Origin of the sequence: Phyllobacterium sophorae (assembly GCF_003010965.1) — a bacterium.
In the GTDB taxonomy this organism is placed as follows: Bacteria; Pseudomonadota; Alphaproteobacteria; order Rhizobiales; family Rhizobiaceae; genus Phyllobacterium; species Phyllobacterium sophorae.
The window spans coordinates 1-55,568 of record NZ_PGGM01000006.1; the positions used below are offsets into that span (position 1 = coordinate 1).

General features: G+C 56.9%; 62 protein-coding genes and 1 pseudogene (1 of these 63 running past the window's edge). 42 read left to right on the plus strand and 21 right to left on the minus strand.

Annotated features, from left to right (window positions below; all coding sequences use genetic code 11):
* The 6 genes from CU103_RS14325 to CU103_RS31415 all read left to right on the plus strand — a co-directional run.
* The coding region (locus CU103_RS14325; RefSeq protein ID WP_210203763.1) for a porin at window positions 1-263 on the plus strand (263 nt) is incomplete at its 5' end.
* Window positions 264-428: 165 nt separating this feature from the next.
* Window positions 429-1,094 carry a BON domain-containing protein gene (locus CU103_RS14330; protein ID WP_106664630.1) on the plus strand — a complete coding sequence of 222 codons (666 nt, stop codon included), beginning with the start codon at window positions 429-431 and terminating at the stop codon, window positions 1,092-1,094.
* 187 nt (window positions 1,095-1,281) lie between these two features.
* Window positions 1,282-1,965: a hypothetical protein gene (locus CU103_RS14335; protein ID WP_106664632.1), complete on the plus strand. Its 684-nt coding sequence runs from the start codon at window positions 1,282-1,284 to the stop codon at window positions 1,963-1,965.
* A 344-nt stretch (window positions 1,966-2,309) separates the two neighbouring features.
* Entirely contained in the window at window positions 2,310-3,455 is a 1,146-nt protein-coding gene (locus CU103_RS14340) for a calcium-binding protein (RefSeq protein ID WP_170117035.1), read from the plus strand.
* A 400-nt stretch (window positions 3,456-3,855) separates the two neighbouring features.
* Window positions 3,856-4,074, plus strand: coding sequence for a hypothetical protein (locus CU103_RS31085; RefSeq protein WP_146147797.1), 219 nt, complete (start codon window positions 3,856-3,858; stop codon window positions 4,072-4,074).
* Between the two features lie 191 nt (window positions 4,075-4,265).
* Complete coding sequence (locus CU103_RS31415; RefSeq protein WP_170117036.1) at window positions 4,266-5,396, plus strand: calcium-binding protein; 1,131 nt, start codon at window positions 4,266-4,268, stop codon at window positions 5,394-5,396.
* A 368-nt stretch (window positions 5,397-5,764) separates the two neighbouring features.
* Here the strand turns inward: CU103_RS31415 and CU103_RS14360 are convergent, their stop codons facing one another.
* Both CU103_RS14360 and CU103_RS14365 read right to left on the minus strand, forming a co-directional pair.
* Window positions 5,765-6,685 (minus strand): alpha/beta fold hydrolase, encoded by a 921-nt coding sequence (locus CU103_RS14360; RefSeq protein WP_106664985.1) that lies wholly within the window; start codon window positions 6,683-6,685, stop codon window positions 5,765-5,767.
* Window positions 6,686-6,993: 308 nt separating this feature from the next.
* Window positions 6,994-9,102: a lytic transglycosylase domain-containing protein gene (locus tag CU103_RS14365; protein ID WP_106664642.1), complete on the minus strand. Its 2,109-nt coding sequence runs from the start codon at window positions 9,100-9,102 to the stop codon at window positions 6,994-6,996.
* Between the two features lie 492 nt (window positions 9,103-9,594).
* Here CU103_RS14365 and CU103_RS14370 point away from each other — a divergent pair, with 492 nt between their 5' ends.
* The 5 genes and pseudogenes from CU103_RS14370 to CU103_RS32770 form a co-directional block, all read left to right on the plus strand.
* Window positions 9,595-11,136 carry a calcium-binding protein gene (locus tag CU103_RS14370; protein WP_106664643.1) on the plus strand — a complete coding sequence of 514 codons (1,542 nt, stop codon included), beginning with the start codon at window positions 9,595-9,597 and terminating at the stop codon, window positions 11,134-11,136.
* A gap of 193 nt (window positions 11,137-11,329) precedes the next feature.
* A complete protein-coding gene (locus CU103_RS31090) occupies window positions 11,330-13,147 on the plus strand; it encodes a calcium-binding protein (RefSeq protein ID WP_146147798.1) in 1,818 nt (605 codons plus the stop codon).
* A 428-nt stretch (window positions 13,148-13,575) separates the two neighbouring features.
* Window positions 13,576-14,583: a calcium-binding protein gene (locus tag CU103_RS32490; RefSeq protein WP_146147799.1), complete on the plus strand. Its 1,008-nt coding sequence runs from the start codon at window positions 13,576-13,578 to the stop codon at window positions 14,581-14,583.
* Between the two features lie 401 nt (window positions 14,584-14,984).
* The gene (locus CU103_RS14395; RefSeq protein ID WP_106664651.1) at window positions 14,985-16,451 is read left to right on the plus strand and encodes a calcium-binding protein; all 1,467 of its coding nucleotides are present in this window, start codon (window positions 14,985-14,987) and stop codon (window positions 16,449-16,451) included.
* A gap of 332 nt (window positions 16,452-16,783) precedes the next feature.
* Window positions 16,784-17,059 (plus strand): annotated as a pseudogene (locus CU103_RS32770) (hypothetical protein); the annotation flags it as partial.
* Here the strand turns inward: CU103_RS32770 and CU103_RS31095 are convergent.
* Window positions 16,973-17,233 carry a hypothetical protein gene (locus CU103_RS31095; RefSeq protein ID WP_146147800.1) on the minus strand — a complete coding sequence of 87 codons (261 nt, stop codon included), beginning with the start codon at window positions 17,231-17,233 and terminating at the stop codon, window positions 16,973-16,975. The pseudogene CU103_RS32770 and the gene CU103_RS31095 sit on opposite strands and share 87 nt — an antisense overlap.
* Between CU103_RS31095 and CU103_RS14400 the strand changes: the two genes are divergently transcribed.
* From CU103_RS14400 to smpB, 4 genes are all read left to right on the plus strand, one after another.
* The gene (locus CU103_RS14400; RefSeq protein ID WP_106664653.1) at window positions 17,202-17,684 is read left to right on the plus strand and encodes a M10 family metallopeptidase C-terminal domain-containing protein; all 483 of its coding nucleotides are present in this window, start codon (window positions 17,202-17,204) and stop codon (window positions 17,682-17,684) included. The genes CU103_RS31095 and CU103_RS14400 overlap by 32 nt on opposite strands.
* Before the next feature lie 355 nt (window positions 17,685-18,039).
* A complete protein-coding gene (locus CU103_RS14405) occupies window positions 18,040-18,345 on the plus strand; it encodes a hypothetical protein (protein WP_106664654.1) in 306 nt (101 codons plus the stop codon).
* Entirely contained in the window at window positions 18,339-19,220 is an 882-nt protein-coding gene (gene dapA / locus CU103_RS14410) for a 4-hydroxy-tetrahydrodipicolinate synthase (protein WP_106664656.1), read from the plus strand. The genes CU103_RS14405 and dapA overlap by 7 nt, the downstream gene beginning before the upstream one ends.
* Before the next feature lie 31 nt (window positions 19,221-19,251).
* On the plus strand, window positions 19,252-19,740 hold the full coding sequence (gene smpB, locus CU103_RS14415; RefSeq protein WP_106664658.1) for an SsrA-binding protein SmpB: 489 nt from the start codon (window positions 19,252-19,254) through the stop codon (window positions 19,738-19,740).
* A gap of 95 nt (window positions 19,741-19,835) precedes the next feature.
* Here smpB and CU103_RS14420 read toward each other — a convergent pair whose 3' ends face one another.
* Window positions 19,836-20,489, minus strand: coding sequence for a uracil-DNA glycosylase (locus CU103_RS14420; protein WP_106664660.1), 654 nt, complete (start codon window positions 20,487-20,489; stop codon window positions 19,836-19,838).
* A gap of 65 nt (window positions 20,490-20,554) precedes the next feature.
* On the minus strand, window positions 20,555-21,130 hold the full coding sequence (locus CU103_RS14425) for a LabA-like NYN domain-containing protein (protein ID WP_106664662.1): 576 nt from the start codon (window positions 21,128-21,130) through the stop codon (window positions 20,555-20,557).
* Between the two features lie 301 nt (window positions 21,131-21,431).
* On the opposite strand from CU103_RS14425, the gene rpoZ reads away from it, so the two are divergent.
* The 11 genes from rpoZ to CU103_RS14480 all read left to right on the plus strand — a co-directional run bounded on the left by rpoZ (window position 21,432) and on the right by CU103_RS14480 (window position 29,824).
* A complete protein-coding gene (gene rpoZ / locus CU103_RS14430; RefSeq protein WP_106664663.1) occupies window positions 21,432-21,830 on the plus strand; it encodes a DNA-directed RNA polymerase subunit omega in 399 nt (132 codons plus the stop codon).
* A gap of 159 nt (window positions 21,831-21,989) precedes the next feature.
* Window positions 21,990-24,209, plus strand: a complete 2,220-nt coding sequence (locus CU103_RS14435; protein WP_106664664.1) for a RelA/SpoT family protein — start codon at window positions 21,990-21,992, stop codon at window positions 24,207-24,209.
* Between the two features lie 9 nt (window positions 24,210-24,218).
* Window positions 24,219-24,797, plus strand: a complete 579-nt coding sequence (gene pyrE / locus CU103_RS14440) for an orotate phosphoribosyltransferase (RefSeq protein ID WP_106664666.1) — start codon at window positions 24,219-24,221, stop codon at window positions 24,795-24,797.
* Window positions 24,798-24,843: 46 nt separating this feature from the next.
* On the plus strand, window positions 24,844-25,404 hold the full coding sequence (locus CU103_RS14445; RefSeq protein WP_106664667.1) for a DUF2062 domain-containing protein: 561 nt from the start codon (window positions 24,844-24,846) through the stop codon (window positions 25,402-25,404).
* Window positions 25,401-25,805: a holo-ACP synthase gene (gene acpS / locus CU103_RS14450; protein WP_106664669.1), complete on the plus strand. Its 405-nt coding sequence runs from the start codon at window positions 25,401-25,403 to the stop codon at window positions 25,803-25,805. The genes CU103_RS14445 and acpS overlap by 4 nt, the downstream gene beginning before the upstream one ends.
* Before the next feature lie 78 nt (window positions 25,806-25,883).
* Window positions 25,884-26,666, plus strand: a complete 783-nt coding sequence (gene lepB / locus CU103_RS14455; RefSeq protein ID WP_106664670.1) for a signal peptidase I — start codon at window positions 25,884-25,886, stop codon at window positions 26,664-26,666.
* Window positions 26,667-26,673: 7 nt separating this feature from the next.
* Window positions 26,674-27,390: a ribonuclease III gene (gene rnc, locus CU103_RS14460; RefSeq protein ID WP_106664672.1), complete on the plus strand. Its 717-nt coding sequence runs from the start codon at window positions 26,674-26,676 to the stop codon at window positions 27,388-27,390.
* On the plus strand, window positions 27,383-28,321 hold the full coding sequence (gene era, locus CU103_RS14465; protein ID WP_106664673.1) for a GTPase Era: 939 nt from the start codon (window positions 27,383-27,385) through the stop codon (window positions 28,319-28,321). Before rnc ends, era begins: the two co-directional genes overlap by 8 nt.
* Window positions 28,322-28,339: 18 nt before the next feature.
* Window positions 28,340-29,116: a DNA repair protein RecO gene (recO, locus tag CU103_RS14470; RefSeq protein WP_106664674.1), complete on the plus strand. Its 777-nt coding sequence runs from the start codon at window positions 28,340-28,342 to the stop codon at window positions 29,114-29,116.
* Complete coding sequence (locus CU103_RS14475) at window positions 29,113-29,631, plus strand: PaaI family thioesterase (RefSeq protein ID WP_106664676.1); 519 nt, start codon at window positions 29,113-29,115, stop codon at window positions 29,629-29,631. Before recO ends, CU103_RS14475 begins: the two co-directional genes overlap by 4 nt.
* Window positions 29,606-29,824, plus strand: a complete 219-nt coding sequence (locus tag CU103_RS14480) for a hypothetical protein (RefSeq protein WP_106664678.1) — start codon at window positions 29,606-29,608, stop codon at window positions 29,822-29,824. Before CU103_RS14475 ends, CU103_RS14480 begins: the two co-directional genes overlap by 26 nt.
* A 4-nt stretch (window positions 29,825-29,828) precedes the next feature.
* On the opposite strand, the gene CU103_RS14485 is transcribed toward CU103_RS14480, so the two are convergent.
* A complete protein-coding gene (locus CU103_RS14485; protein WP_106664680.1) occupies window positions 29,829-31,067 on the minus strand; it encodes an MFS transporter in 1,239 nt (412 codons plus the stop codon).
* A gap of 154 nt (window positions 31,068-31,221) precedes the next feature.
* Between CU103_RS14485 and CU103_RS31100 the strand changes: the two genes are divergently transcribed.
* The 6 genes from CU103_RS31100 (at window position 31,222) to panB (ending at window position 36,892) form a co-directional block, all read left to right on the plus strand.
* Window positions 31,222-31,455: a hypothetical protein gene (locus CU103_RS31100; protein WP_146147801.1), complete on the plus strand. Its 234-nt coding sequence runs from the start codon at window positions 31,222-31,224 to the stop codon at window positions 31,453-31,455.
* Window positions 31,456-31,676: 221 nt separating this feature from the next.
* Window positions 31,677-32,750 (plus strand): quinolinate synthase NadA, encoded by a 1,074-nt coding sequence (gene nadA, locus CU103_RS14490; protein ID WP_106664682.1) that lies wholly within the window; start codon window positions 31,677-31,679, stop codon window positions 32,748-32,750.
* A 17-nt stretch (window positions 32,751-32,767) separates the two neighbouring features.
* Window positions 32,768-34,327 carry an L-aspartate oxidase gene (locus CU103_RS14495; RefSeq protein ID WP_106664684.1) on the plus strand — a complete coding sequence of 520 codons (1,560 nt, stop codon included), beginning with the start codon at window positions 32,768-32,770 and terminating at the stop codon, window positions 34,325-34,327.
* On the plus strand, window positions 34,327-35,211 hold the full coding sequence (gene nadC, locus CU103_RS14500) for a carboxylating nicotinate-nucleotide diphosphorylase (RefSeq protein ID WP_106664686.1): 885 nt from the start codon (window positions 34,327-34,329) through the stop codon (window positions 35,209-35,211). The genes CU103_RS14495 and nadC overlap by 1 nt, the downstream gene beginning before the upstream one ends.
* Window positions 35,208-36,053: a pantoate--beta-alanine ligase gene (panC, locus tag CU103_RS14505; RefSeq protein WP_106664688.1), complete on the plus strand. Its 846-nt coding sequence runs from the start codon at window positions 35,208-35,210 to the stop codon at window positions 36,051-36,053. Before nadC ends, panC begins: the two co-directional genes overlap by 4 nt.
* Window positions 36,054-36,076: 23 nt before the next feature.
* Entirely contained in the window at window positions 36,077-36,892 is an 816-nt protein-coding gene (gene panB, locus CU103_RS14510; RefSeq protein ID WP_106664690.1) for a 3-methyl-2-oxobutanoate hydroxymethyltransferase, read from the plus strand.
* Between the two features lie 8 nt (window positions 36,893-36,900).
* On the opposite strand, the gene CU103_RS14515 is transcribed toward panB, so the two are convergent.
* From CU103_RS14515 to ygfZ, 5 genes are read right to left on the minus strand one after another with little or no spacing between them, the layout of a single operon-like run.
* Complete coding sequence (locus tag CU103_RS14515; RefSeq protein ID WP_106664692.1) at window positions 36,901-37,413, minus strand: cupin domain-containing protein; 513 nt, start codon at window positions 37,411-37,413, stop codon at window positions 36,901-36,903.
* Window positions 37,414-37,423: 10 nt separating this feature from the next.
* Window positions 37,424-38,383 (minus strand): NUDIX hydrolase, encoded by a 960-nt coding sequence (locus tag CU103_RS14520; RefSeq protein ID WP_106664693.1) that lies wholly within the window; start codon window positions 38,381-38,383, stop codon window positions 37,424-37,426.
* Window positions 38,384-38,385: 2 nt separating this feature from the next.
* A complete protein-coding gene (locus CU103_RS14525; RefSeq protein WP_106664694.1) occupies window positions 38,386-38,901 on the minus strand; it encodes a tyrosine phosphatase family protein in 516 nt (171 codons plus the stop codon).
* A 4-nt stretch (window positions 38,902-38,905) separates the two neighbouring features.
* Window positions 38,906-39,544: a YfbR-like 5'-deoxynucleotidase gene (locus CU103_RS14530; RefSeq protein ID WP_106664696.1), complete on the minus strand. Its 639-nt coding sequence runs from the start codon at window positions 39,542-39,544 to the stop codon at window positions 38,906-38,908.
* Window positions 39,545-39,557: 13 nt separating this feature from the next.
* The gene (ygfZ, locus tag CU103_RS14535) at window positions 39,558-40,409 is read right to left on the minus strand and encodes a CAF17-like 4Fe-4S cluster assembly/insertion protein YgfZ (protein WP_106664698.1); all 852 of its coding nucleotides are present in this window, start codon (window positions 40,407-40,409) and stop codon (window positions 39,558-39,560) included.
* 76 nt (window positions 40,410-40,485) lie between these two features.
* On the opposite strand from ygfZ, the gene CU103_RS14540 reads away from it, so the two are divergent.
* The 3 genes from CU103_RS14540 (at window position 40,486) to CU103_RS14550 (ending at window position 42,425) form a co-directional block, all read left to right on the plus strand.
* A complete protein-coding gene (locus CU103_RS14540) occupies window positions 40,486-41,820 on the plus strand; it encodes a dihydroorotase (RefSeq protein ID WP_106664699.1) in 1,335 nt (444 codons plus the stop codon).
* A 67-nt stretch (window positions 41,821-41,887) separates the two neighbouring features.
* Complete coding sequence (locus CU103_RS14545) at window positions 41,888-42,181, plus strand: BrnT family toxin (protein ID WP_106664701.1); 294 nt, start codon at window positions 41,888-41,890, stop codon at window positions 42,179-42,181.
* Window positions 42,144-42,425 (plus strand): BrnA antitoxin family protein, encoded by a 282-nt coding sequence (locus CU103_RS14550; protein ID WP_106664702.1) that lies wholly within the window; start codon window positions 42,144-42,146, stop codon window positions 42,423-42,425. Before CU103_RS14545 ends, CU103_RS14550 begins: the two co-directional genes overlap by 38 nt.
* 9 nt (window positions 42,426-42,434) lie before the next feature.
* On the opposite strand, the gene CU103_RS14555 is transcribed toward CU103_RS14550, so the two are convergent.
* The 7 genes from CU103_RS14555 to CU103_RS14585 form a co-directional block, all read right to left on the minus strand.
* On the minus strand, window positions 42,435-43,220 hold the full coding sequence (locus CU103_RS14555; protein WP_245448801.1) for a PhzF family phenazine biosynthesis protein: 786 nt from the start codon (window positions 43,218-43,220) through the stop codon (window positions 42,435-42,437).
* A 29-nt stretch (window positions 43,221-43,249) separates the two neighbouring features.
* The gene (locus CU103_RS14560; RefSeq protein WP_410010310.1) at window positions 43,250-44,140 is read right to left on the minus strand and encodes a sigma-70 family RNA polymerase sigma factor; all 891 of its coding nucleotides are present in this window, start codon (window positions 44,138-44,140) and stop codon (window positions 43,250-43,252) included.
* Window positions 44,127-44,585 carry a carboxymuconolactone decarboxylase family protein gene (locus CU103_RS14565; RefSeq protein WP_106664705.1) on the minus strand — a complete coding sequence of 153 codons (459 nt, stop codon included), beginning with the start codon at window positions 44,583-44,585 and terminating at the stop codon, window positions 44,127-44,129. Before CU103_RS14565 ends, CU103_RS14560 begins: the two co-directional genes overlap by 14 nt.
* A gap of 102 nt (window positions 44,586-44,687) precedes the next feature.
* Complete coding sequence (locus CU103_RS14570) at window positions 44,688-45,482, minus strand: hypothetical protein (RefSeq protein ID WP_106664706.1); 795 nt, start codon at window positions 45,480-45,482, stop codon at window positions 44,688-44,690.
* A 22-nt stretch (window positions 45,483-45,504) separates the two neighbouring features.
* Complete coding sequence (locus CU103_RS14575) at window positions 45,505-45,762, minus strand: hypothetical protein (RefSeq protein ID WP_099999510.1); 258 nt, start codon at window positions 45,760-45,762, stop codon at window positions 45,505-45,507.
* Window positions 45,763-45,864: 102 nt separating this feature from the next.
* Window positions 45,865-46,269, minus strand: coding sequence for a TIGR02301 family protein (locus CU103_RS14580; protein WP_106664987.1), 405 nt, complete (start codon window positions 46,267-46,269; stop codon window positions 45,865-45,867).
* Window positions 46,270-46,315: 46 nt separating this feature from the next.
* Window positions 46,316-46,747 (minus strand): NUDIX hydrolase, encoded by a 432-nt coding sequence (locus CU103_RS14585; protein ID WP_106664708.1) that lies wholly within the window; start codon window positions 46,745-46,747, stop codon window positions 46,316-46,318.
* Between the two features lie 109 nt (window positions 46,748-46,856).
* On the opposite strand from CU103_RS14585, the gene CU103_RS14590 reads away from it, so the two are divergent.
* Both CU103_RS14590 and CU103_RS14595 read left to right on the plus strand, forming a co-directional pair.
* Entirely contained in the window at window positions 46,857-47,621 is a 765-nt protein-coding gene (locus CU103_RS14590) for an SOS response-associated peptidase (RefSeq protein ID WP_106664709.1), read from the plus strand.
* 37 nt (window positions 47,622-47,658) lie between these two features.
* The gene (locus tag CU103_RS14595; protein WP_106664711.1) at window positions 47,659-48,273 is read left to right on the plus strand and encodes a LysE/ArgO family amino acid transporter; all 615 of its coding nucleotides are present in this window, start codon (window positions 47,659-47,661) and stop codon (window positions 48,271-48,273) included.
* Here the strand turns inward: CU103_RS14595 and CU103_RS31420 are convergent.
* Entirely contained in the window at window positions 48,250-48,417 is a 168-nt protein-coding gene (locus CU103_RS31420) for a hypothetical protein (protein ID WP_162707276.1), read from the minus strand. The two genes, CU103_RS14595 and CU103_RS31420, sit on opposite strands and share 24 nt — an antisense overlap.
* Window positions 48,418-48,803: 386 nt before the next feature.
* On the opposite strand from CU103_RS31420, the gene cysS reads away from it, so the two are divergent.
* From cysS to rarD, 4 genes are all read left to right on the plus strand, one after another.
* The gene (cysS, locus tag CU103_RS14600) at window positions 48,804-50,252 is read left to right on the plus strand and encodes a cysteine--tRNA ligase (RefSeq protein WP_106664713.1); all 1,449 of its coding nucleotides are present in this window, start codon (window positions 48,804-48,806) and stop codon (window positions 50,250-50,252) included.
* Window positions 50,249-50,755, plus strand: a complete 507-nt coding sequence (locus CU103_RS14605) for a GFA family protein (protein ID WP_106664715.1) — start codon at window positions 50,249-50,251, stop codon at window positions 50,753-50,755. Before cysS ends, CU103_RS14605 begins: the two co-directional genes overlap by 4 nt.
* A complete protein-coding gene (gene cimA, locus CU103_RS14610; protein ID WP_106664716.1) occupies window positions 50,752-52,365 on the plus strand; it encodes a citramalate synthase in 1,614 nt (537 codons plus the stop codon). Before CU103_RS14605 ends, cimA begins: the two co-directional genes overlap by 4 nt.
* A 123-nt stretch (window positions 52,366-52,488) precedes the next feature.
* Window positions 52,489-53,451: an EamA family transporter RarD gene (rarD, locus tag CU103_RS14615; RefSeq protein ID WP_425350603.1), complete on the plus strand. Its 963-nt coding sequence runs from the start codon at window positions 52,489-52,491 to the stop codon at window positions 53,449-53,451.
* Here the strand turns inward: rarD and CU103_RS14620 are convergent.
* Together CU103_RS14620 and CU103_RS14625 are read right to left on the minus strand one after the other, a co-directional pair.
* Window positions 53,448-54,458, minus strand: a complete 1,011-nt coding sequence (locus CU103_RS14620) for a CorA family divalent cation transporter (protein ID WP_170117038.1) — start codon at window positions 54,456-54,458, stop codon at window positions 53,448-53,450. The genes rarD and CU103_RS14620 overlap by 4 nt on opposite strands.
* Before the next feature lie 16 nt (window positions 54,459-54,474).
* Complete coding sequence (locus CU103_RS14625; protein ID WP_106664989.1) at window positions 54,475-55,080, minus strand: LOG family protein; 606 nt, start codon at window positions 55,078-55,080, stop codon at window positions 54,475-54,477.
* A gap of 275 nt (window positions 55,081-55,355) precedes the next feature.
* Between CU103_RS14625 and CU103_RS14630 the strand changes: the two genes are divergently transcribed.
* Window positions 55,356-55,568: the start of a LysM peptidoglycan-binding domain-containing protein gene (locus CU103_RS14630; protein WP_106664719.1), read on the plus strand. Its footprint extends 1,059 nt past the window's final position; the window shows 213 of its 1,272 coding nt (coding positions 1-213); it begins with the start codon at window positions 55,356-55,358; its stop codon lies off the right edge, out of view.

The window sequence follows — 55,568 nt, forward strand, 5'->3', positions numbered from 1 at the left end:
AGCCGACACAGTTCTACGGTGCGTGGAACGGCGATTGGGCTGTTTGGGGTGGCGCTTCCTTCAAGGTTACCGAAAAGGCCACGATCAACGGCCAGGTTGCTTACGAAGACGAAGGCACGGTTGCTGCTGCTTTGAACGTAGCTTACGAGCTGGTTCCTGGTTTCGTAATCACTCCTGAAATCGCTTACACCTCCTTCGGCGACGACCGTGGTGTAGCAGACGACGCATTCGGCGGTATCATCCGCTTCCAGCGTAACTTCTAATCCTTTACTGGATTGGTTGATTGAGACCCGGCAGCGCAAGCTGCCGGGTTTTCTTTTGCCTGCGGCCTGGCCGTGCAAAACTTTTGTGTACCGACGACATATCGCCGTGTTGATATGCCAGTTAACATGGCAAAGCCGATAAGCATGGAAGAGAGCCGTTAGCATATGCACATTTACAAGAGTTGGTTCTGGCCGGGCCTGATCACCGTCGCGCTGTTGACGGTGCTGACCGGATGGTTTCTCACTGACCCGATCGACCAGCAGCTCACCGAAGCGGCCAATGCCGCGCTCGAACCCGCAAATTCATGGGCAAGCGCGGAAATCGACGGCCGCGACCTCACGTTGAAGGGGGTCGCTCCCTCCGAGGAAGCCCTGGCGGCGGCGCTGAAAATTGCCGCGGACACGCGGGGCGTCCGCGCCGTCGACGATCAGACCACGCTGCTGCCGCTCGCGGACCCCTTTTCGTTTGCCATCACCAAATCGGACGATGGAATTCTGCTTTCCGGCAACGTTCCCTATGGCGATTCACGCGCGCGGATTCTCGCGGCGGCGGAAAACGCCATGCCCGGCATCGAAATCCTCGACGAAATGGCCGTCGCACGCGGCGCGCCTCAGGGGTTTTTTGATCTCGTCGGCTTCGCGCTGCGCCAGGCGGCGCAATTGACCAATGGCGAAGTCGAAATTTCGGGCGAGACCTATAATATCAGCGGGACAGCGGCAAACTCCGCCGACTATGATGCGTTGGGTGCCGCGTTGCGCATGCCGATTCCCGGCAATGGCAAGGCGGGGGAAATCAAACTGGCAGTGCCGGTAAATACCAGCGGCGGATAGTAAACATGTGGTTCCTGATCAGCCAGCTCTGGCTCTTTCTGTTGATAGCTGCTCTTGTTGGCTTCTATGTCGGCTGGTCGACCTATGATCGGAGCGGCGGCTAGTATGCGCCATTGAAACTGTGGCTGGGTTACGCCGGACCGGCCGCATGGCGCGCTGACTTTTGCTCGAGACGGGATACGGAACGATGGTAGTATTTCTCCTTCAGGCGCTGTTTCTCATTGCCGCGGCCTTTCTCGCCGGCGCGCTTTTAGGCAATCTTTTCAAAAGGTTCTCGCCGAAAAAGGATTCCGTTTCTGAAAACTCGACCCGCGCCGCCGATGCGCGGCTGGCATCGCTGACGGCGCTGCCGGCCAATGACGATGTGCGCAGATCGGCACGCGAGGCGGCTGCGATGATCCCGCCTCCGGAACCTGTTCCGCCGGAAGCCCTTGATGCAACGAAAGACCGGCGCAGGCCGGCGAAAAAAGCCTCCGCTCAAACGGCCGCGACGGCGGCGAAGCGTGTGAAAAATCCCCGCCAGGACGACAATCACCGCCCTGCGCTCATCAAGACCGCCCGCCGTGGCAAGCCCGACGCCCTGACCGCCATCGAAGGCATCGGCACGGGCATCCAGACAAAGCTCTTCGCCCTTGGCGTTTTCCACTATGACCAGATTGCCGGCTGGAGCGTCGACGAGGCCAATTGGGTCAGCGAGGAGATCGGCTTTCCCGGCCGCGCGCTTCGCGAGAACTGGGGCAAACAGGCGGCCGCGCTGGTGAAGCCGTCAGCCCCCGCGGCGAAGCCGAAGGTTGCGGCGAAGAAGGCTGTAACCGGGAAGCCTGTGACGAAGACACCGGCGAAAAGCGCGCGAAGCGGCAAGCGCAGCTGAACGATTATCTCTTCCGCAAGGGCAAGAGAACATGCCGCATCGGCCATAGAGCCTGCCTCTCACTGTCCGGAAGCAGACAAAACACCAAATCTTTCCGAGAAAACTCAACAACAGAACAAGCTTTTGTTTCTGTTGCCGAATTGTTTATTTGAAGAAATGCATTTTAGTGCTTTTGGGGTATATTTGACATTTGGTAATAAATACTGCCGACTACCGGTGGTTTAATAAATAGTTACTATTGTCATCGCCATATAGGGCGTATGGTGTACCCTGCAGTTGCAGGGGTAGCAGGCCCCACGGGGGGATACCGGCCCGTGCATCCCTTTCAGAGGGAAGGCCGGCCTATGGCAATCAATCCCGCATTGTTCACACTTTTGGGAATTTATAACGGCCCGTGGACGCCGATCTCCGGCACCACCGGAGGTCCCGGCAACGATCTGATCACCGTCGGCAGTATTCTTAACCTCGTCGTCTTCGGCAATGGCGGCAACGATTATATCGACAGCCGTGCCGCCGGTGTGGTCAATGTGCTCAATGGCGGTGCTGACAGCGATCAGATCTTTGGCGGGTCCGGCGTCAACACCATCAATGGCGGTCCGGGAAACGACTATATCGAGGGTGGCGGCGGTGCCGATATCCTCAACGGCGGCCCCGGCATTGACACGTTGAGCTATGAATCGGCCGAACCCGTGCGCGGCACCAGCACCGGGGTCACGGTGACGCTCAATGCCAGCGGCGGCGGCACGGTTTCCGGCGGTTCCAATGTCGGCGTGGACGTCATCACCGGCGGATTTGAAAACGTCGTCGGTTCCGACTTCAACGACACCATCACAGGCAATGCCGGCAACAATGTTCTTGTCGGCCTCGGTGGCAATGACACGCTGAAAGGCATGGCCGGCAATGATACGATCATCGGCGGCGATGGCGATGACAATCTCAATGGTGGAGATGGCAATGACACAGTAGACTACTCGGCAGCGGGCGGACCGCTACGTTTAAACCTCAGTGAGTTTAGCGCTCGCATAATCGGTGAGCCATTTAATGATGTACTTGTTTACATTGAGAATGCAATCGGCAGTGCTTTTGTTGACGAGCTTCGAGGTGACCAATTCAACAATGTATTTTGTGGTGGAGGTGGCGGCGACAGGATTAGCGGCTTGGGAGGATCTGATACCTTCGTCTACAAGGACATCGCTGACTCGCCGATCATACCGGCCGGCCCTGATTTCATCGAGGATTTCAATCGTCCATTGGATATTGTTGGCGGACTGCTAGACAAGATTGATTTGTCTGCAATTGATGCCAACACGATCCTGGCGGGCGATCAGGCCTTTACGTTTGGCGCGCTTCAAAACGGTGTGGCAGGTAGAATTACGTATATATCATCCTCCGGTCATGTGGTGGCTGATGTCAATGGCGACGGGTTCCACGACTTTGCGATTCGCGTAAATTCGGCCCAAGGTATCGTGGCGACCGATTTCATTCTTTAGAGCTGCCCAAGTTCGCTTTTGAAGGCGCCGATCAAAGACTGGCTTTCTCAATGACTTGATGTGTAAAAATAAAGACTGCGCGCCATATTCCATTTGACTTCAAAATCATCCTCTAACCCACAACTCCCCGGCGTTCACCCGCCGGGGAGTCTTCGCACTCCCGGTTTGGTGACCGGCCGGACCGGGAGTGCGATCCGGGCATCCTGGCGACGAATTCTCCAGGAAATCCTTCTATGTGGCCGGTGCGACAGCCAACGCCGGCTTATCTCTCCCCTTGCGGGAGAGAAAGGATTTTCCTGGATTTAGCCTCCTCGCTAAATCCTTGGAAAATCCAAGTGAGGGGGTAGTCCGATTGGCAAATCCCCTCTCTTGCGATTTCTAGCACTTAGCAAGGGCTAAGATGCCGAAATCGCTACCAGGGCGCGAAGACACCTGCGAAAAGCGCGAGAAGCGGCAAGCGCAGCTGAACGATTATCTCTTCCGCAAGGGCAAGAGAACATGCCGCATCGGCCATAGAGCCTGCCTCTCACTGTCCGGAAGCAGACAAAATACCAAATCTTTCCGAGAAAACTCAACAATAGAACAAGCTTTTGTTTCTGTTGCCGAATTGTTTATTTGAAGAAATGCATTTTAATGCTTTTGGGGTATATTTGACATTTGGTAATAAATACTGGCGGCTACCGGTGGTTTAATAATTAGTTACTATTACTATTGCCGCATAGGGCGTATGGTGTACCCTGCAGTTGCAGGGGTAGCAGGCCCCACGGGGGGACACCGGCCCGTGCATCCCTTTTAAAGGGAGGGCGGGTTATGCCTACACAGTTACCCCAATCCATTCTGACTCTTCTTAAATTGTATAACGGCCCATGGACGCCGTTTGTCGTCGATCCAAATGCTGCGATCGTCAATGGCACGACGGAAAATGACAACATGACGATCACTAGTATGTCGAACCTCACGGTCAACGGCGCTGGCGGCAATGACAGGATCGATGCAAGCAGCATCACCAATGGCTTGAACGTAAGCACGCTCAATGGCGGCGCTGGCGACGACCAGATTTTCGGCAGCGGTGGCAACAATGTCATCATTGGCGGCGACGGCAATGACCTTATCGAGGGCCGGGGCGGCACACTTGATACACTCAACGGCAATGGCGGCATCGACACGCTGAGCTACGAACATTCGCCTGCGGGTGTGACGATCAATATGTCGGGCGCAGTGGTGACGGCCAGCGGAGGTCATGCCACTGGCGACGTCATCGGCAATGATTTCGAAAATGTTGTTGGCTCGGCGTTCAATGACACGATCACCGGCAATTCCCGTGACAATGTTCTCATCGGCCTCGGCGGCAATGACACAATCAACGGCAATGGCGGCAATGACCTGCTCCAGGGTGGCGCGGGTGCCGATGTGCTCAATGGCGGCGCTGGCATAGACACAGTGGATTATTCGAATTCGCAGAATGGTGTTTCTATTGATTTGCCGCATAATTTAGCGTCTCTCGGCGATGCGGCAGGCGACTCCCTCAGCAATATTGAAGGCGTCAACGGCAGCCCAAACGCGGATACTATTGGTGTCGGTGCCAACCAAGTGGCGTATGGCGGCGGTGGTGTTGACCAGTTGTTTGCTTATGGCAACGGCGCCAAATTTGTCTACAAGGCATTCAGCGATGCACCTGTTGGTGGTGCCGTCGAACTCATCGTTATGGATGGAGTGCCACATACAACTTCAATAACCATCGACCTGAGCGCCATTGATCCGGATGGAAACGCCGGCAATGGCAATGGCACATTCGTGTGGAATCAAAACATACACGATGTATATGAGGCCGGGTCTTTGAGGCATCATATTACTGCAGATGGCCCGAATGGAACCCAGATGCAGTTCGATATTTTCACTGGGGACTTTCCGGAAAACATCAACATCACTTACATCCTCTAACCCACAACTCCCCGGCGTTCACCCGCCGGGGAGTCTTCGCACTCCCGGTTTGGTGACCGGCCGGACCGGGAGTGCGATCCGGGCATCCTGGCGACGAATTCTCCAGGAAATCCTTCTATGTGGCCGGTGCGACAGCCAACGCCGGCTTATCTCTCCCCTTGCGGGTGTTATCTCTCCCCTTGAGGGGCCCGAAGGGCGGGCGAGACCCGTGGCTCGCCCCGGGTAGCGATTTCAGCATCTTAGCTCTTCGCTCAAGTGCCAGAAATCGCCAGAGAGGGGATTTGCCACACTGAACTGCCCCCTCACTTGGAAAATCCTTTCTCCCCCCAAAGGGGGAGATAATCGGCATCGCAGATTAAACCGCTCCCCTAAACCACCCTTAAATCGATCCCGGCCGCAAATGCTGCGATCAGCTCCGGCAGCTGTCCGGTTTCGAGCAGCGGCGCGTGGCCCTGTCCGGCGACATTGATCACTTGCAAGGCAGGGTGGCGGCGGGTCATTTCCGCGACAGTCTCAATCGCCAGCAGCCTGGTGTTCTCGCCGCGGATGAGCAGCAGCGGCAGTTCGGCGAAAAGGTCGAACTGCGCCCAAAGATCAGGCAGCTTTTGGGCAAAATCGATGCCTTCCAGCGGCTTCAACAAATTGAGGTCGTGGTCGGGGCGCACCCCGCCATCGCTTGCCGCGTAGATCGCCCGGGTGGAGCGCTCCCAGTCCGCATTGGTCAGCGCCGGAAAGGCGTCTGCCAGCGCCGCGCGCTGCAGCGCTTCGGCCTCGGCAAAGTTCTTCGGTTCCGGGGCCGCGCCGTCCGCGCGCTTGCCCAGATTCTCGCAGATTTCCATCAGGCCCTCTGGCGCAAGCTCCGGGCCGATATCGTTGAGGATCACCCCGGCCAGCAGCTGCGGGGCGATGGCGGCGAGGATATGGGTGACCATTCCGCCGCGCGAGGCGCCGAGAAACACTGCCCGTTCGATGCCGAGATGGCTGAGCCCGGCGATCACGTCGCCCGCCTCGGTGCCGATATTGTAGTGCGACCAGTCCGGATCGTATGCCGACCGCCCGCGTCCGCGAAAATCGAAGCTGATCACCCGGCGCGGCGTTATCGGGTGGCCGGCGAGGGTGAGCGCCAGTTCGTGAAAGTCTCTGGTATTGCGCGTCAGGCCGGGCAGGCAGACAATTGGCAGAGCCCTTGGGGGCGGGGTGTCCGCCGTTTGCGCCGGCTCGTACACCCGCGCATAAAGCTTCAGGCCGTCCGGCGCATCGTAGAAAATCTCGTTAAAAAAATCGCTCAATAGTATGACTCCAATAAATATGAAAACGACGAAATTAAAGGACACAACGATGCAGTGTTATCTCTCCCCTTGAGGGAGAGAAAGCGATTTCAGCATCTTGGCTCTTCGCTCAAGTGCTAGAAATCGCCAGAGAGGGGATTTGCCTCACTGAGCTATCTCCTCACTTGGATTTTCCAAGGATTTAGCAAAGGGGTCAAGATGCTGAAATCGCTACCGGGGCGAGCCACGGGTCTCGCCCGCCCTTCGGGCCCCAAGGGGAGAGAGAAAGCGGCATCGCTTCACTGCTGGGGTCCGTCAAACCAATCGGTTCAACCCCGCCGCCCGGAGGTCAGATCGCTCTCGATCTGCGCCTTGCCGGTAAGCCGGGCCTTATAGACCTCGTAATTTTCCATCACCCGCTGCACGTAATTGCGCGTCTCGGTGTAGGGAATGCGCTCGATCCAGTCAACGACCTCGTCCACCGGCTTGCCGCGCGGGTCGCCATATTTTGTCATCCATTCATTGGCACGCGTCGGACCGGCATTGTAGCCGGCAAAGGTAAGCACATACGAACCATCGAATTTCGAGATCTGCTCGCCGAGGAATTTCGCGCCGAGCGTCGCATTATAGGCGGCGTCCGTGGTCAGCCGGTCCTTCGAATAGCTCATGCCGGCGCGGGTAGCAACGCCCTTGGCCGTGCCCGGCAAAAGCTGCAGCAGGCCGCGTGCCCCGGCGCTGGAAACGGCAGCGGGGTTGAACTCGCTCTCCTGCCGGGCAATGGCATAGGCCAGCGCGGTGCCGGAGCCGGAAATATTGGCGTTTTGCGGAATGGCGCCGATCGGATGCGACAGGGCGCCGACGTCGATGCCGCGCTGCGCCGCCGCCTTGCCGACGCGCAGGGCGACATAATGGTTGTTCTTGCGCTCCGCCATCACCGCCAGCAGCGCCAGCTCGCCGGGGCTGTCCAGCTCCTGCGCGAGGCTCGTATAGAGCATCGCGGCGCGTGAATCGTACCCCGTCTCTTCCAGCCGCTGGATCGCCCGCACGGCCTCGCGCCCGGCAAAACGGGCCCGCTCGGCGTCGGTCGGCTTGGGGTATGGCAGCTGCAGGCTGGACTGGCCAAGCTTTGCCGCCGCCAGCTGGCCGTAGAATGTGGTGCCGTAGCGTGAGGAGCGGGCGTAATAGTCGCGCGCTCCTCCCGCCGCGCCGGCTTCCGCCGCGCGTCCGAGCCAGTAATAGGCGCGCGAGGCGGACATCGGCTTCGATGAAATCTCGGCGATACGCGCAAAATGCTTCTGCGCCGTGTTCGGATCGTTCAGCGCCCGCAGCGCCACCCAGCCGGCGTGGAATTCCGCATCGGCGGCCACGCTTGGCGTCTCGGCGCTGTGCATCGCCGCCACGCGGTAGGCGCGCTTGGCATCGCCAATGTCGAGCAGTTCGCGTGAAAGTACCCGGCGCTCGGTCCACCATGCATCCGGATCGACCAGCGCCGCCGCATCGCGCGGCGCCGTGGCCATCACATCCGCCGCTTCGCGGAATTTCTCCTGCCGCCGCAGATATTGCGCCTTGGCGAAGATATAGGCGGCGTTGCGCGACCACGAGCCATCCACCTGCGCCAGCTTCTTGCCCGCATCCGGCGATTTTTGCAAAACGGCGGCGAATGCCTGGAACAGCGAATCCGCATTGGCAAGCTTGGCGACACGCCCGGCGGACTTCACCTTGCCCTCGTAGAGCATGGTCAGCATGCGCGTCAGGTGGTCGTCGCGGGCGATAACCTGCGAAAACTCCTTCAGGATCATGGCTTCCTGGCCGTCATCAAGCTTCTTGGTGCGCCAGAACGGCGCGAGGATCTGGCGGGCCCGAGCCGGGTTGCCGCTCGCCACATAGGCGCGCGCGAGAATGACCACGCCTTCCGCCGTCTGCGGCGGGGTATTGCCGAAAGCGTTTATGACGACCGAAGGCGCCGGATTTTCCTTGTAGAGCGCGCGCTCGGAATTATTGCGGAAAGTCGCCATGCCCGGCCAGCCCGGCAGTTCGGCCGCCGCATGGGCAATTTCCGAACTCGGCAGGCCCGGCGCATTGGAAAGGCCGATCGCCCACGTCAGTATATGCCGGTCGAGCGCATTGACGGGCAGGCCATTGCGGATGCCGAGCGCGCGGTTCACGTCGCCGGAGGCGATTGCGTCGAGGCCGGTTTTCAGGCTGCCGGCTATGGCCGATGGCTTCGAGGTCTTGGCGATGCCCGCCGTCGTCACCGGGTCCGGCCGGGCGATGGCCTGCATGGCCGGGCTCACCCTTGCCCCGGTCGCGGCAAAGGGCTTCAGCCCCGGCACCGGGACGGCTGCCGAAGGCGCGGGATTTTGCGCGTGGGCAGCCGTAGCCGTCAGCGCAAGCGTGAGGCCAAGAAGAACATGACGCAAAACAGGAGTTCTCAGCATTCGGATACCAGTTTATTTGAAGCGGATCGTCAGGTGCCCCCCGATCCAGGGATATGATCATCAGATAATAGTGGCGGACGTATGAAAGCACTCTTAACGAAAGGTTAGCCGAAAAGTTCGGATTTGCAATTTCACTCTCCTGCAACCGCTGGAAATCGCAACGGAGGGGGCATTCAAATTGGTAAATCCACTTTCCTGGATTTCCCGGTTGGGCGAAGAAGGCCAAATCCGTGAAAGAGGAAATTGCCCCGCATCTTTTCGCCTTGCTTGCGCTGTTCGCCACAACTGTCTGTTAGCGCACAGAAATTACTTCCCATTCACAAGTATAATTCTTTTTGGTGATGATTATTACGCAGGTTTTTTTCGAATAATTATACGCGGCGCTTTTATCTAGTCCGAAAGAGGTATAGCATATAGACCATAGTTGCAGGGGTAGCAGGCCCTGAGGGAGGACACCGGCTCGTGCAGCCCTTTTTGAGGGAGGGCACGGTTATGGCACTCAATCCCGCATTGTTCACACTTTTGGGAATTTATAACGGCCCGTGGACGCCGATCTCCGGCACCACCGGAGGTCCCGGCAACGATCTGATCACCGTCGGCAGTATTCTTAACCTCGTTGTCTTCGGCAATGGCGGCAACGATTATATCGACAGCCGTGCCGCCGGTGTGGTCAATGTGCTCAATGGCGGTGCTGACAGCGATCAGATCTTTGGCGGGTCCGGCGTCAACACCATCAATGGCGGTCCGGGAAACGACTATATCGAGGGTGGCGGCGGTGCCGATATCCTCAACGGCGGCCCCGGCATTGACACGTTGAGCTATGAATCGGCCGAACCCGTGCGCGGCACCAGCACCGGGGTCACGGTGACGCTCAATGCCAGCGGCGGCGGCACGGTTTCCGGCGGTGCCAATGTCGGCGTGGACGTCATCACCGGCGGCTTCGAAAACATCGTAGGCTCGAATTTCGATGACACGCTGACCGGCAATACCGGCAACAATATTCTCATTGGCCTTGCCGGCAATGACTTCCTGTTTGGTCGCGAGGGCGATGATACTCTGGTCGGCGGCGCCGGGGCGGATACGTTCACCGGCGGCGTTGGCATTGATACGGCGGATTATTCGACCTCGCCGGGAGGGGTCAACGTCGATCTTTCCACGGCGAGCGGCAGTGGCAGTGATGCACAGGGCGATACGTTCAGCACGATCGAAAATGTCACTGGCTCGGCCTTCTCTGACGTGATTACCGGCGATACCGGTAACAATGTTCTGAGAGGCCTAGTCGGGGCTGACACCCTCAATGGCGGCGCCGGCAATGATGTCCTAGACGCGAGAATCGATCGTCCGCTCCCTACGACACCTGCGGATGGGAACAATGTCCTTGATGGTGGAACTGGCGATGATCTTTTTTTCGTAAACCGGGAGCGTCCCGCTACACTCGGAATGAATCCCGGGTCAGATGAGATCCGCGGGGGGGAAGGGATCGATACAATTCAGTTTGATGGGACAAATGTTGAGGCCGATATGCTGGCTGGTAAAATTCACCTACTATACTCCGCATTCCCCACTATTGAGTTTAGCACCATGAAATTTGAGGAGAATCTGATCGGCAGCAATGAACTTACCGTTACCGAGGGGATCGGTCGAGGCGATATTCTCGTCGGCGACCATGGCGACAACCGGTTGACGGGTAGATTTGGACCCGACGTCCTGACTGGAAATGGCGGCGCCGATACTTTTGTCTATCTGAAAGTAGACGATAGTTATTTCGATAATGCGACAAATCAAGACCGCAACGACACAATCGAAGATTTTAGCTCTTCGCAAGGTGACAAAATCGATCTGTCCGCAATAGACGCCATTGCGGGAAATGCCAATGCGAACGACGCTTTTACCTATATCGGTAGTGCGGGCTTCTCAGCTGCAGGGCAGGTTCGCTACGCGGGTGGCCAAATGGAAGCTAATATTAACGCCGACCTCGGAGCAGATATGCAGATAAGCGTCGACCAATTGGTAGCGGCCGATTTCATCCTCTAGTTAAGCCTCGACGCCACCGGTTGACTGCTCCTGCTCAAGCCCCCAAGGGAGCATTCTGACCCCACAGCTCCCCAAGGCGCCCCACACCTTTCGGCCGCAGCGCTTCTATTTTCCATCGCGCCATAACTTGCGCGATTAACCGGGAGCTGCCCGAGACAGAGCCGCCCGTGCATCCCAACCATGGGAGGACGACATGTCCATCATCACACTACCGAATGGCCTGCTCCAGCTTCTGGGGCTCGTACAGGGTCCGGCGATTGAAGGAAGCAGTGGCAACGATGCCTTTAACGGCACTGCCGCCGATGAACATTATCAGGGTCGTGGCGGCAATGACGCGATCAATGGCGGCGGCGGCCGCGATTTCCTCGATGGCGGCGACGGCAATGATGCCATCAACGCCGGCACCGGCAACGACTATGTCGAGGGCGGCAAGGGCAATGACGCCATGGATGGCGACGCGGGCAATGATACGGTCGGCTATTCGCAATCGCTGTCAGGCGTCACCCTTACCCTCGGCAACAACGCCAACGCAAACGGCAGCGGAAGCGGCGCGGCCCAGGGCGACTCGTTCAGAAACTTCGAAAATGTCGTCGGCTCGAACTTTGCCGATACCATCACCGGCAACAATCTCGCCAATATCCTCGCCGGGCTTGGCGGCAACGATCATCTGAAGGGCATGGGCGGCAACGACATTCTCGCTGGCGGCGCGGGCGCCGATATTCTCGACGGCGGCACCGGCATCGACACGGCGGATTATTCCACCAGCGCCGCGCCGGTCCATCTCGTGCTCGGCGGCGGCGTCAGCAGCGGCGGCGATGCGGCGGGCGACAGCTTCGCCTCCATCGAGAAGTTCGTCGGCACGGCGGGCGCGGATGTCATCGATGGCCCCGCCAGCACAACCGGCTTTTCCGTCAATGGCGGCGGCGGCGGCGACAGCATCACCGGCGGCCAGGGCAATGACCAGCTCAGCATCGGCGGCAGCGCGGCGCTGGCGCTCGCGGACTTCCAGGCGCTCGCCGAGGAAGGCGGTGTCCTGAAGGGCCAAGACGGCGACGATGACCTCGACGGCACTGAATTTGACGACGACGAAGACGGCGGCAATGGCGATGACCAGCTAGAAGGCTTCGGCGGCAATGACACGCTCAAAGGCGGCAATGGCCATGATACCGTGGATGGCGGCAACGGCAATGATACGCTGGACGATGGTTCGGGCAACGATCTCGTCTTCGGCGGCAACGACAACGACCTGTTCCTCATGGGCACAGGGCAGAACGATCTGCGGGGCGACGCAGGCAATGACACGTTTGCTTTCTTCGACGATACTCTGGCAAATGGCTCGACTGATCCGGACAATCCCACGAACCTTGGCTCGGTTGACGGCGGCGATGGCTACAATAGGATGGATCTGAGCAATCTGTCGCGCGGTGTGGTATGGACGATGAACGACGATGGCAGGATGACGCTGACGCTGCTCGGTTCTACAACGGGTCTGGCCCTTGCTGCGGTTGGCGATGAATTTTATCAGGATGAGTACTTCAACATAAACCAGAACATAAACACCCCCCAGGACGATCAATTCATCGGCAACTCCGAAGCCAACGACGTCTTCGGCAATGCAGGCAACGACACGCTCAATGGCAACGGGGGAGATGACAAGCTCGACGGCGGTGACGGCGACGACACGCTCATTGGCGGCGCAGGGACCGACATGCTCACCGGCGGCGAAGGCGCCGATCGCTTCAAGTTCAATTTCGATCCGGACTCTGTCGATACGATCTTCGACGACATTAGTGGCATTGTCGATCTGTCGGCGATCGACGGCGATCTGACCCAGGACGGGCATCAGACTTTGATTGTCGAACCTGACGGCGGCCAGGTTGTCGTCGAGAATGGGCTTATCACTATTACGCTCATTACCGGTGAAGCGTCCGCGTTTGCGGACGAAGGGTCGATCATGCAGATCAATCAGAACGGCGCCTCTTATACTTTGGCAAACATAGAAGTCATTTGATGGGCGGCCAAGCGCGAGGGCAGGGCAATAAGGCAAACGCCTTGTTGTCCTCCCGCTCTTTTCTGGCATCAAGGTCGCGCCAAACTTCCTCATGCGACGGTCGTCTCTCAGGCTGCGCCATCGTGAGCTTGTCAAACGGCGAACGACGTACAGCCAATGACGAAGCAGCGCCCGTCTACTTTCGAAGCCACGCCATCGAGCAAATATTTGTTTCTGCATCCGAATTATTTCTCATGAAAAAAACGAAGCAATACTTTTTGCCTACAATGTCATTTGGTAATAAATACTCTCACTTATATGTGGTTTAATACAACGTTACTATCTTCATCGCAATATAAGGCGTATGGTGTACCCCGCAGTTGCAGGGTAGCAGGCCTTGGGGAGGACACCGGCCCGTGCAGCCGCCCTTTTAAAGGGAGGGTATAGGTATGGCTATTCCCACACAAATCTCCGATCTTTTTGCGATATTGGGGATGACCAATGTCGTGGAAAACACAACCACGAATGACAACAATAATACAATCCCTGGTGCGACCACCAACGATTACATCGATGGCAAAGGCGGAATCGATACGCTCTCGGGCGGTGATGGCAATGATTTTATCCAGGGCGGTGCCGGCATCGACATACTCAATGGCGGTGCCGGCACCGACACCGTGAGCTACGCCGACGTCACCGGGGGCGGGGTGACAGTCCTCATGCTCGCTGGCACAGCTCTGACCCCTCTCAGTGGTGGTGTCCTGGAGCTTTTTAGCGCCTTCGAAAATGCCGTCGGCTCCAATCAAAACGATACGATTACCGGTGATAACCGCAACAATGTCCTTGCTGGCCTCAACGGCAATGACACGCTCAACGGCGGCAATGGCAATGACACGCTCGTCGGCGGAGCCGGGGGGGACACGCTTAATGGTGGCGGCGGGATCGATACGGCGGATTATTCGACGTCAGGCGCGGGTGTACGCGTAAATCTCACAACAGGTTTTACGGCCGACGGCGATGCGGCTGGTGATACGCTCATCGCAATCGAAAACCTGACGGGCAGCGCATTCAACGACCAACTTACGGGTGATGCTGGTGCCAACAGAATCCAAGGGGGCGGCGGATTGAACTTTCTTGTGGGTGCCGCTGGCAATGACATTTTTGTTTTCAAGAGTGCTTCTGAAGCTTCAATGGCCTTAATCGGCGATTTCATCGTTGGCGACAAGATTGATCTGTCCGCAATTGATGCCAACACCAATACTATTGGAGTCGATGATGCATTTACATCGATTGGGACCGGTTTTACGGGCGCGGCTGGAAGCCTGCGTTATGATCAAGACGGAATTAGTTTGGGGTATTTACAGGGTGACACCAATGGTGATGGGCTGGAAGATTTCACAATAGAATTTGGATTATTATCCGACGTTCCCACTCAACTCACAGATTTCATCCTTTAGCCGAGACTCCGGGTGTCCACACGGCAGATGGCGGTATGGTTCATGGCAAGTGCCGTGCTCCTCCCGCCATCTGAGTTTGAATTGTAGCGCATTCAGCTGCCGGGATCGAAGGGGTCCGCCGCGACGTACAGCCAATGACGAAGCAGCGCCCGTTTACTTTCGAAGCCACGCCATCGTGCAAATATTTGTTTCTGCATCCGAATTATTTCTCATGAAAAATATGAGGCAATACTTTCTGATTGCAATGTCATTCGGTAATAAATACTCTAACTTATATATGGTTTAATACAACGTTACTATCTTCATCGCAATATAAGGCGTATGGTGTACCCTGCAGTTGCAGGGGTAGCAGGCCCCGTTCGTGGTGGCCGCCCTTCGTAGCGTGACGAGGGGGGTAAATCATGTCGGTCATCATAGATCTGCTCAATCTTTTGAAAATTCACATTGATGGGCCCGAAGGCCATGTGCTCGAAGGCGGGGCGCTTGCCGATATCATTCTTGGCACGGGTGGCGACGATTATGTCGAGGGAAAAGGCGGCATTGACATTCTGTCCGGCGGGGCCGGCAATGATACGCTCAGCTACCTTACGTCTTCATCGGGCGTCAATGTCGATCTGACGCCCGGTCTGTTGGGTCTGGTGGCACAGGCAAGCGGCGGCGATGCCGCGGGCGATATCATCACCGCGAACTTCGAAAATCTGCTGGGTTCCAGCCACAACGATACCCTCAAGGGCACGAGCGGCGCCAACACCATCGCCGGGCTTGCCGGTAACGACAGTCTTTATGGCAAGGATGGCGACGACATTCTGATCGGCGGCGCAGGCGCTGACTTGCTCAATGGTGGCAACGGGTTTGACACCGCCGACTATTCCTCGAGCACAGCGGCGATTAGTCTCGTGGCCAGCTCAGCCGGCGGCTGGACCGGTAGCGGCGGCGATGCACAAGGCGATATGCTTGTCTCGATTGAAAAAATCACTGGTACGTCCGGCAACGACACGTTCGACGGGTCGGCGCTGTCCACCGCGCTTAATATCGATGGCGGCGGCGGAAATGATACGGTCATCGGCGGCGCGGGCAATGATATGTTTGCAGTCGGCGCAGGCGTTAACAATATCTCCGGCGGCGACGGCGGCGATACCTTCGCATTCTCTGATGCGACATTTGCCAGCAGTTCACCGGATCCGGAAAACCCGACATTCATCGGAACGTTAGATGGAGGCGCAGGCAACAATACGCTTGAATTCAGTTCCCTGACCTTTGGTATCACCATAACACTTGCGGAAGCGACAGCTGCCCCCTTTGCGCAGTCGGCAAGGAATGGCGATGATCCGTGGGTGATAACCGTAGGTGCCAGTGACGACAAGGGGACACCAGGCCGCGGCGACGATGTCCTGAACGGCTTTAATATATCCAAGGTGAGCCTCACCAGTCATAATGATGTGTTTTTGGGGTCTGATCTCGATGAAGTCGTACACGCCAATGTCGGCAACGATAGACTCGAAGGGCGCGGCGGCGCCGACGTGCTGGCGGGAGGAGCGGGCGCCGACACATTTGTGTACGCTGCGGTTTCGGATAGTCCATTCAGCATCGACCCAAGCTTGCTCGACCGTATCGAGGATTTCAGTCATGGCCAGAATGACAAGATCGATCTCTCTGCCATCGACGCCATTCCCGGCAGAGGCGACGAGGCATTTGCTTTTGTCAGCGGCGCATTTACCGGTGCTGGTCAACTGCATGTCGTGGCCAATGCCGGGAACGGCTATGACCGGGTAGAGGCAAACCTGGATAGCAATACCAGTACAACCGAATTCGCCATACTGGTGAAGCATGATGGCGGGGCGCTCGGCGCTGGCGACTTTGTTCTGTAATTTGGCAATGCTTGTCTTAAAAAGCGAAAACGTGGATAAATCCTCACTTGCCCACGTTTTTCGGAGCCTTATGCTTGTCACGTTCGCGCGGCATCGACCTCCACGCAAATATTTGCTTCTGCATCCGAATTATTTCTTATGAAAAATACAGTGCGATGCCTTTTGCTTATAATGTCATTCGGTAATAAATACTCTAACTTATATGCGGTTTAATACAACGTTACTATCTTCATCGCCCTATAAGGCGTATGGTGTACCCTGCAGTTGCAGGGGTAGCAGGCCTTAAGGGAGGACACCGGCCCATGCAGCCCTTTTAAAGGAAGGGCATGATGATGGCACTCGATCCCGCATATTTCACACTTTTGGGAGTTTACAACGGACCGTGGCCGAATTTGCCGGGCTACAGTTCGCTCAGTCCGCTCGTCAACGGAACCGCCGGTAATGACAATATCGTTCTGACGGGCGGCTTGTTAAATCTGAATGTGACTGTCAATGGCCTCGGCGGCAATGACAGGATCGATTCAAGCTCTGTCGGTCTGGTCAATTCGCTCTTCGGCGGTGCCGGCGAGGACCAAATCTATGGTGGCGCCGGCGTCAACACCATCGTAGGCGGCGATGGCGATGACTATATCGACGGTGGCGGTGGAATCGACATCCTTGACGCCCGCAACGCCGGGGGCGGCGATAACGGCAACGATACCGTCAGCTACGAATCGTTGAGTGCGGGTCTTGGCGTCATCCTGACGCTGAATGCATCGGGCGGCGGTGCTGCCAGGACTCAACGGCGACACGCTGCTGGGAGGTTTCGAGAATGTCGTCGGATCGGCCTACAACGATACGATCACCGGCAATGCCCTCAGCAACATTCTCATCGGCCTCAACGGCAACGACACGCTCAACGGTGGCGATGGCAATGACACGCTTGTTGGCGGGCATGGATTCGATACCTTGACCGGCGGGGCTGGAAGCGACCGTTACGCCTTCATGGATTCTCTTGATTCGATTGAAGAGCAGCCTGAGGAGATTCTCGACTTCGCCCGTGGTGTCGATAAAATCGACCTGTCGGCTTATGATAAGGATACTGTCACCCCCGGCCGCCAAGCAGTTACCTTAGGCGACATTGATCAGCAGCAGAACACTCAGGATTTCGTAGACATTACCATATTGGGTTCGGGCTTATATTTCGTGGTGGAAGCTACCGGGATCCTTCAACCAAGTGAATTCATTCTATAGCTGGGCTGGCCCAGCGGCGCGCTCGCCGTCGTCAGGAGAGCGTGCGTAACGCATTCGGATAGCTGGAGCATTGTCACGACGGGCGGTCGCCCTGCGTAGATTGCAGCGGGATAAACGTGGACAAGTTGCACCTTGTCCACGCTTTCCCTTGGGCTCATCCACGCAAGCCACCAGGCATTTCAGCCAGTGCGTATTATTTCAGAGCCGCGCGGATATACTTCGCTATACTCATGCTCAAAAACGCGAAATTTCCGGATACTTTTCCGGAATCCGTAACCGCGGGTACGCAAAACGGTGCGGTGGAGCGCGTTTGCCGTCATATGAATGAAAATTTAATTGAACGGCCGTTCAATTAATGATCGCGATGAAGGCCGTTGAAGCGGCGGTTTGGCGGTTTTTGGGCCGTCCAGGGGTTCGTTTTCCCCCTGAAAATATCGCGTCCCGTCCGATTCTTGCACAAACACCGGCCAATCTGGCCGAAGAAATGCCGAATCTGCCCAACGAAAATCAACCGGGGCGGGAAGTTTATATGTACCGGGTTGATGAATTTCATCAGGGAAATGAACTTGCCCCGCACGCCCGCGATGATTATGGTGCGCCACCTCATGACCGGCTATGGTTCTGGGGAGGATCATTTGTTCTTTGGAGTTTCCCATGCTGAAAGGCTCAATCACCGCTCTTGTCACGCCCTTCGATCAGGACGGCGCCTTTGACGAGAAAGCCTTTCGCGCCTTTGTTGGCTGGCAGATCGCCGAGGGGACCAATGGTCTCGTGCCCGTGGGTACCACGGGTGAATCGCCGACGCTCTCCCATGCCGAACACAAGCGCGTGGTCGAGGTTTGCATCGAGGAAGCCGCCGGAAAAGTGCCGGTCATCGCCGGTGCGGGATCGAACAACACCCGCGAAGCCATTGAACTTGCAGAGTTTTCCGAGAAGGCCGGGGCCGACGCCATTCTCGTCGTCACGCCCTATTACAACAAGCCGAGCCAGCGCGGGCTCTATGCGCATTACAAGGCGATTGCCGAAGCCGTGTCGCTGCCGATCATCATCTACAATATTCCGGGCCGGTCGATCATCGACATGACGCCGGAAACGATGGGTCAGCTCGCCAATGATTTCAAGAACATAGCCGGCGTCAAGGATGCGACGGGCAAGATCGAGCGCGTCTCGGAACAGCGCATCACCTGCGGCAAGGACTTCATCCAGCTTTCCGGCGAGGATGCGACGGCGCTCGGCTTCAACGCCCATGGCGGCCATGGCTGCATCTCGGTGACGTCGAATGTCGCGCCGCGCCTCTGCGCGGAATTCCAGGCGGCGACGCTGCGCGGCGACTACACCGCGGCACTGGCGCTGCAGGACCGGTTGATGCCATTGCACAAGGCGATGTTCATCGAACCCAACCCAAGCGGGCCGAAATATGCCCTGTCCAAGCTCGGCAAGATGCAAAATGCCCTGCGTTCTCCGATGGTTAGCATTGAGGCCTCCACGGCTGAGCGCATTGACCAGGCGATGAAACATGCGGGGCTGATCAACTGACAAATCGGTTGGGAAGCATTATATAGGCGCTATGAACAAGCCAAAATCTGCATCAAAACCCATCACGGTTCGCAAGATCATTGCCGAAAACCGTAAAGCGCGCTTCAATTTCGAGATTCTCGACACGCTGGAGGCTGGCATCGTGTTGCAGGGCACAGAGGTCAAGTCGCTGCGCCGCAACCAGTCGAACATCGCCGAGAGCTATGCCAGTTTCGAGCATGGCGAATTCTGGCTGATCAACTCCTATATTCCGGAGTATCTGCAGGCCAACCGCTTCAACCATGAGCCGCGACGCCATCGCAAATTATTGATTTCAAAGCGGGAAATGTCGCGGCTGGCGCAATCTGTCGACCGCGAGGGCATGACCGTGGTGCCGCTGAAGCTCTATTTCAACGACCAGGGCAGGGCCAAGCTCGAGATTGCGGTCGCGCGCGGCAAGAAGCTGCACGACAAGCGCGAGACGGAAAAGCAGCGCGACTGGAACCGCGAGAAATCGCGGCTTATGAAAGAGCGCGGCTAGGCTTCGCATTATCTCTCCCCTTATGGGGGAGAAAGGATTTTCTTGGGTTTAGCTCTTACTCAATCCTTAGAAAATCCAAGTGAGGAGATTTGAAATTATCCAGCAATATCATCAAGATAACGCCTGACATCGGCGAACACACCCTTGAACATTTCCGTCGTCAACCGGCCGGTATTGGTGTTGTAGCGCGAGCAGTGATAGCTGGAAAAGATGCGGACATTGCCGATGTCCGACTGGCCGCCATGGCTGAACGGGTGTCTGGCCACGGGCTGGCCAAATGCCCGGACAGTCGATTGATGCGCGATCGTGCCGAGCGTGACGATGGCGCGGAGATTGGCAAATTGTGCGATGGTTGGCGTCAAGAAGCGCCGGCAATTGCTGATTTCGCCGCCAACCGGTTTGTTTTCCGGCGGGACGCAGCGCACGGCGTTGGTGATGGCGGCATTGATGAGGACGAGGCCGTCGTCGGGCCGGGCGGCGAAGGTGCCGCGCGAAAAGCCGAATTCATTCAGTGTGTTATAGAGGAGGTCGCCGGCATAGTCGCCGGTGAATGGCCGCCCCGTGCGGTTGGCGCCGCGCAGGCCCGGTGCCAGCCCGACGATCAGCAGTCTGACTGAATCGATGCCGCCGGCGGGAAGAAAGGTCGGCACCGGCGCATTATGCCAGCCGGGCTCCCTTAAGCGCCACTCGGCGATAAAACCATGTAAACGTTGGCAAATCGGGCAATCGGGAGACGGTTCGGCACTCATGGCTCACTACGAAGCATAATGCCGCACGGTTTTCCATGCGGCATTTTCTTGAGGTCGCTTTGCGGTCAATAATCGACCTGTTCTTCTTCCACCCGCTGGCGCGGCGCCCGTTCGGATGCCTCGCGGCCGATTTCGGCACGGAGGGACGTCAGGTCGATGAAGTGATCGGCCTGGCGGCGCAATTCGTCGGAGATCATTGGCGGCTGCGTCGACAGCGTCGAAACGACGCTGACCTTGCGGCCCTTGCGCTGCAGTGCTTCGACCAGCGAGCGGAAGTCGCCATCGCCGGAAAAGATGACAAAGTGGTCAACCGTATCAGTTAATTGCATCGCATCAACGGCAAGTTCGATGTCCATATTGCCTTTGATCTTGCGGCGGCCAGCAGAATCGGTGAATTCCTTCGCTGGTTTGGTCACGACCTTGTATCCATTATAGTCCAGCCAGTCGATTAATGGTCGAATTGAAGAATATTCTTGGTCTTCGACTAATGCCGTATAGTAATACGCACGCAGCAAATATCCGCGCTTCTGGAAAGCTGCGAGAAGTTTCCTGTAATCTATATCAAATCCGAGTACCTTGGAGGCCGCGTAGAGATTTGCACCGTCAATGAACAAGACGATCTTTTCACGTGGGTCAAACATAATAAGGTTCCATTTCAAAAATCTGAGCTTCAATTTCAAATCAGCTTGGGAGGTAATTAAAGCCTGATCTGAACTTATACGAAAGTAGGACATTTAGTACGTCGGGTCGAGCCAAAAGCCAATAGGTTTGTTGAAATTTTGTATATGTTTCTGGACATAAGTGCTCAAAATTCAGTGACTTCGTCAGGACGATCGCTTCACGCCGTCACAAAGTGTTGAGCGCTTTTGCTTGTTTTTTGCACGCAACCACGTTATGTGCGCATTAATCCGCTAATTCAAAAAAATATGAAAGGGGCAGTACATGGCCCGCGTCACTGTTGAAGATTGCGTTGACAAGGTTGAGAACCGGTTTGAACTGGTTCTGCTCGCCAGTCATCGTGCGCGCCTGATTTCGCAAGGTGCGGCGATCACTATCGATCGCGACAATGATAAGAATCCGGTTGTTGCCCTGCGGGAGATCGCGGAAGAGACTTTGTCTCCTGGCGACCTCAAGGAGGATCTGATCCATTCGCTGCAGAAGCATGTGGAAGTGGACGAGCCGGAAGCTGTCGCTGTCCCGCAAGTTACTGCCGATAGCGATGCGACAGAAGTTGTTGAGGCCGATGCAGACGACAACGTCTCTTTCGACTCCATGTCGGAAGAGGAATTGCTGGCCGGTATCGAAGGGCTCGTAGCCCCGGAAAAAAGCGACGACTACTAAGAGACCCTGTTTCAAAGGTCTCCACATCAAATGTCTTTTGATGCGTCGCAGCCTCTGCGGCGCATTATTTTTGTGTCTTGGTAACGCAATTACCATATAGGCGGCATAACAATTCTATCTTCGCCCAAATTCTGTGTGTGACTCCGGAGGCCCCAGTCCATGATGCGTCAGTATGAGCTTGTCGAGCGTGTTCAGCGTTACAAGCCTGACGTCAATGAGGCACTCCTCAACAAGGCATATGTCTATGCCATGCAGAAGCATGGTCATCAGAAGCGCGCATCGGGCGATCCCTATTTCTCGCATCCCCTGGAAGTCGCAGCGATCCTGACTGACATGCATCTGGACGAGGCGACCATCGCCATCGCCCTGCTTCACGATACGATCGAGGACACTTCGGCGACGCGCCAGGAGATCGACACGCTCTTCGGACCCGATATCGGCAGGCTGGTCGAGGGCCTGACCAAGCTGAAGAAGCTTGATCTTGTGTCCAAGAAAGCGGTTCAGGCAGAGAACCTGCGCAAGCTGCTGCTGGCGATTTCTGACGACGTGCGCGTTCTGCTGGTCAAGCTCGCCGATCGCCTGCACAATATGCGTACGCTGCATCACGTTCCGGAAGACAAGCGTCTTCGCATCTCCGAGGAGACGATGGACATCTATGCGCCGCTCGCCGGCCGCATGGGCATGCAGGACATGCGCGAGGAACTGGAACAGCTCGCGTTCCGCTATATCAATCCCGAAGCCTTCAATGCCGTCACCAACCGGCTGGCAGAATTAATGGAAAAGAACCGGGCAACGCTCAAGCAGATCGAGACTGATCTGTCGAGCCTGTTCGAAAAACATGGCATCAAGGCAAATGTCAAAAGCCGTCAGAAAAAAGCCTGGTCGGTCTTTCGCAAGATGGAAAGCAAGGGGCTCTCCTTTGAGCAGTTGTCAGATATTTTCGGCTTCCGCGTTGTCGTCGATACCGTTGCCGATTGTTACAATGCGCTCGGTATCATCCACACGACATGGTCCATGGTTCCCGGCCGTTTCAAGGACTACATCTCGACGCCGAAACAAAATGATTACCGGTCAATCCATACGACCATCGTCGGTCCATCACGCCAGCGTGTCGAGTTGCAGATACGGACCCGGGAAATGAACGACATTGCCGAATATGGTGTGGCTGCGCATTCGATCTACAAGGATCGGGGCAGCGCGCAGAACCCCCATGTCATTTCGACGGAAACCAATGCCTATGCCTGGTTGCGGCAAACGATCGAGGCGTTGGCCGAAGGCGACAACCCGGAAGAGTTTCTTGAACACACCAAGCTCGAATTGTTTCAGGATCAGGTATTCTGCTTCACGCCCAAGGGCCGGCTGATTGCTTTGCCGCGCGGCGCGACGCCGATCGACTTTGCCTATGCCGTGCACACCAATATCGGCGACAGTTGCGTCGGTGCGAAGGTCAATGGCCGCATCATGCCGCTGATGACCGAGCTGCACAATGGTGATGAAGTCGAAATCATCCGCTCAAAGGCGCAGACGCCGCCTGCCGCCTGGGAATCGATCGTCGTAACCGGCAAGGCGCGCGCCGCCATCCGCCGTGCGACCCGCATTGCCGTCCGCAAGCAATATTCCGGGCTCGGTATGCAGATACTTGAACGTGCGTTCGAGCGGGCAGGGAAGGTCTATTCGCGCGACGAACTGAAAAAAGGCTTGCCACGTCTGGCACGCAAGGAACTCGACGATGTTCTGGCCGCAGTTGGCCGTGGTGAATTGCCGTCATCCGATGTGATGAAAGCCGTCTATCCGGAATATCAGGACGCCAAACCAAAACCCAGCGCCAGCGAGCGTGAGGAAGGCTGGGTGAACTTCCGCAATACATCCGGCATGATCTTCAAGATGCCCGAAGGCGCCGAAGGCGCCGGCTTGGAGCCGGGGGGGCCAAACGCCTTGCCGATCCGCGGTGCAAGTCCCGACATGCCTGTGCATTTTTCGCCGGAAGGCGCAGTGCCCGGTGACCGCATTGTGGGCATTTTACAGCCCGGTGCCGGTATGACGATCTATCCTATCCAGTCCTCGGCGCTGATGGCATACGACGATCAGCCTGAGCGCTGGATCGACGTGCGCTGGGACATCGATGAGAGCCGGAGGGACCGCTTTCCAGCTCGCATCAGTATTTCTGCAATCAATGCGCCGGGATCCCTGGCAGAAATTGCACAGGTCATTGCTGAAAACGAGACCAATATTCACAATCTTTCAATGGTCCGCACGGCGCCGGATTTCACCCAGATGATCGTCGATCTCGAAGTGTGGAACCTCAAACATCTCAATCGGATATTGTCGAAACTTAAAGAAAGTAAATGCGTCAGCGATGCGCAGCGCGTTAACGGATAGGGGCGAAGGATGAATACAAGCGAGGTTCTGGACGTTTTCCGCGAAGCAGGTGCGGTGCTTGAGGGTCACTTTATCCTGACATCAGGTTTGCGCAGCCCAATCTTCTTGCAGAAGGCGCGCGTTTTCATGCATGCGGACAAGACGGAACGTGTCTGCCGTGGTCTGGCAGACAAGATCAAAGACGCCGGGCTTGACCAAATTGACTATGTTGTCGGCCCTGCCATTGGCGGTATCATCCCGGCCTACGAAACATCGCGCCACCTTGGCGTTCCGGCGATATGGGTCGAGCGGGAAAACGGTATATTCAAGCTCCGCCGGTTTGAAATTGCCAAGGGCGCGCGCGTCGTTATCGTGGAAGATATTGTAACAACAGGGCTTTCGATCCGCGAAACGGTCACATGCCTGCAGGAACTGGGCGCAAATGTTCTTGCAGCCGCTTGTATAATCGATCGGTCCGCGGGGAAAAGTGATGTCGGAGTACCCTTGATTGCACTGGCGGAATACGAAGTCCCGGCCTATCCTGCGGACAAGCTTCCACCAGAACTTGCCGCAATTCCGCCTGTTAAGCCGGGTAGTCGCAACATCTGATCACACGGAATATGCCGAAGCGCTTTGGCGAGGGACTTGAATAGAGATGCTTTTCAAACGGCGTAAAGTGCCAGACTTTCGCGAGCGGCTGCGTGTTGCGCTTTGGCCTCGCCGCTCGGTTGGGCGGTCCCTACGTTACTTCGGCAAGCGAGTCTTGCGGCTAAGGGCGACGCCGCATGCGATTGCAACTGGCTTCGCTTGCGGGATTTTTGCGGCATTCATTCCGCTTCTGGGAATCCATATCGCCGTTGCCTTGGCGCTTGCCTGGCTGATTGGCGGGAATATTGCGGCCGCGGTACTTGGCACAACGCTCGGCAATCCGTTGGTCCTGCCCTTCATTTGGGCGGCGACGCTCGAGGCTGGGCGGTTCGTTATGACCGGCAGTTTCAGTGGAGATCCGCTGCCGCATCATCTCGGTTCCATGCTGCGGCACCTCGATTTTGCCGTTTTGTGGGCCCCTCTCATCAAGCCCATGCTCATTGGTGCAGTGCCGCTCGGCCTGGCAGCGGCGCTCCTGGTCTATTTCCCGGTTCGCTGGGCTGTCGCAAGTTTCCAGAATCGGCGCAGTATTGGATTTCGTCTTGAAAAGGCGATTGAGCCGACATGATCATCGGCGTCGGTAGTGATTTGATCGATATCAGGCGTATCGAGAAGACGCTTGAAAGGCATGGCCAGCGTTTTATCGACCGGGTCTATACACCGGTAGAACAGACAAAATCCGAACGCCGGAAGCAGCGCGCAGCCTCCTATGCCAAGCGCTTTGCCGCAAAGGAGGCCTGTGCCAAGGCTCTAGGCACCGGATTGTCCCGGGGGGTGTTCTGGCGCGATATGGGGGTGGTCAACCTGCCGAGCGGCGCTCCGACGATGCAGCTTACCAATGGCGCGGCAAGGCGCCTTAGCGCGATTATCCCTTCCGGTTACACATCCCGAATCCATGTGACGATCACGGATGATTTCCCCCTTGCACAAGCATTCGTGATTATCGAAGCGTTGAAAATCGAAGAATAGCCTTATTCAATCGCCATTGAGTGGCATTGCCCCCCGCGCGTTCAGCGGTTATGAGGGGGCACATTTTGTTTTGGAGATATGAGCGACGTGAGCGACAAAGCTGTTGTGAAGAATTCTGGTGGTCTTGGCGAGACGATCAGCGTTATCGTGCAGGCGTTGCTGCTCGCACTGGTCATTCGGACCCTGTTGTTTCAGCCCTTCAATATTCCATCGGGCTCCATGCGGCCAACGTTGCTCGAAGGCGATTATCTTTTCGTTTCCAAGTTCTCCTACGGCTATTCGAAATATTCGATCCCATTTGCACCGGACCTGTTTTCGGGCCGCATTTGGGGCGCCGAGCCGAAACGCGGCGATATAGCCGTGTTCCGCAAGCCGAATGACACCTCGCTGGACTTCATCAAGCGCGTCATTGGCCTGCCGGGTGACAAAATTCAAATGCGAGCCGGCGTGCTCTACATCAATGACGTGGCCGTCCCCCGCGAGAAGGTCGGTCAGATCGACAATTCCGACGTGACCGAAGTCAACCACCCGGTCGATGTCTATCGCGAGACCCTGCCGAACGGCATTACCTACGATACCCTCGATCTGACGCCGAATGGCCTGGGCGATGACACGCGGGAATTCGTCGTACCGGCGGGCCATTTTTTCATGATGGGTGACAACCGCGACAATTCCAGCGACAGCCGGTTTGATGTGGGCTACGTGCCGCTTGAGAACTTCATTGGCCGCGCCAATATAATTTTCTTCTCGATCGCCGGCAAGGCAAGCCCGTTGGAACTGTGGCGCTGGCCTTCGGAACTACGGTTTGATCGCCTGTTGAACAGCGTCAACGGTGCGCCCCATTCCGTAAAGAACGATTGACGTCCCGATGAGCCTGTCCGCTGACGCCGTTCGCAGACTGGAAGAAAAGACGAGGCACACTTTTCGCGATCTCGGCCGCCTGGAGCGTGCGCTTACCCACGCAAGCGCGCGCCCTTCGGCGGGATCCGATTATGAGCGCCTCGAGTTTCTTGGCGATCGTGTACTCGGCTTGGTGATTGCTGAACTGTTGTTCAGGGCCTACCCGACAGCGAGCGAAGGCGAATTGTCGCTGCGGCTTAATTCTCTCGTCAACGCCGACACCTGCGCCGCTGTTGCCGACGAAATCGGTTTGCACGAATTCATTCGCACAGGTTCAGACGTAAAGGGATTAGCGGACAAACGGCTCAAGAGCCTTCGCGCCGATGTGGTTGAATCATTGATCGCCACGATTTATCTGGACGGCGGACTGGAAGCGGCGCAACCTTTCATCGAACGCTACTGGAATGCCCGCTCGCGAGAAATCAATTCGGCGCAGCGAGATCCGAAAACAGAATTGCAGGAATGGGCGCACCAGCAGGATGGTGCGCAGCCTATATATACCGTCATCGACCGCACAGGGCCGGACCATGATCCGCAGTTCACGGTGAAGGTGGACGTCAAAGGCTTCGAAGCAGCCACAGGTATGGGTCGTTCGAAGCGCATCGCGGAGCAGGAAGCTGCGGTCGCATTGCTTTATCGTGAAGGCGTCCGTCAGAAGGCGCAGGAAGAAGATACGAATGACTGATCAGGAACCGACACCCGAGGTCGAGACAAAGCCCGCTGTGCCAACCCGTTCGGGCTTCATTGCTTTGATTGGCGCCCCGAATGCAGGCAAGTCGACCCTGATCAACCAGCTGGTCGGCAGCAAGGTATCCATCGTCACCCACAAGGTACAGACGACGCGCGCCCTTGTTCGCGGCATCGTTATTCACGAGCAGACACAGATGGTTCTGGTCGACACGCCCGGTATTTTCAAGCCGAAGCGCCGCCTCGATCGCGCCATGGTGACGACCGCCTGGGGCGGGGCCAAGGACGCCGACCTTATTCTGGTGCTGATCGATGTCGAGCAAGGGATCGACGAAGAGGCGGAAGCGATCCTGGGTAGCCTGCACGAGAAGAAGCGCAAGGTGATCCTCGTTCTCAATAAGGTCGACCGCATCGAAGCGCCGAAGCTGCTCGAGTTGGCGCAGAAAGCCAATGAGAAAGTCAATTTCGACAAGACCTTCATGATTTCGGCGCTGAAGGGTTACGGCTGCAAGGATCTGTTGAAGTACCTCGCCGACAATTTGCCGGAAGGGCCGTGGTATTATCCGGAGGACCAGATTTCCGATATGCCGATGCGCATGCTCGCGGCGGAAATTACACGCGAAAAGCTCTATCTGCGTCTGCACAATGAATTGCCCTATTCCTCAACCATCGAGACGGAAAGCTGGGAAGAAAAGCCGGACGGTTCTGTTCGCATTCAGCAGGTTATCTATGTCGAGCGCGACAGCCAGAAGAAGATCGTTCTCGGCCATGAGGGCCAGGCGATCAAATCCATCGGCCAAGCGGCGCGCAAGGAACTGATGGAAATCCTTGAGCAGAAGGTGCACCTGTTCCTGTTCGTCAAGGTTCGTGACAATTGGGGCAATGATCCTGAGCGTTACCGCGAAATGGGCCTTGAATTCCCGCACTGATAGCGCGACGTTCCATCCATGGAATGGCGAGACGAAGGTATCATCCTTGGAACGAGGCGGCACGGGGAAACCAGCGCCATCCTTGAACTGATGACGCGTGAACATGGCCGTCATATGGGTCTGGTGCGCGGTGGACGCTCCCGCCGCATGCAGCCGTTGCTTCAGCCCGGCAATCGCGTCGATGTGATCTGGCGCGCGCGCATGGACGAGCATCTGGGCATGATGCAGGTCGAGCCTGTCAGTTTCGCCGCAGCGCGGCTCATTGATCAGCCGGTGGCACTCTACGGGTTGCAGCTTGCCGCCGCACACCTGCGTCTCCTGCCGGAGCGTGACCCGCATGAAAACCTCTTTGAAATTCTCTCCGTCATACTCGAACATTGCGAAGATGCGCTGATCGCGGGCGAACTGCTGTTGCGTTTCGAAGTGCTGATGCTCGAGGAACTGGGATTTGGCCTCGATTTGAAGCGCTGTGCGGCGACGGGGAGCGATCAGCACCTTACCTTTGTTTCGCCGAAAACGGGCCGTGCGGTTTCGCGCGATGCCGGTGCGCCGTGGGCGGACAAGCTCCTGGAAATGCCTCCCTTCATGGTTAGTTCCAGCGTGCGCGCGGCATCGCTCGCCGAAATCACCGCAGCCTTTCGCCTGACGAGTTTCTTCTTCAACCGCCATGTATGGGAGCCCCGCGCGCAGAAGGCACCGGAAGCCCGGCAAGGCTTCCTCGCCGCTATTTCGAGATCATTGTCGAGTGCATCGGCGCAGGGACGCTCCGGTCAGGAAAGGTCTGTTCTCCCATGAGTTATGATGATGTGTCCGCTGTCGAGTTCCCCGGCGGTATCGGCCTGGTGCCGCTTGGCGATCTCGCGACGCGCGGTGGCCTCGAAATTCTGCAGGCCATGCTCCGTGGGGAATATCCCGCGCCGCCCATGGCGAAGACTCTGTCCTTCAATCTGCATGAGGTCGAACAGGACCGCGTGGTGTTCAAGGGCATGCCCAGGCCTGAACATCTCAATCCACTAGGCGGTATTCATGGCGGTTGGATCGCCACTTTGATGGATTCCGCATTGGCCTGCTGCATCATGACGACGCTGAAGCCGGGCGAGGCCTACACCACTGCTGAATTCAAGGTGAACATCGTGCGCCCGTTAACAGCTGCAACGGGAATGGTCTTCTGTGAGGGGCGGCTGATCCATCGCGGACGTACCCTTGCGACATCCGAGGCTTTCCTGAAAGACAAGAATGGAAAGCTTCTCGCCCATGGCACCGAGACCTGCGCTATCTTTCCGCTTGAAAGCTTCGTTCGCGGCAAATAACGGCGGTTCGCGCGATCTGCTGGCCTTCTACGATTTCGTCATTGCGGAAATCCGCAAGGTGGATCCCGTAACGCCGATCATGGCCGATGCAGGCTGGAGATACTGGGAAGCGATCGACGCCAATGGGCCCGACCCGGTGAAGCGCAAGGCTACACCGGAATTCGAACCAATCCGCAAACGGCTTCAGCCCTGAGGGATTATTCCGCTGGCTGGAGCGCGGGGCGATACGCTGCTGATTCCTCGATGGGCCAATGGACGATGGCGGCGAAGATGCCAAGCGCCACACCGAGCCACCAGACCGGATTATAGCTGCCGAAATGGTCGTAGAGATAGCCGCCGAGCCAGACGCCGAGGAACGAACCAATCTGGTGCGAGAAGAATACGATGCCTCCGAGCAGGCCGAGATGGCGCGTGCCGAACATGATGGCGACAAGTGAATTCGTTGGCGGCACTGTCGAGAGCCACATCAGCCCCATCAGAATCGAGAAGACGATTACCGAAGTTCCCGTTTGCGGCAGAAGCAGGAAGGCGGTGACCAATACGGATCGGCCAAGATAGAGGTAGGCAAGGAACTTGGGCTTGGAATAGCGTTGGCTGATGACGCCTGACGCCAGAGAGCCGATAATATTGAAAAAGCCGATCAAGGCGAGGGCCAGCACCGCATAGGTCGCATCGATACCGATATCGCCGATATAAGCCGGAAAATGTGCGGTAATAAAAGCCACCTGAAAGCCGCACACGAAGAAGCCTGTCGTCAGCAAGAGGTAGCTCTTATGTCCAAAGGCTTCCCGCAGAGCTTCGCCAATCGACTGTTTGTACTGTGTTTCGCTGACCTTGCCGCTCGAAGAATTTCCTCGCAGCGGAATGGCAAGAACCGGAATGATCAACATGGCAATGCCAAGATAGACCAACCCGTCAGACCAGCCGACCCGATCGATAAGGCCTTGGCTGATCGGTGCGAAAACGAACATGCCCGCCGAGCCGGCAGCGGTGCCGATACCGAAGACGAATGTTCGATTGGCAGCGGACACGTTACGCGCGAAGGCGGACAAGATGATGCCGAACGAGCCCGCTGCAACGCCAAGTCCGACCAGCACGCCACCGCCCAAATAGAGCAAGCTTGGCGAAGTGGCCCACGCCATCATCAATAGGCCGCCGCAATAGAGGATCGCTGAAATAAGCAGTACGCGCCACGTGCCGAATTTGTCGGCTATCGCACCGAAGAAGGGCTGGCCCGCACCCCAGCAGAGATTCTGCAGGGCCATTGCCATGCCGAAGGTAGTGCGATCCCAGCCTTTCTCGGCCAGCAGCGGCAGCTGGAAGAAGCCCATGGCAGAGCGGGGACCGAACGTCATGAGTGCAATAAGGCAGCCGGCTATGATAATCAGCCACGGTACACCGGTTTGCTTGCCGGCTGTTGCTTGGTTCTGCGACATGGCGCTTTCCCTTTTTTCTGAGAAACGCAGGTTTATCTCATTTACCATCCCAATCAATTGAATTGAGTTGATTGGTACTTAAATGAGTTTGATGGATACAAGGAACTGAACGTTGCGCAGGCAGCACAAATACAGTGAATGAAGGATTGATAATATGCGGTTATTACTGCCTGTTCTGGCGCTCGGCGCTGTAACTATCGCGGGTTGCGCCAACTCCGGCAACGTCAGCCCGTTGGTTTTCTGCGATCGGCCTAGTGATTTCGGTGCCAAGGTTTTCACCGATTGCACCCCTCGCGTCGGCGGTGATAGTCCTGCCAGGAGTGCAAGGGACAGCCGTCGCTATGGTGATGATCGCAAGATCATTCTTGGGGGTGTTTATGGCGGTTAACGTCGTAGTTTTGTTTTCAAGGGGAGGGCCGCCGATTCTGGCGGCCCCTCGCTTTCTCGTTTATTGCCACTTGAAGCCATCTGAATATTCCCCTATGTAGATCGTGACGGCCCTGCCGTTTTTCTTTTGATCGTAAATATGCTCAATGTGAGTATAAATGATGGTCGAGGATGAGCGAGAGCCAATGATGAGCTGTGACGAGTGTCCAGGAGGAAGTGGATATGACCAGCACTACCCGCACGACCAATGGCCGTATCACCGGTCAGACTGCAGCGGATCGTTTTGGTATTCTTGAAATGCCGGATCTTTCCTACACGCCCGAGGTTGCGGCGGAGACCGAGCACCTCTACCAGCGTGTTGCCCATCACGTCCCCCGCATCGAATGGCCGGTCTACGCGCCTTATGTGGCAGCGATCAACCGGCTGAAGAAGCGGCGCAACGCGGTTATCCTCGCGCACAACTACCAGACGCCCGAGATTTTTCACTGTGTCGCCGATATCGTCGGTGATTCGCTCCAGCTCGCCAAGGAAGCCACCAAGGTCGACGCCGATATCATCGTTCAGTGCGGTGTGCACTTTATGGCTGAAACCTCGAAGCTCTTAAACCCGCACAAGACCGTTCTGATCCCGGACATGAGGGCGGGCTGTTCGCTTGCCGAGTCGATCACCGGTGCTGACGTGCGCCTGCTCCGCGAAACCTATCCGGGCGTGCCGATCGTCACCTATGTGAACACCTCGGCAGAAGTTAAGGCCGAAAGTGATATTTGCTGCACTTCGGCCAATGCCGTGGAGGTGGTCGAAAGCTTTGGCGTGGACCGGGTACTGTGCATACCCGACGAATTCCTCGCCCAGAATGTTGCCGCACAGACCAAGGTCAAGATCCTGACCTGGAAGGGCCATTGCGAAGTACACGAGCGCTTTACAGCGGACGAATTGCTTGCCTACAGAGCGTCCGATCCGGATATCCAGATCATTGCTCATCCGGAATGCCCGCCGGAAGTCGTCGCGATCGCGGATTTTACCGGTTCGACGAGCGGCATGATCAATTATGTGAAAGACAACCGTCCAGCCAAGGTGCTTCTGGTGACCGAATGCTCGATGGCTTCCAATATCGAATCGGAAGTGCCGGATGTGAAATTCATCAAGCCGTGCAACCTCTGCCCGCATATGAAGCGCATTACGCTCCCAAACATTCTCGAAAGCCTCGTCTATATGAAGGAGGAAATCCATGTGGATCCGCTCGTCGCCGAACGCGCGCGCCTGGCGGTTGAGCGGATGGTCAATCTCAAGAACTGACGCCGGAGGCGACGATCATGTCCATACAATCCGATCCCGTCATCATCATCGGTGGCGGCCTTGCCGGACTTTTCTGTGCCCTGAAACTGGCGCCGAGGCCCGTCACTGTCCTCGCCGCAGCACCGATCGGTCGTGGCGCTTCCTCCGCCTGGGCGCAGGCGGGTATCGCAGCTGCGGTGTCGGAAGGCGATACGATGGAAAAGCACGTCGCCGACACCGTTGCAGCGGGTGACGGTATCGTCGACGAAGGCATTGCACGCCTTATGGCAAGTGAAGCGGCGGTGCGGGTCCACGATCTCCTTGAATATGGTGTTCCTTTCGACCGTGATCTCGGGGGCAAACTGCAAGTTTCGCGGGAAGCGGCGCATTCGGAAAGCCGCATTGTTCGGGTTCGCGGCGATATGGCAGGGCGCGCCATCATGCAGGCGCTGGTGAAGGCCGTCGAGGACACGCCTTCCATCCGGGTGATGGAGGGATATGTGGTCGAAGACATCATAACCGAAAAGGGCGCTGTAACCGGCGTTATCGCGCGAACGGAAGCTGGACGCGGCAAGCAGGTGAAACTCGCGTCACGGACGGTTGTGATTGCGACAGGTGGCATCGGCCATCTTTACGCTGTTACCACAAATCCATCAGAAGCGCGCGGCGAGGGGATTGGCATGGCGGCGCGTGCCGGCGCGATGATGGCCGACATGGAATTCGTGCAGTTTCATCCGACGGCTCTGGACGTCAACAAGGACCCCGCACCGTTGGCAACGGAAGCTCTGCGCGGGCATGGCGCAACGCTGATCAATCGCGCGGGCGAACGGTTCATGCTGAAGATCGATCCCGACGCGGAACTCGCACCGCGCGATGTCGTGGCGCGCGGCATTTATGCCGAGGTCACGGGCGGGCGAGGGGCTTGGCTGGATTGCACCAAGGCTGTGGGCACGACATTTGCCGAAGAATTCCCCACCGTCTACAAATATTGCCGCGATGCCGGCATCGACCCGGCCGTCGAACCTATTCCTGTTGTGCCTGCGGCGCACTATTTCATGGGCGGAATCCTGACAGACGAGGACGGACGCACCTCGATCAACGGCCTTTGGGCCTGTGGCGAATGCACGTCAACAGGCGCACATGGCGCCAACCGTCTTGCGTCGAATTCGCTGCTCGAAGCGGTAGTGTTCTCGGCGCGCATAGCTGCCAAAATCGGCAAGGGTGAGGCGAAGCACGCGGAAGACTGGTCAAAGGGCTCGATCGACAGGGACGATCTGGTTGCCGAGGCGGATACGGCCGCGATGAGCAGGCTGCGTAAGACGATGAGCGCCAGCTTTGGCGTCATCCGCGATCGCGAAGGTATGCTGGAGGGGCTCACGACCATCGTTGCGCTTGAGACGACCAATCGGGACGCGGCTTTCCGGAATGTTCTGGCGACGGCCAAGCTGGTTGCCGTCAGCGCTTTGCGCCGTCAGGAAAGCCGAGGCGGTCATTTCCGCACCGACTTTCCCGAGAAACGGCCCGAATGGCAGCACCGGACATTTTTGACCCTTGCCGATGCCGAAGCCACGGTGGACGAGATGATGGAGCTGGCGTGATGGCGAACACACCTGGGGACGCACAAAGGGCTTTTCCGCCGTCCTTGCCGCAAATGTTGATTGAAGGTGCTGTGCGTGCCGCCTTGCTCGAAGATCTCGGCCGGGCAGGCGATATCACGACAAATGCGACCTTGCCGGAAGATGCCACCGCGGCGGCTGCTCTCTCCAGCCGTGAAGTCGGGACGATCTGCGGCTTAGGCTTTGCGCGCGCCGCCTTCGCGCTCATCGACCCTTCATTGACATTCACGGCGCTCGTGAAAGATGGCGCCCGGGTCAATCGGGGCGACAACGTCGCACGAATCGAGGGCAACGCGCGCGCCATTTTGTCTGCAGAGCGGGTCGCGCTCAATTATCTTATGCATCTGAGCGGCATCGCCAGCTATACGGCGAAATTCGCGGATTTGATCGCCCACACGAATGCAAAGGTTTGCGACACCCGCAAGACAATTCCCGGCATGCGCGCCTTCGCCAAATACGCTGTGAAATGCGGTGGTGGCGCCAATCATCGCTTTGGCCTCGACGATGCGATCTTGATCAAGGACAATCATGTTGCTGTTGCGGGCGGTGTGGCAAAGGCAATTCTTGCTGCACGAGCTTACGCAGGCCACCTCGTCAAGATCGAAGTGGAAGTGGACGGAATTCACCAGCTGGAGGAAGCACTGTCAGTCCAGGCAGATGTGATTCTACTTGATAATATGGGGCCGGAACTGCTTGAAAAGGCAGTAAAAATCAATGCTGGCCGTGCAAAACTCGAAGCGTCCGGCGGGATCGCTTTTGACACGATCAAAGCGATTGCGGAAACCGGGGTGGACTATATTTCGACATCTAAAATCACTATGGCAGCACCAACTCTGGATATCGGATTGGATATTGAACTGACATGAAGGTCATCGCCACGATTGCTGAACTGCGTGCTGCTCTTAAATCCGAACGGCTCAAGACCAGGTCGATCGGCCTCGTTCCCACCATGGGCTATCTGCATATCGGCCACATGGAACTGGTCCGCCGGTCCAAGGCTGCCTGCGATGTCACTGTGGTTTCGATATTCGTCAACCCCACGCAGTTCGGGCCGAATGAGGACCTCTCGACCTATCCGCGCGACATGGAAGGCGACCTTGCCAAGCTCAGGGCCGAAGGTGTTGACTATGTCTTCACACCGGAAGTCACCGAAATCTATCGCCCCGGCGCCAATACGATCGTCGATAACCCTGTCCTGTCGCGCGTACTGATTGGCAAGATCCGCCCCGGACACTTTCGGGGTGTGACAACCGTCGTCACCAAACTGTTCAATATAGTGCAGCCGGATCACGCGTTTTTCGGTGAGAAGGATTATCAGCAACTGACAATCATCCGCCGCATGGTGGCGGATCTCGATATGCCGATTGAAATCACCGGTGTTGCGACGGTACGCGAGCCGGACGGCATCGCTTGCTCTTCACGCAACGCCATGCTCACGCCTGCCGACCGCAAGAAAGCCGTCATCCTGGCAAAGTCATTGGCTCAAGCGGAGGAAATGGCTGCGAAAGGCCAGCGCTCAGTCTCGACTATTCGCAATGCGGTGCGCACGGTCCTTGAAACGGAGAAGCGCGGTGAGATCGAATCTGTCGACATTCGCGATGCACAGACACTTGATGCGGTTTCGGGCAAATTCAAGCAGCCAGTTGTCATCCTTTTGACCGTTCGCTTCGGCAAGGTACGGCTGATCGATCAGCGTGTCATAGGCTGAGCAAGGCCAGGGAGGGGAGAAACATGAGCCAGGAAATCGTTATACGCCGCGTCACCGCACCGGAGATCCGCGGGCGCAAAGGCGGCGAGCCGATCGTGGCTCTGACCTCGTATCACGCCAACACCGCCCGCATCGTCGACAGCCATGCGGATATTCTTCTCGTGGGCGACAGTCTTGGCATGGTTCTCTACGCCATGGAATCAACGCTCGGCGTGTCGCTGGATCTGATGATCGCCCATGGTAAGGCCGTCGTGCGCGGTTCGAAACGGGCCATGGTTGTGGTCGATATGCCCTTTGGCTCCTATGAGGAAAGCCCCGCAATGGCATTTCGCAATGCTGCGCGCGTCATGCAGGAAACCGGCTGTGGTGCGGTCAAGCTTGAAGGCGGTGTCCGCATGGCCGACACCATCCGCTTCCTCACCGAGCGCGGTATTCCGGTGATGGCGCATATCGGGCTGACCCCGCAATCGATCAACACGCTCGGTGGCTTTAAGACGCAAGGCCGTGACACTGCGTTATGGCCGATTATCAAGGCCGATGCGCAGGCGGTAAGCGCGGCGGGTGCCTTTTCCGTTGTGCTTGAAGGCATTGTTGAACCGCTGGCTGCGGAGATTTCGCGCGAAACGGCTATCCCAACTATCGGCATTGGCGGCTCGAGGGAATGCGACGGTCAGATCCTCGTCCTCGAAGACATGCTCGGCTATAACCCAAAGCCGCCCAAATTCGTCAAGGTTTACGGTTCCGTGAGCACCGTCATCGACCAGGCCGTCAAAGCCTACGCAGACGACGTGCGCTCGCGGGCGTTCCCCGCTGACGAAAACGTCTACCTGTTGAAATAGCGGATTACTCAATCGCGATTTTTCCGGTCTGTATCCGCCCCTTGCCAGTATTCCATGACGGCTGATCTGTCATACCCTTCGCCCATCAGCCGAACGCCGATACGTCCGGTTTCGGGATAGAACACAACCTCGTTCGGGTTTTTCTCGCCGATCATGATAAAGCGGCATGGCGCATCGCTGTGATTGTAGAAGGAATGGCCGGCCTTCTGTCCCGCGGGAAAGACGACATGGTCGCCAGCTTTCATCCGGTAGGTCTTGTCGCCGAGCCGCAGCGTCATTTCACCTTCAAGGATGAATGCCTGCTCTTCCTCCAGCATATGATAGTGGTTCAGGCTCGACTCCATGCCTGGCGCGAGTTCTTCCAATTGCACACCGACGTGATTGGCGCCGCCAAAGCCGGAAAGATAGCGAAACTTGCTTCCATAGCGGCTGCCTTGCGACCATTCTTCCCAGGGCACTGTGTCCGACGCGAATGGTTCGGAAATGCCGTCGGCATTGAGCGATGTCGGTTTGTCGTCCATTTCACTCTCCCTATCCTCTGCCGCCCACCCTGAGGCCTGCCACGCTGCGCTCTTCCAGCACGTTGTGGCGGAAGCGATAAAGCGCCGCCGGTCTGCCCCGCGCTTGTGTCTGTTCAGCACCAGTGGGCTCAACAAGTTCCGTTGTCTCGACCAGCCTGCGGAAGTTCTGCTTGTGCAGGTGCCGCCCGGAAATTGCCTCTACGGTCTCCTGAAGCGCGGTCAGCGTAAAGGTGGGCGGCATCAGTTCGAAGACGACAGGCCGGTATTTGAGCTTGGCGCGCAGCCGGGATATCGCCGTCGCAAGGATGCGCCGGTGGTCGAAGCTCATCGGCAGTCCCAGCATGCGCGAGAGCTCAGTACGCTCGGCACGGCCGTCCCGCACCGCCTCTTCTATCAAGCCCGCTTCATACAGGAGTTCGTAGCGTTCGAGCACGCGCTCTTCATCCCAGGCAATGCCGTCATCGCCAAATGCAAGCCGAAACCGGCTGAGTCGCGCCGGCACGCCGCTTTTCTCGGCCCACGCATGCAATGCGGGTCGGATCATCTCGTCGATCATGACGGGTTTGCCAGTGCGCCAGTCCTCCCAAGGCAGGAAAGAATACCAGCTACGCCAGCGCGCGCCGGATTTGCGCAGAGCCTCCTTGTTGTCGTCCGTCGTGCGGGTGAGCGCAAGATAACCCACCGAGACGATGTGCAGGTCCCGATCTTCGGCAGTTTTGTGTCGCCCCCGATCGCCGAACGTATAAAGCTGTTCGACATATCCGAGCCGCAAGGGCGTCTGTTCCGCCACCCATTCACGCAGACCCGTCTCGAACGTTCGATGCTGCAGGGGATTGAATGGACCGAATGGCAGCTCGTCGCGTTCGGCATCGTCGCCGGATGGCGTGGTCAGGATCAGCGGATCATTATTGGCCACGGCGACGATGGCGGCACTCAGGTTTATCTCAACCGCATTGGGCGTACCGGTCATGGTCACACCACGAGCGGAAGAATGAAGGGCGTACCTTCAAAAGCCTCTTCGCCACGTCCGATTGCCTTGATCGCATCGACCATCCGGCCCTGACGCCCAAGCATATCGTCGGCCAGTGCCACGAGCCGGCTGTTGGGCGTAGCAGAAGGCGCGTTGCGACGCAGAACCTGAGCCAGATGCACTTCGTCAAGCTCCGGGTTGAGCGCCAATGCGGTGATGTAGGCACCCGCGGTCGAGCGCGAGATGCCGGCATAGCAGTGAATGAGGAGAGGTGCCTCGCGATCCCAGCGCCGGCCAAATGCAATCAAGTCGCTGACATGGTCGGCGATTGGATGCGTCATGCCTTCCGTAGGCTCGACAATATCGTTGAAACCGAGAAACAAATGCCGCTCCTCGACTATTTCCACAGGTCGCGGGACGGGCGTACCGATGTTGATCAGCGTGATCATGTCGCGTGCGCCAAACCGGGTCGCCGACTCGGCAAGGCGGGAAAGGGGTGAAACGACGATATGCGGCATGATGTTATCCTTGGCTCTGCGCACGTTGCTTGTCGAGAGACGCAAACCGCTGCAGAAAAGCGTTTTGTACATTCTGGGTCGCCAAGGGAATCAAGTCGAGACCTTGCGGGTCAATTCCGCGCGGCCGACCAAAAAACTGTACGGCTTCCTTCTCGGCAAAGCCAGCAAGGCGCGTGGCTTCGTAATAAGCCGCAATCGCATCTGCACGTTTGATCAAAGCGCGAAGGTCTTGCTTGACAACCGGTTTCAGTGAGAACCGCAGATGAATGGCATGCTGCAATCGCAATTCAACGCTTTTGTAATCTCCCCCCACGACGGCTTTGAACGGTGAGATCATGTCGCCGATCACATACTCCGGCGCATCGTGCAGCAGAGCGATCAAACGCTGTTCGGTGGTCGCGTCCGGAACGATCGTGCCGAAGATTTCTTCAACCAGCAGCGAATGCTGCGCCACTGAAAAAGCATGATCACCGATGGTCTGGCCATTCCATCGCGCGACGCGTGCGAGGCCTTGGGCGATGTCTTCGATTTCAATGTCCAGCGGAGAGGGGTCAAGCAAATCCAACCGGCGGCCGGAAAGCATACGCTGCCAGGCTCTCAACTCGGTTTTCTTCAGTACAATGGTGAGCGGCTTTGCTGGCATTGACAATCCCCGATCAGGCCTCTTGCGTTGCCTCGGGGAATGTAAACCGGTGTTCTGCGGGAATGGCAAGGTGGATGGCAGTTTCTCCTGCCATAATGGGCATGCCGTTGTCCGTCGCATCTTTCACGCGGTCGATACGGACAAGCGCCAGTCCGGTTTTTCCAGCGACACTGCCAAGCGTGCCGATCTCACGGTTATTGGCGGTAATTGGCGTGCCGGTTTCCGGCAAATCCGACGGGCCGCTAGCAATAAGGATGCGCCGCCTTGCCGTACCCCGATGCTGCATGCGGGAGACCACTTCCTGGCCAACAAAGCAGCCCTTCCTGAATGAAACACCACCTGTCTGATCCAGATTGATGTCATGTGGGAAAGCATCGCCAAGTCCATAGTCGTTCGGGGCTTCTGCAACACCATGGGCGATACGAAGAGCGGTCCAGGCCATCCCGTTTCCCCCAGGCCCTTGCGCCCCGCCGTAGTGACGTCTGACATTCAAAGCATCAGGAAACCGCCGGTCATGCACAATTGATTCAGTTTCCGAAGGCTTTGAATCCTCTTCCCAGGAAACATGGACAAGCATTTCTGAATCAACGACAATTTGTACCTTGGCGCGCAATTTGTAGAGTGTGAGCCGCTTCAAAAAGTCGCCGGTGGAAGTCCGCAGCGCATCGAGGCGCAAACCATCGCCATTGCGTGAAACGAGGAATTCGAACAGGATCTTGCCTTGCGGATTGAGGAGAGCGCCGGGTTTCAGATCCCCGCGTTCAAGCGTGTCGAGGTCGGTGGTTATCAGGTTCTGGAGGAAATCTTCAGCATCCTCGCCGGTCACGTTGAGGACGGCTCTTTCGTTTAAACTTGCCGATGGCATCGCATCACCCTTGCCTTTCGCGTCCCTGTTACGTAATCCGCAAGGACGAGGTGTGCAAGACGGGAACGGAAAGCAAATGGCTCAAGGTTTCGACACGATTTATCGAAGCGGTATTGTCGTCAACCAGGATGGGGTCGGGTTGCGCGATATCGGTATCAGCAATGGCAGCATTGCCGCTATCGGCAATCTTGGCAATGCCTCCGCGGGCGAGATCATCGATGCCACCGGACTGCATATCCTGCCCGGTGTCGTCGACAGCCAGGTGCATTTTCGCGAGCCGGGTCTTGAGCATAAGGAAGATCTGGAAAGTGGCTCGCGCTCCGCTGTTCTCGGTGGTGTTACCGCCGTCTTTGAAATGCCGAACACCAAGCCGCTGACCACTTCTGCCGAAACGCTCGAAGACAAGGTGCGGCGCGGCCAACACCGCATGCATTGCGACTTTGCCTTCTGGGTCGGCGGCACGCGCGACAATGCCAATGATGTTGCCGAGCTCGAGCGATTGCCCGGCGCCGCCGGCATCAAGGTGTTCATGGGTTCCTCCACCGGCGACCTTCTCGTCGAGGACGATGAGGGCGTGCGTTCGATCCTCAAGAATACGCGCCGTCGTGCCGCCTTCCATTCGGAAGACGAATTCCGCCTGCGCGAGCGCGAGAGTTTCCGCATACCGGGTGATCCCTCGTCTCATCCGGTATGGCGAGACGAAATCGCGGCGCTCAAATGCACCCAACGGCTGGTGCGGATCGCGCGCGAAACTCGCGCGCGCATACACGTCCTGCATATCTCGACGGCCGAAGAGATCGATTTCCTGAAAGATCACAAGGATGTTGCAAGCTGCGAGGCGACGCCGCATCACCTGACGCTCGACGCCAGTCAGTATGCGACGCTCGGAACGCTGCTGCAGATGAACCCGCCAGTGCGTGACGCGCGTCATCGCGATGGCGTCTGGAAGGGTATCGGGCAGGGGATTGTCGATGTGCTTGGTTCCGACCACGCACCGCATACGCTTGAAGAAAAATCAAAACCGTATCCAGCGTCCCCCTCGGGGATGACCGGCGTACAGACGCTGGTGCCGATCATGCTCGATCATGTAAATGCTGGCCGCATGTCCATCGAGCGCTTTGTCGACCTGAGCTCGCATGGCCCGAACCGCCTGTTCGGCATGGCCCGCAAGGGCCGCATCGCAGTCGGCTATGACGCCGATTTGACGATCGTCGATATGAAGCGGCGCGAAACCATTACCAATGCGCAGGTTGGCTCGAAGGCGGGCTGGACGCCCTATGACGGCAAGACCGTCACTGGCTGGCCGGTCGGCACCATCATTCGCGGTCAAAAGGTCATGTGGGAAGGTGAGATCGTCACGCCTTCGCGGGGTGAACCGGTGCTGTTTGGCGAAGCGCTGCCTCAAAATTGAATGCACGAAGAATATTACGAGTAAGTTGATATTGTGTACACATTTATGTATATAAGGGAAGGCTATCTTGAAGGATGTCGAGCTCCAATTTGAATGGGATGTAGAAAAAGCCAAAAGCAATATAGTCAAACATGGAATCTCGTTTCCAAACGCCGCAAAGATTTTCGCAAATGAGATTCTTGAATATGTTGACGTGCGTGAGGACTACGGCGAACTGCGGTTTATAGCGCTCGGTCGAGTGGATTTTAAGATCTATCGCGTTGTGTATACGCGCCGTGCTGACAAGGTCATACGCATTATCAGCGCGCAGAAAGCGGGAAAATATGAACAAGAAATCTACTACCGCAAAACACTCGCTTAGCGAGATTGTAAGTATGCGTGATCCCCAAGAAGATCAGGCATATCTCGATGCGCCTGAAGCGGAATCCTTAGGCGAAAGTTTTTGGAACAACGCTCGCGTCGTCATGCCTGGCGGCAAGACATCTGTTCATTTGCGTCTGGACACGGATGTCGTCGAATGGTTCAAGGCGCACGGCAAAGGGCACCTCACGCGCATGAACGCGGTGTTGCGGGCGTATGTGGAAGCTCATAAACACAACCGGTGATGTTGTAGTTTAGACCAGGTAAATCTCAGCCTTCATGAAAGTGACTGCCGATCCGGTCACAAGCACGCGGTCACCGGCGAGCTCGCAGAGGAGATGCCCGCCGCGCTTTGAGCGCTGAAAGGCCGACAGCCTGGCCTTTCCAAGCTTTTCCGCCCAGTACGGTACCAGCGTCGCATGGGTCGAACCGGTCACGGGATCTTCCGGAATACCCGCGTAGGGCGCGAAATAGCGGGAGACGAAATCATGTTCGTTTCCTTCCGCCGTAACGACGAGCCCAAGGGGACCAAGGTCCGTGATCTTCGGCAGGTCTGGAACGAAATCGCGCACAGCCTGCTCGTCCTCCAATTCGACGAACAGGTTTTCGAAGTTCTTGAACGCCGGTACGTTTTTGCCAACGATTTCTTTCAGCAGTGGCGGCATCTCTTTGATGGGCTCTGGAGGAAAGCTCGGAAAATCAAGCTGATAGCCTGAGTTGCTACGACTGACGCGCAATGTCCCAACGCGCGTTTCAAAAACCAGTTCACCTTCGACCCCAAGCTCGTTGGCGAGTACATGAGATGTAGCTAGTGTGGCATGACCGCAGAAATCGACCTCATGGACTGGCGTGAACCAGCGCAGATCCCAGCCACTGGCGGTGCGCTTTGCAAAGGCCGTCTCGGCCAAATTGTTCTCCGCCGCAATCGCCTGCATCGTCACGTCGGATAGCCAGTCATCCAGAACGAGTACAGCGGCGGGATTGCCGCTGAAGAGTTCAGTTGCGAAGGCATCGACCTGATACATCGTCAGCTTGGTCATGGGCACCGTCCATTGCGTGGAAAATTGCGTCAAGCTGTACCCTGCGACGACGATTTCGCAAATGCCAGATGGCCGAGTTTTTCCGGGTTGCGCACGATATATATCGTCTTGATCTTGCCGTTCTCGATCTCGAGAGCCGTTGTCTGCGGAATGCCATCAAACTCTGTTGTCACGAAACCCGGCAACCCATCGATCAATCCCTCGTGCAAGATCGGCGGGAACTGGTACTCCATCCGGCGGGCAATGCCATCGAAGAAGCGCGAAACCCTGTCCATCGTATAGATGGGGTTGATCGTGGAAGGGCGAATTCCGCCGCCGTCAGCATACATGACGACGTCCTCGGCCAGGAGCGATTGCAGCGCTTGCATATCGCCGCTGCGCGACGCTGTGAAGAAAGCCTTTGCGATATTCCGCCCCTGTTCGTCCGACACCGGGAAACGTGGCTTGGCCTGCTGGACATGGTTTCGTGCCCGGCTCGCAAGCTGGCGGCACGTCGCCGGATCGCGGCCAATCGCTTCGGAGATCTGGTTGAACTCCTGCCCGAACACGTCGTGCAGCAGGAACGCGGCGCGCTCGAGTGGCGAAAGCCGCTCGAGAGCCACCATTAACGTCAGAGTGATGTCGCTGTCCGACTCCTCTTCGCTCGGGTCGAATATCGGCTCAGGCAGCCAGTTGCCCACATAGGTTTCCCTTCGAACGCGGGCAGATTTCAAATGGTCAAGGCAAAGCCGCGTGACGGTACGCACCAGAAAGGCTTCTGCGCTGCGCACCTCGGACCGGTCGGCCTGATGCCAGCGAATGAAGCCTTCCTGTACAATATCTTCCGCCTCCGCGACCGATCCGAGCATGCGATAGGCAATGCGGGTCAATCGCGGTCTGAGGCGGTTGAACGTTTCAGCCGGATTTTCAGGCTGCGGCACGATCTTTTTCTACCGGATGAATCGAGCGGAAACCGATGGCCAGACGGTTCCATCCATTAATGGTGACGATCAGCATGGACAGTTTGACGATCTCCTCTTCGGTGAAATGTTCCTTCAACGTCTCGTAGTCGCTATCCGGCGCATGGGTCATGGCAACGAGCGTCAAGGCCTCCGTCCAAGCAAGGGCAGCCCGTTCACGTTCGCTGTAGAGCGGCGATTCCCGCCAGGCGTTGAGGAGATAGAGGCGCTGTTCAGTCTCGCCCTTGCTGCGTGCATCTTTCGAATGCATGTCGAGGCAGAAGGCGCAGCCATTGATCTGCGAAGCCCGCATCTTGACGAGTTCGATCAGGCTGATTTCCAGTCCGCTACTGACCACACTCTCCTCCATCTTGAGCATCGGCTTGATGGTGGCTTCGTGGTTGAAGGGGTTCAGTCTCGCTTTCATGATATCTCTCCTTGTCGGGCATTCAGTTGCCTGAACACAAGACGAGACAGCGCAACCAAATGTGACATGCGCGCTAATTATTTTACGACGGTCCGGAAAAAGTTAGTCGCCAGTCACAAAAAACCGCCAGCGGCCTTTCGGAGTGATGCCGAGGCGATAGAACACGTATGTTCCGAACTGCTTCATCTCCTCATAGTCACCCGCAGTGACGATCTGGAAGAGCTCAACTTTCTGCTTCGGCTCGAGTTTGTCGAGTGGGTATGCAAAGAAGTACGGCCAGACATAGAGTTCGTCCGCGGTGCCGGCATCCAGATGCACGTAGCCGGACTCCAGCACGTCGACGAGGATCGCCAGGATTTCCTGGCCGTCCGGGTCACCCGCCAAGGTTTTCAGATAGGCGAGAGGATCGCCCTCGATGTCGGCGAGCGAAAGCATGGTGACATCATCACCCGAACCGATCAGTGGGCGAAGCGCCTCGATCGACCCTGATTTTGCAGCCGTAAGGATCAGTTCGCGCATTTTCTGTACGGGGAAGGGCAGCTTGGTGACGTCATACTCGACCTGTGGGACAGGGGCGCCTTCCTTGGCATTTGGCATTGCTGGATTGGTGGCCGGAGTACTGCCGCTCTCCGTTTCAGCAGGACTTTCCGGCGCTGCAGCAGGCTTACCGGAATCCGATGGGGTTTGCGCCTCGTCCTCAGGCTCCTGCTCGGCACCCGGTTTGGCCGGCGCTGGTTCGGCGGTTTTTGGAAGTTCTTCTTTCTTGATTTCGCTGAGGGCGAGTTGAACCGGCATATCACGACCAGCCGACAGAGCTGGAAAGCTGAAAGCACAGACAGCTGCCGCTAGAAAACTGGTTCTAACGATCGCGGAAGCGGAAAAGTGCTTTTCAAGCATGCAGGATCACCCGGGTGTTGAACTATTGCAGGACGCGATTCGATGAAAACTCGCCCGCAGAAATACGTTCACGCAGCACTTCAAGCAAGGCCAGCGCAGACACTTCGCCGTTATCGCGGATCAATTCGGTCAACGCGGTTGCGAAAGCGGCTTCGGCCATAATTTCGGGTTCGATACCTTCAAGCGTGCCATCAGCCCAGACTTCATTCTGATATTCGATCGCAACCAGCTTTTTTTCTTCTGCAACCAACCTATCAAGGTCCGTCGATGTCATGTTCATGATATACCATCCTTGGCCGGGGCCAATTCTTAAACTACCGCTAAACAATACCATACGTTTTGTCTAAAATGCGGTTCATTGGCTTCAACAGTTAAAGCCTGGTTAATTTCCATAGCCCGATACGATCTCAGAAGAAAGTCTCATTCCTTCGCTCTGGTAGCGGTCAATCGCCGCAATCGCCTGGCTTGTGCAGGTCGAATAAGTTTCGTTGAAAGTGCGGTATCCACGGTTGAAACTGGCGATCAGCCGAGCCTTGCGAGCAGGGTCTGGATTTTCGGCCAGAAGCAGTGAATCCATACGGTCGCGCCACTGGCTAGTCTTCTCGCCACAAAGGTTACGCAATGAATGGATCGAACCAAGCACCTCGGCGAGACGAAGAAGCTTCGCTTCATACAGAGGATCGACCGCATAGGCCGGTGCCGCTGCGATGATTGCCACCAAAACCGCTGTGATCAACGCTGCACGCCGCACGAAATAGCCTTGAGCCTCAATTCCCGAAGAAGCCATGTTGCCTGAAAGCAAGGCGCCTTCAAGGCGTTGATGGTTAATACCCTCAACTTTCGAAGGAGTGCGCCAGATAGTGTGCAACTTCCAGTACGCTCTCCGTTACGTCGAATGCCGTCATTTCTTCGACCCGCAACCAATGAACCGCCGCGGCATCGTCTGCGGCGACGGCCTCCCCCACCGGATCGCGAGCCAGGAAAACTGCGAGCCGGAACGGTTTGGGCGACGGGAACTCGGGAGTAGAGTAGTCAAATGTCACAGTGGTAAGGTACGAAACATCTGTCGCGACAATCCCGGTTTCCTCGTAAAGCTCGCGGATTGCCGCGTCGTGCGGCGCCTCGTCCTCCTCGCGCCGGCCACCCGGAAATGCCAGCCAGCCCTTCGACGGTTCACGCCCGCGTTCGACCAGCAGGAACGCCCGGTCACGAATACAGACGGCCGAAACACCATCGACAGTTGCAGAAAGGGGAATCTGGTCCATACCTCAGGGGTAAGTGGTGGCGGCGAGTTTGACAAGGGTAACGATTACTTGACCCGCCACCGCAAATGCGGATGATCGCGACTTCCAATTCAAATCAGGCTTGACTTGCATGTGCGGACGTTTTTCCCTCCTCGGTACACCGGAAGAGATCGAAGCCTGGTTCGATCTGATGGAGCTGGAGGCCTTTCCGCCGCGCTTCAACATTGCACCAACCCAGCCGATCCTCATGGTCGTCAGCGGTGAAACACCGCCACCCGGCAGCAACCGATCCAACCGGAGGGCACTGCTGGTGCGCTGGGGCTTCATTCCCGGCTGGGTGAAGGACACGGCAAATTATCCGTTGATGATCAATGCCCGCTCGGAAACGGCAATCGAAAAGGCGTCATTCAAGACGGCGATGCGTCATCGCCGTGCTCTGGTCCCGGCATCGGGGTTTTACGAATGGCGTCGCACCGGGGGCAAGAAGGCCCAAGCCTTTTGGATCAGGCCGCGCAATGGCGGAATTGTCGCCTTCGCTGGCCTTTATGAACCCTGGGCCAATGCAGAGGGCTCGGAAATCGATACGGGCGCGATCCTCACGACCAGCGCCAATGAAAATCTGCGCTTTATCCATGACCGCATGCCTGTGGTGATTGAACAAAAGGATTTTGCCCGCTGGCTCGATTGCAAGACGCAGGAGCCTCGTCACGTCGCCGACCTCATGAAGCCGGCACAGGCGGATTTCTTCGAGGCCATCCCCGTCTCCGACAAGGTCAACAATTTTGCCAACACCGGACCGGAGATTCAGGAACGGGTTGCTGAAACCTTGGAAGAGCGCAAGAAACCGGCGCGTGCCAAACCGCCGGAACCCGACGACCAGATGAAACTGTTCTAGGTCCCCAACCTCATTAATTCCGCAGGATATCCACCCGATGCTTTCAGCCGCACTCTCCGGTTTTCTTCTTGGCGCGTCCCTCATTATCGCCATAGGCGCTCAAAACGCTTTCATATTGCGGCAGGGATTGTTGCGCGAGCATGTCTTTGTCCTGAGCTTGATATGCGCGCTTTCGGACGCACTGCTCATTGCCGCAGGCGTTGCCGGGCTGGGCACCCTGATCGCTCAATCGCCAAGGTTGATCTCCCTCGTGACGCTTGGCGGCGCGGCGTTCCTGTTCTGGTATGCATCTGTTGCGTTTCGCCGCGCGTTCCATCCGGAAGTCCTGCAGGCGGCCACTTCAGGCAATGGCAATTTGAAGGTGGCGATCGGCACCGTTCTGGCGTTGACCTTCCTCAATCCGCATGTCTATCTGGATACGGTTGTCTTGCTAGGGGGCTTATCGGCGCGCTTTGAAGGCGTCAACCGTGCGGCCTATGGCGCGGGCGCGGCCCTGGCGTCCTTCATCTGGTTCTTTGGCCTCGGCTATGGTGCAAGGCTGTTGCAGCCGGTATTTGCGCGGCCGGCTGCGTGGCGCGTACTTGACGTCCTCATCGGCCTCGTCATGGCCGGTATTGCCCTGAGCTTGTTAGTCCGTTTCCTGCACAGTTGACACGAGCTTCAGCTGTGGCCGCTTGCGTACGGTACTGAGAACGGCAGCCAGGATAGCGGCTGGGCCGATCGCCCTGTATTGTGAGGCAAGATTGTCCGCACGGTTGTTTTCGCGCGGCTTTGCCATTTGTTGCTTGTTGGTCATGGGTCTGGTCCTGTAAAGCGGGGCCTATTCCCCTTTGGTTCAAGTCACAGGATTCCCGGTCAAATTGGCCAGAAAAAAGGCACTTTCCGGGAGGATTTTAGGCTATTCGGTTAATTTGGATTAACCATGACGAAGGCGACAAAAATGCAACACTTAGCTTCTAAGCCATGAACGCTTGACGATTGGCCCGCTCTCGACCATAAATGCCGCATGAAAACGTTGCCCGTCACGATTATTATTACCTGTCGGATCATTATCAGCTAGCGCTCCGCTGGCCCGGCCGTTTTCGTCTCAAAATTCAGTCAGAAGATGCGAAACACTCCGGTCAGCAGACCAGCGCGTTGATATAAATCTGAGTACCTGAACCCGAGTTTGAGACAACCGACATGCCGCACCAACTCAGCCTCTACAACACGCTCACCCGCACGAAGGAAATCTTTGTGCCGATCGACCGGCAAAACGTGCGCATGTATGTCTGCGGCCCGACGGTCTATGATTACGCCCATATCGGCAATGCGCGGCCGGTAATCGTCTTCGACGTATTGTACCGGCTGTTGCGCCATATCTATGGCGAAAGCCACGTTACCTATGTGCGCAACATCACTGATGTTGACGACAAGATCAACGCGCGGGCTGCCCAGGATTTTCCGGATCTGCCGTTGAACGAAGCTATCCGGAAGGTAACGGAAACCACCAACAGGCAATTCCAGGCGGATGTGGCTGCACTCGGCAATTTGCAGCCGTCGGATCAACCGCGGGCGACCGAATACATCGACGAGATGGTGGCGATGATTGACCGCCTCGTGGAGCGTGAAATTGCCTATGTGGCCGATGGTCATGTGCTGTTTTCACCTTCGGCGATGAACGCCGCCAAGGGGCCGCGTTATGGAATGCTTGCCCGCCGCTCGGCTGACGACATGCTGGCCGGCGCACGCGTCGATGTTGCATCCTACAAGCGCGACGAGATGGATTTCGTGTTGTGGAAGCCGTCGAAAAAGGATGAGCCCGGCTGGCCTTCGCCAGCGGGCATTGAAGGGCTCGGCCGCCCCGGGTGGCATATTGAGTGCTCGGCCATGGCGATGGCCAAGCTGCTGGACCCGTTCGGCGGTGGCCTGCATTGCGATGATCCTGTCAAGAACATCTTTGACATTCATGCCGGCGGCATCGATCTCGTGTTTCCCCACCATGAGAATGAGATTGCGCAGTCCTGCTGCGCCCTTGGCACGGACCGCATGGCCAATGTCTGGATGCACAATGGCTTCCTGCAAGTCGAAGGTCAGAAAATGGCAAAGAGCGTCGGCAATTTCGTGACCATTCATGAATTGCTCGAGACGACGGTTTTTGGCGACCGGAAATGGCCGGGCGAGGTGCTGCGCCTTGCGATGTTGATGACCAGCTATCGCGAGCCGATCGACTTCAGTGTGCGGAAACTGGAAGAGGCGGAAAACATCCTCGTCAAGGCCCGCGAATATGCGGGCGATGCTGGCGCCGGTGTGATTCCGGATGAAGCGATTGATATCCTGTCAGACGATCTCGCGACACCGGGCCTGATCAACTGGCTGGCATCGATCAGGAAATCGCGCGTCCTCGATCCAGCGGATTATCGCGCAGTGTTCGGATTGCTCGGCATCGATCTGAGTGTGGAAGCAATTTCGATGGAACTTGAGAACGAGATCGAAGTCAAAATCCGCAATCGCCTTTCATTGCTTGCAGCCAAGAGCTTCGTTGAGGCCGACTATATACGCGATGAATTGCTGGAGAAAGGTATTCAGCTGAAGGACGGCAAGGATCCGGCAACGGGCGAACGCATCACGACGTGGGAGGTGAGGCGATGAGTCTCGACAACAAGCCCATCTACACTGGCGGGTGTCAGTGCGGCGCGATCCGTTTTCGCGTCGAGGGCAAACTTGGTGACGCATCGATCTGTCATTGCCGGATGTGCCAGAAAGCATTCGGCAACTTCTTTGCGCCGCTGACGTCGGTTCGCGGGACGGATTTGCAATGGACCCGGGGTGAGCCCAAGCGGTTTCAATCCTCCAACCACGTGAAGCGCGGCTTTTGCGGTAACTGCGGAACCCCGCTGACCTATGAGGCACCGGACGGCATGGCGCTTGCGATCGCCGCCTTCGATCACCCGGAAGAACTCGCCCCGACCATCCAGTGGGGTCTCGAAGGCAAGTTGCCCTATATAGATGACCTACGCAGTCTTCCTGGTTATACGTCAGAGGATGATCCGGAATCGGCGGAATTTATTAAGACAATGATATCCTATCAGCATCCTGACCATGACACGGATCAGTGGCCGCCACTGGGGATGCAAGGGGAGGCGGACAAGTGACCAAGGAACGGATCTATCTCTTCGACACGACATTGCGTGATGGCCAGCAAACGCCGGGCATTGACTTTTCGGTCGAGGACAAGAAGGTCATTGCCGATATGCTGGACGAGTTCGGCTTCGATTATGTCGAGGGCGGCTACCCGGGCGCCAACCCGACAGACACCGCCTTTTTCAGCGAAAAACGCACGAAAAATGCGAAATTCGCAGCTTTCGGCATGACCAAGCGTGCTGGCGTGTCGGCCTCCAATGATCCTGGACTCGGTGCCCTCATTCGCTCCTCAGCCGATACGGTTTGTTTCGTCGGCAAGAGCTGGGACTACCATGTGCGCGTAGCGCTCGGCTGCACCAATGAGGAAAATCTCGAGTCTATCGACGCTTCCGTTAAAGCTGCCGTTGAGGCGGGCAAGGAAGCCATCGTCGATTGCGAGCATTTCTTCGATGGCTACAAAGCCAACGCTGAATATGCGCTTGCCTGTGCGAAAACTGCCTACGCAGCCGGCGCCCGCTGGGTGGTTCTCTGCGACACCAATGGCGGCACGCAGCCGGTGGAAGTGGCGGAAATTGTTCGTGCGGTGACGAAGCACATTCCCGGCGGCCATCTCGGCATTCATGCGCATAATGATACGGAACAGGCAGTTGCCAATTCACTTGCAGCTATCGATGCCGGCGTTCGCCATGTGCAGGGGACGCTGAACGGCATCGGCGAGCGCTGCGGCAACGCCAACCTGATTACGATTATCCCGACGCTGATGCTCAAGCCCGCCTGGGCGGATCGCTTCGAAACCGGCATCAGCCTGGAGAAATTGCAAGGGCTCACCCGCCTGTCGCGCGGCTTTGACGAATTGCTCAACCGGGCTCCCAATTCGCAAGGCGCGTTCGTCGGCGCCTCCGCCTTTGCCACCAAGGCCGGCATTCATGCCTCGGCTCTGGTCAAGGAACCGGCGACCTATGAACATGTGCCGCCGGAAACCGTCGGTAACCGCCGCAAGGTCATGGTCTCCGACCAGGGCGGCAAATCCAATTTCATCAATGAGTTGGAGCGCCGGGGCATACCTGTAGCCAAGTCGGATCCGCGTCTCGATACCTTGATTGCGCTGGTTAAAGAACACGAAGCAGAAGGTTATGCCTATGAGGGTGCCGATGCGAGTTTCGAGCTGCTGGCGCGGCGCACGCTTGGTACAGTTCCGGAATTCTTCAAGGTCGAATCCTTCCGCTGCATGGTTGAGCGGCGCTTCGATGCCAATGGAAATATCAAGACCGTCTCGGAAGCGGTGGTACGGGTAGAAGTCGATGGTGAGACGCGCATGTCCGTCGCCGAAGGCCATGGTCCTGTCAATGCGCTCGACCTTGCACTGCGTAAGGATATGGGCCGCTACCAGCATGAGATCGACGATCTGGTGCTGGCGGATTTCAAGGTTCGCATCCTTAACGGCGGCACGGAAGCGATCACGCGCGTTCTCGTTGAGTCGACAGATTCCAGCAATGTGCGTTGGTGGACGGTCGGGGTTTCCGACAATATCATCGATGCGTCGTTCCAGGCGCTGATGGATTCGATCGTCTATAAGTTGATGAAAAATCGCGATCTGGCGGGCAAAATTGCCGCGGAATGAATAGTTTCTCAGGCAACTGCATAAATAGTTCTCGAAATGGCGCAAAAAACATCAAACGTCTTGATGTATTGATCAGCCGAATTCAATAGACGGCAGGTGATGCGAAGACTAGGACTTCGCATCATGACCGAGCAAATCAATCATGGTCGAGCTGTGAGCGCGAGCCTTGTGACAACTGAAACCACCACCGGTATGTCGGATGGACAGAAGGGCTTCATCTTTGCGCTTTCAGCTTATTTGCTCTGGGGTGTTCTGCCGTTCTACTTGAAGACAGTCGCCCATATGCCGGCCCTGGAAGTGGTCGCCCACCGTATCATCTGGTCGATTCCCATCGCCGGTGCGCTGCTCTGGTGGCTTGGCCTGTTCGGCGACCTCAAAATCGCGCTGACCACCCGGCGCATGCTTGCCATGGCGACCCTGACTGCCTCGCTCATCACCCTTAATTGGGGAACCTATGTTTGGGCAATTGGTAGTGGCCACGCGATCGATACCGCGCTCGGCTATTATATCAACCCGCTGGTGAATGTTGTTCTTGGCGGCATTTTCCTGGGCGAACGCCTGTCGAAACCGCAAATGGTGGCAGTTGCTCTGGCATCCTGCGCTGTTGTCCTGCTGACGGTATATTCCGGCGGTCTGCCGTGGATTTCGCTCGTTCTCGCCTTCAGCTTCGGTTTTTACGGGTTCTTCCGCAAAACGCTGCCGATTGGCCCGACACAAGGCTTCATGCTGGAGGTGCTGCTGCTCTCGATCCCTTCGCTGGCCTTCATATTCTGGACCGTATCGCAAGGCACGAGCCATTTCTTCAATGGAAATGCGCATGACATCGGTCTCCTGTTGTTCGCAGGACCGGCAACAGCCGTGCCGCTCATTCTCTATGCCTTTGGCGCAAAGCTCCTGCGCTACACGACAATCGGCTTGATGCAGTATATCGCGCCGACGATTGTCTTCCTGAGTGCTATTTTTGTTTTCGGCGAGCCGTTTTCGCATATCCAGTTCATTGCTTTCGCCCTGATCTGGTCGGCTCTTGCAATCTACACCTGGTCCATGCTGCACGAATCACGCAAGATAAGGGCCACAGCGGCCTAGTTCCGGGATCCGCCGATTTTCCGGACGAGCAAATACACCAGTGCCGATATTGCCAGCGCCACAAACGCGACAATCCAGAATCCGTGCTCGCTGGCGGCAAGCGGCAGGCCGCCGGTGTTCATTCCGAAAAGGCCGCTGATCACGGTGCTCGGCAAGAGCACGGCAGTCATCACCGACAGGACATAGAGGAATTGGTTCGACTGGTCGGTCAATTTCGCCAAAAGCTCATCCTGCAGCAGCCTCGCGCGTTGTTGCAACTGGTCGCCCTCGGCATGCAGCGTGGCGGCGCGGCGGGACAGTGCCTCGATCAGATCATCCAGATCCTCGGGAAGGGCGCGGCGATCAGCATGATCAATATGGCGGAATAAACTTGTCGCGGCCGTCAGATAGCGATGAAAGACAACGATCTGACGCCGGACCGGCACGAGCCGTTCGCGCTCGCCCTGCCAGTTCTCGCCGACAATATGATCCTCGATTGAATTGAGCGTTTCGGAGAGCTTGGCAATTTCCGCCTTGAGAAGCTCGAGAAAACGGCGGAAGATCGCGTTGAACAGCGCAATGGGGGCTGCTGGTTTGACCTTTCCCCGCCCGATGGCTTGCCGCACATCGTCGACAGACTGGAGTGGATGGCGGCGGCCGCTGATGAAGAGCTTGTCGTTGAAAGCAAAACGAAAATAGCCGAGCTCGCGTGGATCACCATAATGCTCGTGTTGCAGATCCGGCAATTCGCCGAAGAGCCATCCGTCTTCATAACTGATCTGATACTGATCGCCCGAGGAGAGAAACGTCTCGCGAACCACCTCGGGGAGGCTCTCATCCGTTTCGAGAGATCGCCGCGCCCGCGCGTCGGCGAGGGCATAGCTCTTCCAGGTCCAGGCGGTATCCGGCGAATACGCGCCTTGATGCAGCAACGCACCACCCACGTCAAAGCCGTGTGCAATGACGAAATCATCAATGTGGGGGTTCTTGACGTGGGGTGAGGGATCGGAGGGTAGATTGTCTGCCATGCGATCCTTTTTCTTCCTACATCCGCTCGATAATCGCCTCGTTGCCTTCGCGATCGCCCCTAAGTGCGGCATTCAGGATTGCGGGCACGATATCTTCCGGCGCTTCTACCACAAGCGGATTGACCAAATGTGACGTATGCACAAAGCCTTCTGCCTTCATGTGGTCGATAAGCGCCAGCATTGGATTCCAAAAGCCGCTGATATTGGCAAATACCATCGGTTTGCGATGACGGCCAAGTTGCGCCCAGGTCATGATCTCGACGATTTCTTCGACTGTACCTATACCGCCGGGCAGTGTGACAAAGGCGTCGGATCGTTCGAACATCTTGTGCTTGCGCTCATGCATGTCTTCGGTGACAATCAGCTCGGAAAGCTGGCCAAGCGCGTGTTCGGTGGCTTCCTTGTTCATCAGGAATTTCGGAATAATTCCGGTGACCTTGCCGCCGGCAGACATGACGCCGTCCGCGACTGCACCCATGATGCCTTTGGTGCCGCCGCCATAGACGAGTTCAAGTCCATGCTCAGCGATGGATCTGCCGAGAACCTTGCCGCTTTGTTTGTAAATCGGATCGCGTCCCGGTGAGGAGCCGCAATAGACACAGATGGATCGAATCTTGCTCATTTGAAGATTGGTGCCTTGTGCATCGCGAAACGTCAACCCGGTCGGACGCACAACGGCAAACCGGAAAACGGGTTCCGGAAGGAATATATGTCAGCTCAAGGTGTTACCGTATTCCCGTACGCATCCAATTGGATGCGCCTCGCAGTGATGCCGCAAAAGTTTCATACGCCGACTTTCTTTTGATAAGTCTAAAGAATAGGGCTGAATCTAAAGGGTTTTCTTGTAGCTTGCCAGAAAAGGCGCTAGAGCAAAAAGAACAATAGGATTGGGGAACAATGTTTGAGAGTAAATTTGCGGTTTTGGGATTTGGTGCTGTCGTTGCTGCTGGTCTTGTTGCCGCCTATATAGGTCTCGTGCCGGGTAAGCCAACTTTGGACAAACCGGTTGCGGCGGTAAATGAAACTGCGCAACCACAGCCGGTTGCGCCTGCTCCACAGCCTCAGGTCGCCAAGACCGAAACCGCCCCGGCGCCGAATGCAAACATGCCG

Excerpts from the sequence above, each read along its gene's own strand:
- CU103_RS14330 (WP_106664630.1), top strand. The coding sequence starts at position 429 with ATGCACATTTACAAGAGTTGGTTCTGGCCGGGCCTGATCACCGTCGCG.
- CU103_RS14335 (WP_106664632.1), top strand. The coding sequence starts at position 1,282 with ATGGTAGTATTTCTCCTTCAGGCGCTGTTTCTCATTGCCGCGGCCTTT.
- CU103_RS14340 (WP_170117035.1), top strand. The coding sequence starts at position 2,310 with ATGGCAATCAATCCCGCATTGTTCACACTTTTGGGAATTTATAACGGC.
- CU103_RS31085 (WP_146147797.1), top strand. The coding sequence starts at position 3,856 with ATGCCGAAATCGCTACCAGGGCGCGAAGACACCTGCGAAAAGCGCGAG.
- CU103_RS31415 (WP_170117036.1), top strand. The coding sequence starts at position 4,266 with ATGCCTACACAGTTACCCCAATCCATTCTGACTCTTCTTAAATTGTAT.
- CU103_RS14365 (WP_106664642.1), bottom strand. The coding sequence starts at position 9,102 with ATGCTGAGAACTCCTGTTTTGCGTCATGTTCTTCTTGGCCTCACGCTT.
- CU103_RS14370 (WP_106664643.1), top strand. The coding sequence starts at position 9,595 with ATGGCACTCAATCCCGCATTGTTCACACTTTTGGGAATTTATAACGGC.
- CU103_RS31090 (WP_146147798.1), top strand. The coding sequence starts at position 11,330 with ATGTCCATCATCACACTACCGAATGGCCTGCTCCAGCTTCTGGGGCTC.
- CU103_RS32490 (WP_146147799.1), top strand. The coding sequence starts at position 13,576 with ATGGCTATTCCCACACAAATCTCCGATCTTTTTGCGATATTGGGGATG.
- CU103_RS14395 (WP_106664651.1), top strand. The coding sequence starts at position 14,985 with ATGTCGGTCATCATAGATCTGCTCAATCTTTTGAAAATTCACATTGAT.
- CU103_RS14400 (WP_106664653.1), top strand. The coding sequence starts at position 17,202 with ATGCATCGGGCGGCGGTGCTGCCAGGACTCAACGGCGACACGCTGCTG.
- CU103_RS14405 (WP_106664654.1), top strand. The coding sequence starts at position 18,040 with ATGATCGCGATGAAGGCCGTTGAAGCGGCGGTTTGGCGGTTTTTGGGC.
- dapA (WP_106664656.1), top strand. The coding sequence starts at position 18,339 with ATGCTGAAAGGCTCAATCACCGCTCTTGTCACGCCCTTCGATCAGGAC.
- smpB (WP_106664658.1), top strand. The coding sequence starts at position 19,252 with ATGAACAAGCCAAAATCTGCATCAAAACCCATCACGGTTCGCAAGATC.
- CU103_RS14420 (WP_106664660.1), bottom strand. The coding sequence starts at position 20,489 with ATGAGTGCCGAACCGTCTCCCGATTGCCCGATTTGCCAACGTTTACAT.
- CU103_RS14425 (WP_106664662.1), bottom strand. The coding sequence starts at position 21,130 with ATGTTTGACCCACGTGAAAAGATCGTCTTGTTCATTGACGGTGCAAAT.
- rpoZ (WP_106664663.1), top strand. The coding sequence starts at position 21,432 with ATGGCCCGCGTCACTGTTGAAGATTGCGTTGACAAGGTTGAGAACCGG.
- CU103_RS14435 (WP_106664664.1), top strand. The coding sequence starts at position 21,990 with ATGATGCGTCAGTATGAGCTTGTCGAGCGTGTTCAGCGTTACAAGCCT.
- pyrE (WP_106664666.1), top strand. The coding sequence starts at position 24,219 with ATGAATACAAGCGAGGTTCTGGACGTTTTCCGCGAAGCAGGTGCGGTG.
- CU103_RS14445 (WP_106664667.1), top strand. The coding sequence starts at position 24,844 with ATGCTTTTCAAACGGCGTAAAGTGCCAGACTTTCGCGAGCGGCTGCGT.
- acpS (WP_106664669.1), top strand. The coding sequence starts at position 25,401 with ATGATCATCGGCGTCGGTAGTGATTTGATCGATATCAGGCGTATCGAG.
- lepB (WP_106664670.1), top strand. The coding sequence starts at position 25,884 with ATGAGCGACGTGAGCGACAAAGCTGTTGTGAAGAATTCTGGTGGTCTT.
- rnc (WP_106664672.1), top strand. The coding sequence starts at position 26,674 with ATGAGCCTGTCCGCTGACGCCGTTCGCAGACTGGAAGAAAAGACGAGG.
- era (WP_106664673.1), top strand. The coding sequence starts at position 27,383 with ATGACTGATCAGGAACCGACACCCGAGGTCGAGACAAAGCCCGCTGTG.
- recO (WP_106664674.1), top strand. The coding sequence starts at position 28,340 with ATGGAATGGCGAGACGAAGGTATCATCCTTGGAACGAGGCGGCACGGG.
- CU103_RS14475 (WP_106664676.1), top strand. The coding sequence starts at position 29,113 with ATGAGTTATGATGATGTGTCCGCTGTCGAGTTCCCCGGCGGTATCGGC.
- CU103_RS14485 (WP_106664680.1), bottom strand. The coding sequence starts at position 31,067 with ATGTCGCAGAACCAAGCAACAGCCGGCAAGCAAACCGGTGTACCGTGG.
- CU103_RS31100 (WP_146147801.1), top strand. The coding sequence starts at position 31,222 with ATGCGGTTATTACTGCCTGTTCTGGCGCTCGGCGCTGTAACTATCGCG.
- nadA (WP_106664682.1), top strand. The coding sequence starts at position 31,677 with ATGACCAGCACTACCCGCACGACCAATGGCCGTATCACCGGTCAGACT.
- CU103_RS14495 (WP_106664684.1), top strand. The coding sequence starts at position 32,768 with ATGTCCATACAATCCGATCCCGTCATCATCATCGGTGGCGGCCTTGCC.
- nadC (WP_106664686.1), top strand. The coding sequence starts at position 34,327 with ATGGCGAACACACCTGGGGACGCACAAAGGGCTTTTCCGCCGTCCTTG.
- panC (WP_106664688.1), top strand. The coding sequence starts at position 35,208 with ATGAAGGTCATCGCCACGATTGCTGAACTGCGTGCTGCTCTTAAATCC.
- panB (WP_106664690.1), top strand. The coding sequence starts at position 36,077 with ATGAGCCAGGAAATCGTTATACGCCGCGTCACCGCACCGGAGATCCGC.
- CU103_RS14515 (WP_106664692.1), bottom strand. The coding sequence starts at position 37,413 with ATGGACGACAAACCGACATCGCTCAATGCCGACGGCATTTCCGAACCA.
- CU103_RS14520 (WP_106664693.1), bottom strand. The coding sequence starts at position 38,383 with ATGACCGGTACGCCCAATGCGGTTGAGATAAACCTGAGTGCCGCCATC.
- CU103_RS14525 (WP_106664694.1), bottom strand. The coding sequence starts at position 38,901 with ATGCCGCATATCGTCGTTTCACCCCTTTCCCGCCTTGCCGAGTCGGCG.
- CU103_RS14530 (WP_106664696.1), bottom strand. The coding sequence starts at position 39,544 with ATGCCAGCAAAGCCGCTCACCATTGTACTGAAGAAAACCGAGTTGAGA.
- ygfZ (WP_106664698.1), bottom strand. The coding sequence starts at position 40,409 with ATGCCATCGGCAAGTTTAAACGAAAGAGCCGTCCTCAACGTGACCGGC.
- CU103_RS14540 (WP_106664699.1), top strand. The coding sequence starts at position 40,486 with ATGGCTCAAGGTTTCGACACGATTTATCGAAGCGGTATTGTCGTCAAC.
- CU103_RS14550 (WP_106664702.1), top strand. The coding sequence starts at position 42,144 with ATGAACAAGAAATCTACTACCGCAAAACACTCGCTTAGCGAGATTGTA.
- CU103_RS14555 (WP_245448801.1), bottom strand. The coding sequence starts at position 43,220 with ATGACCAAGCTGACGATGTATCAGGTCGATGCCTTCGCAACTGAACTC.
- CU103_RS14565 (WP_106664705.1), bottom strand. The coding sequence starts at position 44,585 with ATGAAAGCGAGACTGAACCCCTTCAACCACGAAGCCACCATCAAGCCG.
- CU103_RS14570 (WP_106664706.1), bottom strand. The coding sequence starts at position 45,482 with ATGCTTGAAAAGCACTTTTCCGCTTCCGCGATCGTTAGAACCAGTTTT.
- CU103_RS14575 (WP_099999510.1), bottom strand. The coding sequence starts at position 45,762 with ATGAACATGACATCGACGGACCTTGATAGGTTGGTTGCAGAAGAAAAA.
- CU103_RS14580 (WP_106664987.1), bottom strand. The coding sequence starts at position 46,269 with ATGGCTTCTTCGGGAATTGAGGCTCAAGGCTATTTCGTGCGGCGTGCA.
- CU103_RS14585 (WP_106664708.1), bottom strand. The coding sequence starts at position 46,747 with ATGGACCAGATTCCCCTTTCTGCAACTGTCGATGGTGTTTCGGCCGTC.
- CU103_RS14590 (WP_106664709.1), top strand. The coding sequence starts at position 46,857 with ATGTGCGGACGTTTTTCCCTCCTCGGTACACCGGAAGAGATCGAAGCC.
- CU103_RS14595 (WP_106664711.1), top strand. The coding sequence starts at position 47,659 with ATGCTTTCAGCCGCACTCTCCGGTTTTCTTCTTGGCGCGTCCCTCATT.
- CU103_RS31420 (WP_162707276.1), bottom strand. The coding sequence starts at position 48,417 with ATGACCAACAAGCAACAAATGGCAAAGCCGCGCGAAAACAACCGTGCG.
- cysS (WP_106664713.1), top strand. The coding sequence starts at position 48,804 with ATGCCGCACCAACTCAGCCTCTACAACACGCTCACCCGCACGAAGGAA.
- CU103_RS14605 (WP_106664715.1), top strand. The coding sequence starts at position 50,249 with ATGAGTCTCGACAACAAGCCCATCTACACTGGCGGGTGTCAGTGCGGC.
- rarD (WP_425350603.1), top strand. The coding sequence starts at position 52,489 with ATGACCGAGCAAATCAATCATGGTCGAGCTGTGAGCGCGAGCCTTGTG.
- CU103_RS14620 (WP_170117038.1), bottom strand. The coding sequence starts at position 54,458 with ATGGCAGACAATCTACCCTCCGATCCCTCACCCCACGTCAAGAACCCC.
- CU103_RS14625 (WP_106664989.1), bottom strand. The coding sequence starts at position 55,080 with ATGAGCAAGATTCGATCCATCTGTGTCTATTGCGGCTCCTCACCGGGA.